This window comes from Rhodococcus sp. 14-1411-2a, assembly GCF_002259485.1.
Taxonomy (GTDB): domain Bacteria; phylum Actinomycetota; class Actinomycetes; order Mycobacteriales; family Mycobacteriaceae; genus Rhodococcoides.
The window spans coordinates 1-56768 of the sequence record NZ_NPGA01000015.1; the positions used below are offsets into that span (position 1 = coordinate 1).

Consider the following 56768-nt stretch of genomic DNA (forward strand, 5'->3'; position numbering starts at 1 on the left):
CCCTCGTTCGCCCGCCCGCCCTCGTTCGCGTGCCCCGGCCCTGGGATCAATGTGGATTCCAGTCACTCAGACTGCAACAAAGCCACATTGATCCCATGTCAGCCGAACCCGCATCGGGATGAATGTGGGTTTCAGTCAGTCTGAGTGCAACAAAGCCACATTGATCCAGAAGCGGGGGCAGGGGTCAGGCAGGCTCAGCGCTGAGCAATCTCGCGCAACGCAGCAGGCCCAGGTGACTGTAGGCCTGGGGATGGTTGCCGAGTGATCGTTCGGCGATGGGGTCGTATTCCTCACTGAGCAGTCCGGTGGGGCCTGCGGCACTGACGAGTTGAGCGAACAGTGCTTCGGCCTCGGCGCGTTGTCCCACCAAAAGGTAGGCCTCCACGAGCCAGGCGGCGCAGAGATGGAAGCCGCCCTCGCCGCCGGGCAGGCCGTCGTCGTGGCGGTAGCGGTAGACCGTCGAGCCGCTGCGCAGTTCGGCTTCGGTGGCAGTGACGGTGGCAGCGAAGCGGGGGTCTGCCGGGTCGATCAGTCCGGACAATCCGATGAACAGCGTCGCGGCGTCGAGGTCGGTGCCGTCGTACGCGGCGGTGAAGGACTGCACTTCCTCGTTCCAGCCGTTGGCGAGTACTTCCTCGCGGATGGTATTGCGCAACGATGCCCAACCGGGTTCTGTTGTACGACCGAAGGTTTCGGCCAGACCGATAGCGCGATCGACGGTGATCCAACCCATCACCTTGGAGTAGACGTGGTGCCGGGGGTTGTCTCGAATCTCCCAGATGCCGTGGTCGGGCTCGAACCAGCGACGCTCGACGGCCTCGACCATGGCGCGGACGAGTTCCCAATCGTCGTCGGACAGGCCGTTCTCGGACCCCTTGGCCTTGCGTGCGTGGGCGAGGGCGGACACCAGTTCGACGATGGGGCCGAAGACGTCGAGCTGAACCTGTTGATTCGCAGCATTTCCCACGCGCACCGGACGCGAGCCGGCATAGCCGGGCAGCTCGTCGATGACAGCTTCTGGCGGTAGACCCAGACCCCAGATGGTGTAGAGCGGGTGCAGACGCTCGGGGCCGGAGACCGACTCGAGTACCCCGTGAATCCAGGAGAGGTAGTTCTCGGCCTCGGCCGTCGAGCCGACGTCGACCAGCGCGGCTGCGGTCAGTGCGGCGTCGCGCAGCCAGCAGTAGCGGTAGTCCCAGTTGCGCACTCCGCCGATGTCTTCGGGTAGCGAGGTGGTGGCCGCGGCCATGATCGAGCCGGACTCCGCGTGGACGAGGCCGCGGAGGGTCAGTGCCGATCGCTTCATCAGATCGCGCTTGAGTGGCGGCAGGTCCAGGCCGTCGGCCCAGTCCTTCCAGTATGCCTCCGACGCGCGGCGACGCTCCACCTCGTCCCACGGATGCTCGCTCAGATCGTCTGTGCCGAGCCGCAATTCGAGAACGATCGGCCCGTTCGAGGGATCGACCTCGGCGTGCGCGGCCTGCTGCGAACCGTCGGACACGATGTTCCAGGTGACGCCGGGACTGCGCAGCACCATCGGATCTGCCGTACCGAGAATTCGCAGGCCGTCCACATCGGGTTCGAGTGAGGCCCAGGCCTTTCCGAACTCCGGACGCGGCGCGAAAGTCACCACGGCGGTGGCCTTGCCGGTGATGACGCGGGTCAGCGCGGTCTGGCCCTGGCCGATGTCGTGCGGCAGATAATCCGTGACCTGCAGGCTGGCCCACTTGGTCTGCACCGTCATCGTGCCGTCCACGTACTGCTGGCTCAACGGAAGCGATGCGCGGGTCGGCCCGACGCTGAAGTGGCCGGCCTGATCGCCGCCGAGCAGGTGTGCGAACACGGCTGCGGAATCGGGTTCGGGGTGACACAGCCAGGTGACGTCGGCGTCGGGGGTCAGCAGGGCAACGGCATTGGGGCTGGCCAACATCGTCAGTCGTTCGATGCGCGGGGCGTCGGCTCCCGAAAGCCACTGCCGTCGCTCCTCGAGCAGGAATGCCAGGGCGAGGGCGACCTGCTCGGTGCTGTCGATGCGAAATTCCGCGAGCGTGTCTCCCGGTCCGATCTTGACGCCGATGTCCGGCCCGTGCAGGTGTCCGAAGGCCTTCTCGTCGGTGACGTCGTCGCCGAAAAAGACTGCGGCAGTAGCAGCTTCCTGGTGACGAAGGATGTCGAGGGCGACGCCCTTGTCGGTGACGATGACTGCCAGCTCGATGACGGACTTGCCCTCGGTGACCTGAACGCCGTCCCGCGCCGCCGCACCGGATCGCACAGCTGCGAGCGCTTCGTCACCGGCGGCGGTCTCGGCGTTGCGGACGTGCAGCGCGACGCTGGCCGGCTTGGTCTCGATGCTGACGCCGGGATGGGCGTCGGCGATCGCCTGCAGTTCGCCGGTGATGACGGTGAGGAGCTTCTTGGCGTTGTCGTCGATGGCATTGACGAACCCGGCGTCGAACTCGCTGCCGTGACTGCCCACCAGCTGCACCTCGGACGGCAGGCGCGAGAGGATCGCGAGATCGCGGAGGGCACGTCCGGAGATGACGGCAGCGTTGGTGCCGGCGAGGGAGGCGAGGCCGCGCATGGCGCTGACCGACTCGGGGTGGGGGAAAGCCTTCTGCGGGTCGGAGACGATCGGCGCCATGGTGCCGTCGTAATCGGACGCGACGAGCAGACGCGGAGTCCGAGCTACTCCAACGAGCGCGCGGCGAAGTTCGAGCGGCAATTCGAGAGCAGTCACCCGTCGAATCTAGGCGATGAACCCCGCCTCGGCGTACCTGGCTTTGTGCGCGGGATGTATCACTGCTGGTCGGGGACCAGACCGGGCGACGGAGTCACACCGGAGGCCGCCGACATCGAGGCGGCGGACTTGGTGACGATGGCCAACATGGCTCGCTGGGCGCCGTCGGCGTCGCCGGATTGGATAGACGACGCCACCACGCCGTGCAGTCGGATCGCCTCTGGGTCGGCTTGGCGGGACATCAGGGCGTGGCGGGTGCGGCCCGCGAGCACCTCCACGACGATGTCGGACATCGACCGCAGCATCGGGTTGCCGGAGGCCGCGAGCAACGTGCGATGGAAATTGCTGTCGTGTTCGAGGTAGGCGTCGGAGTCGGCGGCCCGGGACGTCGACGACATTCCGATGACGGCGGCCGTCAGCGCGCCGCATTGCTCGGGTGTTGCTCGATGCGCAGCGAGCTTGGCTGCCAAAGGCTCGATCCCCGAACGTAATTCGCTGAGCAGCAGCAACTGCTCGGCGCGGGCAGGCCCGGCCAGTTGCCAGCGGATGACCACAGGGTCCAGGGAGTTCCAGTTCTGCGAGCCCTGCACGGTGATCCCCACGCGTCGACGCACGGTGAGCAACCCCAGCGATTCCAGGACGCGAACCACTTCCCGGACGACGGTCCGCGACACGGTGAACCGCACGGCGACGTCGTCGGCCGAGATTCGGGTCCCGCTCGGGATCGCGCCGCTCACGATGTCGCGACCGAGCTCGTCGAGCACCGAATCGTGCAGCTGGCGGAAGTCGCTGGTCTCGCTCATGTCCGGTCGATCGTCCCACGGGTCGCCCGGTTTCTCGCGTCTGTCCGATCCGCGCGAGCGTGATGGAGCAGTATCGAGGGATGGCAGCACAGACGACAGGCAGAGCACATCATCCGGTTCTCGTGGTGATGGGAGTGTCCGGATCGGGTAAATCCACAGTGGCGGGCATCCTCGCCGGAGCATTGAAATGGGACCTGCAGGAGGGCGACGACCTGCACCCGGACGCCAACGTGGCGAAGATGGCGTCGGGTCAGCCACTGACCGACGAGGACAGGTGGCCATGGCTCGACGTGATCGCGGAGTGGATCACCGAGCACACCTCCACCGGTCGATCGGGAATCGTCACGTGCTCGGCCCTCAAGCGGTCGTACCGAGACGTGCTGAGCGCCGCATCGAGGGACGGGGCCGAGGTGATCTTCGTGCATCTGGCCGGCACCAAGGACCGAATCAGCGGACGCCTCAATGCTCGGATGGATCACTTCATGCCGTCCTCGCTGCTCGATACCCAGATCTCGACCCTCGAGCCACTCGGTGACGACGAGAACGCGATCGTCGTCGACATCGGGCCGCCGCCGACCAAGATCGCCGAGCGCATTCTCGTCGAACTCGAAAAGCGTGCGGGAATGTCGGAAAGTCACTGATCGCCGTTTCGTGACCGCCATGGTGGATCAATGTGACTTTCAGTCGGTCTGACTGCGGCAATGCGACATTCATTCGGACCTGGGGCCGCAAACGGGGCGCAGATCTTCTGACGGCCGCCCTGAACGTGCAATTTTCAAGCAAGCGCGCTTGCTTTTAAGTACTACGAATGACCGAAAGGACTTGTAAAAGTATGACGAATGCGAGATAGTGAGCTTGTTCACTTTTTCAGTGAGGAGACAGCTCATGGTGCGAGGCGCACCCGCCAGGCCGGTCCAACTTCCCGTTCCCAACGCAGACGTCTGGGACTGGCAACTCGACGGTCTGTGTCGCGGATTGGACTCGTCCGTGTTCTTCCACCCCGAAGGCGAACGAGGCCGCGCTCGCACCTCGCGTGAGAAATCCGCCAAGCAGGTCTGCGGCCGCTGCCCGGTACTCGAACAATGCCGCCAGCACGCCCTCGAGGCGAACGAGCCCTACGGCGTATGGGGCGGAATGTCCGCACACGATCGCGCCGACTTCTACCGCGGAGCCGTTCGTACCGCTTGATCCCTCAGCGGGTTCGGTGCGGTGGCAGTGGGGGATTGTGGCAAATGCGCGCGCATTCGCCAGGCGCGTTCGCAATTGTCAACGCGCGCATAGCGATTCCGCGCGCCCCTGGCAAACGCGCGCGCGTTCGCGAAGACTGCTGGGCGGACAACACCGGGCCGCAACGAGGCGATCAGAATCCGCAGGTCTCCTCGGACTTACCTCCGGCGCACTCGCTGTCGACACTGCTGTGAAGCCCGGCCTGATCGACATTCGCGGCGGCGACGCATCGTTCGCGCCGCCTTCGAGCCCTGACCGTCGCAGCCTTCACCGAACTTGTCGGTGGGTTCGTGTTTCATGACGATCCATGAACAAGGTCCTGCGTGCGACGCTCGTCAGTGCGGTCGTCATCACCACCGTCATCGGAATTGCGTCCTTCGTGCTCAGTTTCGCTGCACTGTGGGATCTGGCCACGATGGCAGGTGTCCCACGCTCGCTGTCCTGGCTGTGGCCGGTGATCGTCGACGGCACCATCCTGCAGGCCACGATCTCCGTGATCGCGCTGGCCCAATTCGAGGATCAACGCAGTGGTCGACGCTTCTTCTGGGGTGTGTTGATCACGGCAGCTCTGGTGAGTATCGGCGCAAATGCCATGCACGCCTTCATCTCCGACGCCGGCACACTGCATCCGGCCCTGTCGGCAGCGATCGCGACCGTCGCGCCGGTCAGCTTGTTGGCCGCAACCCACGGACTCGGCATCCTCGTCCGAATACCGGCGGAACTGCCGAAGATCACAGACGAAGAACCCGCCCCCGAAGAGGTGGCAATCGCGGTCCCGAAAGCCGAACCCGTGACACCAGCGCCCGAATTCCCCACCCCCGAGATACCGGCCCCTGCGCCGATGGCGCGCACCGAGCCGGTCCGCACAGACCCGATCCGAACCGAGCCGGTCCGCACCGAACACCGCCTGCCCGAATCCCCGGTCACGTCGGTGCGCACGGTCGAACCACTCGACGAGGTCGATCGCTGGATTCTCGACGAGGAACGGGTGGACGATCTCTATCCCGTCGACGCCCCGTGACGCCCGGTGGCACCATCGAAGGATGAGTACACACTTGCCGAGATCCGTCGTTCCCGAGAAGCCGAAGCCGGGCCAAGAATCGGTCTGGGATTACCCTCGTCCACCCAAGCTCGAAGCCTCGAATCGTTCCCTCGTCGTCCGGCTCGGCGGCGAGGTGATCGCCCGCACGACCGCCGCGTACCGCGTGCTCGAGACGAGCCATCCGCCCACCTGGTACATCTCGCCTGCAGACGTCGTTCCGGGCGCGCTGACCCCCTCGGCGGCGCGATCGACGCACTGCGAGTGGAAAGGCGCAGCGACGTACTGGGACGTCCACGGCGGAGACGCTGTCGCAGAGGCCGCCGGGTGGAGTTACGAGAACCCCACCCCTCGGTTCGCCGAGATCGCGGGTTACCTGGCGTTCTCGCCCAGCCGCCTCGAATGCGAGATCGACGGCGAAGCGGTCCGACCCCAGGAAGGCGGGTTCTACGAGGGCTGGATCACCGACGACGTCGTCGGCCCGTTCAAGGGAATCCCGGGCTCCTACGGGTGGTGACGCCCTAACCGACCGGCAACTCGGCGCGGGGGATGATCTGAATCGAACTCGCCGCGCCTGGGTCGCTGCCGGTCACCAGCACGTCGCCGTTCCGCGGATCGACCGCCACCGAGTTGGCCTGCGTCACCGTCGGAACATCGCCCAGGATTCGCGGAGCTGCGGGATCGGATACATCGACCACCCGCAGTACGTTCGACGCGGTCAGCGTCACGAACAGCAACCGACGTTCGAGATCCACGGCGAGCCCGTACGGGTTACCCGGTGCATCGATCGATGCGATCTGACGAATGCCGCCGACATCGTCGACCGATGCGAGCAGGACCGCACCGCCGTCGGTGTCGGCAAACCCGGCCACCGTCTGATTCACCGTCACCGCGTGGGTGAGCTTGACGCCGATCGGAGCCTGCGACACCTCCTGCTGCGTCGCGCCGTCGTAGACCCACACACCGTTGCCCTGCACGTCCGCGACGGCCGCGAACGGACCGAGAGCGGCAGCACCACCGGGCTGGACAGGGCCCGGCGGTAGCTCCGACACGATCGCCCCGTCGCGCAGGAAGATCACTCCGCCACCCATCTCGTTGGTGGCCACGACGGTGCCGTCGGAGGTCTGCACCGCATCGTGTGGCTGACGACCGACACCGGTGGCCGTCGACAGAATCGCGCCGTCGGCGAGCGAGATCTCGAGCAGCTCGTCACTGCCCTCGAGCGGAACCAACACCGGGCCGTCGGGACCGGCCAGTGAAAGATGTCGCGGCGCACCCGTCGTCGAGACCATCTGGCGCACGGCACCGGTGGCCGCGTCGAACAGCACCACGCCGTCGGGCTCCCGCACCCCGGCAGCAGCGATCCCGGACGATCCCACCACGACACCTTCGGGAGCACCCGCAAGAGGAACGACGGTACCGATCGGGTCGGCCGCATCCGGGGCCTGTGCGGGCTCGGCCGCCGGAGTGGTTGCCTCAGTGGTCGGTTCGGTCGAGGATTCGGCCGCAGAGCAACCGGCGACGAGCAGGCAGACAGTGGCCGCCGCGACCAGGCGCGCCCTCATCGGCGGTACTGCTCGAAGTGCAGGGCGTCGTCCAGTGGACGGCGGCTACGCCAACCGAAGCGTTCCAAATCGGGTACCTCCTGAAACGATTGGACCGGACCGACGCACAGCCAGGCGATCGGGCGGACCGGTGCGGGGATGTCGAGCAGTTCGGTCAGGTACGCCTCGTCGTAGAACGAGACCCAGCCGACGCCGACGTTCTCGGCTATCGCTGCGAGCCAGAGGTTTTCGATGGCGAGGACGGCGGAGAACAGTCCGGTGTCGTCGACGGTGTCGCGACCGAGGACGTGCCGACCTCCACGGTCGGGATCGTAGGTGACCACCACCCCGGTTCCGCTGGTCTCGATTCCCTCGATTCTGATGGGGTCGAACGTCTTTCGTCGTTCGGCGTCGAGCTTGTCCGCAAAATCCTGTCGGCAGCCGGCCACGTGGGCCGCGAATGCGCTCAGAGTATCGGGCTTACGGACGACCACGAAGTCCCAGGGCTGGGTGTTGCCCACGCTCGGGGCTTGATGCGCCGCTCCGAGGATTCGTCGCAGAGTCTCGTCGTCGACGACGGTTCCGTCGAACTCGGCGCGGACGTCGCGGCGAGATCGAATCGCGGCATACACCGACAGGGCTGCTTCGGTCATGATATCCGTTCTCCTGTAGCAGTATTCAGATGCGCGTTCAGTTCGGCGACGAGGGCGGGGAGTCGGTCTGCCGAGGTGGGACGGCCGAGGTGGTAACCCTGCGCTCGTCCGCACCGTAGTTCGCGCAACGCCGTCATCGTCACCTCGTCCTCCACTCCCTCTGCCGTCACCGACAATCCCAGCGTACGGGCGAGCTCGACGGTCGATCGCACGATGGCGGCATGCGCCGGGTTGTGTGCCATGCCGCCGATGAACGTGCGATCGATTTTCAGCTCCTGAACCGGCAATCGCTCGATGTAGGCGAGCGAGCTGTAACCGGTTCCGTAATCGTCGATGGCGACCTGCACGCCCATCGCATGCAGTATCGACAGCGTCTCGGTCGCGCCGATCGGGTCGGTCATCGCCGAGGTCTCGGTCACCTCGACGGTCAATCGGCGAGGTGGACAATCGAATTCCTCGAGCGCCGTACACACCTGCTCGATGAGAGTGTCGTCGAACAGGTTTCGGGTCGAGATGTTGACGGCGATGCTCAGCTCGAGCCCATCGGTCATCCACTGCCTTCGTTGGGCGAGGGCCTGGGTGAGGACGTAGCTCGTCAACGGCCGGATCAGTCCGGTGCGTTCGGCGGTGGGCAGGAATGTGCTGGGGGACAGGACGGTGCCGTTCGGATGATGCCACCGCAGCAGTGCTTCCACGCCGACGACGGTCATCGTCGTGAGGTCGATCTGCGGCTGATAGTGCAGTTGCAGTTGATCCGTCTCCAGTGCCGTGGTGAGTTCGCCGAGCATGATGAGCTGCTCGCTCTTGTCCCGGTCCATCGACCGGTCGTAGTACGCGACGCGAGACTGAGCGGCTTTCGCGGCCTGGACGGCGAGGTCGGCGCGCTGTACGAGGCGATCGGGTGTCGTTTCGTCCTCACCGTCGCCGGGAGAATTGGACGCGACTCCGACGCTCGCTTCGATCAGCAGGGTCATGTTCCCCACCTCGAAAGGAGTGGCGAACAGGAGCTGAATCCGGTGCGCCAACGCGGCCGGATCCATCGACTCCGATGCTCCACACAGGGCGAACTCGTCACCGGCCAAGCGCGCCAACAGAATCGAGTCGTCGGCGACGCCTCGCAGTCGCTCGGCGACCACCACGAGGACCTGGTCGCCGAGGCCGCGTCCGAAGGTGTCGTTGATCTCCTTGAATCGGTCGATGTCGACGGTGAGCAAGGTCGACTCACCCGCATTGCCCCAGAGTCGATGCTCGAGGGCGCGTAGGTTGGCCAGTCCGGTGAGGTGATCGGTATCGGCAACGGCACGAAGCTGGACGGTCTGAGTGTGCAACAACCGCAGCAGATCGGTGATGCGGAGCATCACCAGGACCACCAGAGCGAGAGCACAGAGCAGTACCGCCCATCCCCACTGGGCGATCGGCTCGTCGCGAACGACCTCGATGAACATCACGATCGGCGCAGTCAGGGTGGCCGCGGTCAGCACGACGACCGTGGGAGTGGTGAACGACGCCATCAGGTGGGCGTCGGATTCGATGTTCGGGTTGGTGATGCGCCGCATGGACGGGTGAAGGGCGGCGACCCCGATGAGGACGTAGGACATGATCCATCCGACGTCGAACACAGACCTGTCGGACGAGGAATCGGAGACGATCGCGAAGTTGTTCACGGTGTCGGTGACCACTAGCAGCGCTACGGCCACGGTGAGGAGCCGGTAGGACAGGGTCCGCCACTGCCGTGAGCCGACGAAGTGGGCCAGCAGTCCCAGCAGAAAGATGTCCATCGCGGGGTACGCGACGTCGACCAGGCCTGCGGTTCCGGAGATGCCGCCTCCGCCGAGCGACGGCTGCACGGCGAACACCCAGGTGAGCAGTCCGAACGCGACCATGATGATGGCGCTGTTTGCCACGTGGCCGCGTTCGCTGGGTCGCCACTTGTGGCGAGCGAGAAGGAACAGGCCGAAACCGTAGACCGGATAGCCGACGAGGTAGATCGCGTCCGCCGGCGACGGGTAGGGGACACTGCCCTGGGTGATGTGGATCCACTCGTAGACGATGTCGCCGATCACCCACAGGGCGGTGCCCATGGCGATGGCCAGCCAGGCCGAACGGTTGCGGGGCCGGTGCATCCTGGTGCCGACGACGGTGGCGGCAACGGCGGAGGCTCCGACGAGTGCGAAGACCGACTGGCCCCAGACGGTGGTCGGGACGACGAAGTAAGCGGCGCAGCCGAGTGCGCCGAGCGCTGCGTACCACCGCCACCAGGCCGTCACGATTTTCTCCAGCCGTTCACGCCGATCCGACGGCTTCAACAATGTCACACGGACGTGATGTAGGTCACCTGCGCTGCGCGTCCGGTGACAGAAGTATGCCTCAGCGCTACGCTGGGTAAGCGGTACGAAACTGTTTCGATTCGATAAGGGGGCACGGATGAGCGTCGACGCCCCACGTCGGTCGAGGGTGAGTGTGGAGCGCGAGGGAGAATTTCTCGACGCCGCACTACTGTGCCTCGGCGAGGTCGGTTACGACTCACTGTCGATGGACCTGGTTGCCGAGCGAGCGCAGTGCAGCAAGGCCACCCTCTACCGGAGATGGTCGAGCAAGGCCGAGATGGTGGCCGCGGCCATCGAATCGGTCGGCCCGCCCCCGTTCGTCGGCATCGATACGGGAGACCTTCGCGGAGATCTGCTCGAGTTGATGAATCGGGTGTCCGAGGGGGCAGAGCACGATCAACGTTTCGCCGCGGCGATCCACCACGCGGTGATGGTCGACGAACAGTTGGCGGCAGCGGTGCGGAGAACGTTCCTCGAACCCGAGGCCAGATTCCTCGAGTCGGTCGTCGTGCGCGCGGTGCAGCGGGGGGAATTGTCGAGCAGGCCGAGATCGGCAGACTTTCTGCAGTACATGGTGTTCAGCGCAATCATGAGTGGCCCATTGACCGACGCCAAGCCTTTGGATTCGGAATACCGAACGCGAATAATCGACGAAGTAATTCTGCCGTCACTTCGCTCGACGACCGATTGACGACGTTTGTACGGCATGCGCACGTAATCGATTGACCCGCAACATAATTGAAAAATTCAACCGACCGGCGTCCGACTGGGGCGCCGGATCGAGGCCGTTCGAAATTCCACTGCTGCCAGGAGATGAACGGCTGAATTGGCAGGAAACTGCCAGCTTCTGAGGTGGAAATTCCGTCCAGATTGTCTCTAGGGTTAACGGCATCCGAACAAACGGTAAACAGCACTGATTGCGGATGTAGGCGCGTGGGTCACGCGCTCCCCGGTAACCAGTGCGGAATTCGAATCGACTCGATCGGAATGCGATGAATTTCAACATTCAAGACCTGAGCGGAACGTTCTCGACGTTCGACATCGTGGTGTCTCTGGCACTGTCGTTCGTTCTGTCGGCCACCATCGGTTGGGTCTACCGACTCACCCACAAGAACGTCTCGTACAGCCAGTCCTACGTACAAACTCTCGTCACGGTGGGCATGGTCATCAGCTTGATCATGCTGGTCGTCGGATCGAACGTGGCACGGGCGTTCGCCCTCGTCGGTGCGTTGTCCGTCGTCCGATTCCGCAACGCCATCAAGGAAACTCGCGATGTCGGCTTCATCTTCCTCGTCATGGCGATCGGCATGGCCACGGGAACTCGCTTCTACGTACTGGCCATTGCGGCCACGTTTGCCATCTGCTTGGTCATGGTGGTGATGAGCAAGTTCAACTGGTTCAAACTCGATGTGCAGCGTCAGGTCGTCAAGGTGCAGGTTCCGCCCGACGCCGACTACACCGATCTCGTCGAAGACGTACTGATCAAGTACTGCAAGGAGTTCGAGCTGGTCAGTACCGAATCGGTGCGATCGGGTGCATTGACCGAGCTCTATTTCACGGCCCAACTCAGATCCGGCAAGAAACCCGGCGAGTTGATCGCTGCTCTCAGTGAGGTCAACACAGGGCAACGGGTCTCGGTACTCACCGGATACGACCAGACGGACATCTGATCGTGACCGACCCGAACACGAACTTTCCCTCGGCCCCGACAACCCTGCGAAGGAGGCTCGTCCACCGAGTACCGCGGACGGTGCGGCAGCACTGGAAAATTGCTGCCACCCTGCTGGTGTTCGTCGTGGTGATGGCGACCGTGTTCGGGTCGACCCGGATCCGCCCGTACATCACCGGCGATGCAACCGTCATCGCCTCCGAGATCACCGAGAACGTCCAGGGTGTGGTCGATCTGTTCGATACCACTGTGTCGCACTCGATTTCGGTGGATATCGACGCCGGCGACTACCAGACCCTGAAGGACTCGTTCCAGAACGAAGGGGTCAAGGAGTCGGTACCCGCAGACATCACCATCGACGGAACCCTGATCGCCGACGTCGGTATCAGGTTGAAGGGCAATTCCACGCTGGCCACTCTCAGCAGCGACGACGGCTCGATGCCCGGGCGCGGCGGAGGTACTGCCGGGACATCCGGTCGACCAGCACCTGCAGACGGTGCAGCCATGCCCGAGGGTGCGGCCATGCCGGAAGGTGGGGCCATGCCGGAGGGTGCGGCCATGCCGGAAGGTAGGGCCATGCCCGGCGGTGCTGGGATGAATATGTTCGGGGAGCCGCTCAGTTTCGATGCGCCCGAGGATCTTCCGTTTCTGATCGACTTCGCGGAGTATTCCGAGGGGCGGGCCTATCAGGGTCACACGACGCTGTCGCTTCGGCCGTACACGCCCGCTTTGAACGAGTCGGTGTCTCTTGCGATCACCGAGGCCTCGGGTCAGGCGACCCAGGACTTCACCTACACCACGTATTCGGTGAACGACTCGGCCGAGACGACGCGGCTGGTCGTCGTCGCTCCCGACGACGACTACGCCAACTCCCTGGAGGACGGCGACGGGGTGCTGTACAAGGTCGGTGCCGAAGCCAGTTTCATGTACGAGGGAGACGATCAGACGACGTACGCCGAGCAGTACACCCAGATCAACGCTCTCGGCACCGCGGACCTGCAACCGATCATCACGCTGTTGAAGTGGCTCGACGGTGCCGATCAGGCCGAGTTCGATGCGCATCTGGCCGACTATGTCGATGTCGACTCACTGGCGAATTACCTTGCCCTTCAGAACTTGCTGGGCAACGGCGACGACATGGGCGGCCCGGGAAAGAACTTCTACCTGTACTACGACCTGGACTCGAAGACGTTCTCGGTGGTGTCGTGGGATCTGAATCTGGCTCTGAACTCAGATTCCACCGCCGGTGCGAACGACGCGGTGTCGATGATGCCCGGTGGCGGCGGGGCAGGTGGCGGCGGGATGCCGCAGATGCCCGAGGGGTTCACACCGCCGGAGGGAATGGAGATTCCGGAAGGCGGGGGGATGCCCGAGGGCGGCCCGATGTTGGGTAATTCGCTCAAGGACATGTTCCTGGACTCGACCGAATTCACCGACGAGTACGACGCTGCCTTCCGCACCATCTACGACGAGCTGTGGGCGAGCGGCCGAGTGCTCGACATCGTCGACGAGGTCACCGCATCCATTCCGACGTCGGCGGCGCTCACTCAGGAGGAGATCGACGCCGAGGCTGCGGAATTGAAGTCACGGCTGCAGATTCGCACCGATGCACTCGCCGACGATCCTGTCGTGACGGGATCGTCGTGATGTCTCGGCGGTCAGCGCAGGGTCAGGGTGTCTGCCGGGGAAACTTCGCGGCGAGGATCGCGCAGCGGCAAGCCGTTGATCAGGACCATTCCCTCCATCACGAAGGAGGCGGCCTGCGACAGCGTGCGCGCAGTGCCGGTGGCGACCAGCAACTCGGGAACAGAAGTTCGACCGTTCATGAGCTGATGCTGCTCCCGCGCAGTGACCGCCGACGCTCGATCTCGTGGCGGGTAGGCGACGGTCGGATGAACACTCGGAGACGGAGGTTTGGCGTGATCGTCGCTGCGTGCGGAGCCGGTGCCTCGGTACTCGCGTCGTGCGCGTCGGCCGAACCCCCAGCAGCTGCGAGATTCGAAACCTGGTGCACCCCCACCGACTCGGGCCTGTCCGAGTTGTCGGGTCTGGCGTGGACGGGCGATACCGGCTACGCGATCGGGGACCGCGGCAGTGACGATCGGCTGGCGGTGCTCGACCGTGCCTGCGAGGTGACCGGGTGGGTCGACGTCGGAGTCGAGACGGTCGACGTCGAGGACATGGCCGTCGACAGCGCGGGGATCGTGTGGCTCGCCGACACCGGTGACAACGACAGCGACCGGGAGAGCGTCACGTTGATCGGCGTCGACGTGGCCACCGACCGGCGCACCTCGGTCACGATGCGCTACCCCGACGGCGCACACGACGTCGAGGCGTTCGCTCTGACGCCCGCCGGGCAACCGGTGCTGATCACCAAGGTCTCGGGCGGTGCGGCCGCGTCGATCTACAGCAGTGACGAAACCATCGACACCACAACGACATCCATCGATCTGGTCCGTTCCGGAACGGTGTCTGCGACTGCGCCGGACGGGTCGAGCAGACCGATCACCGGTGCAGCCGTCGATGCCGACGCCACAATGGGGGCACTGCGAACCAAGAAGGATCTGTTCGTCTTCGAAATCGCCGACGGTGACGTGCCCGCGGCATTCTCGGGCGCTCCCGCCCGTGTTGTCGAGGGACCCGATCAACCACAGGGGGAGGCCGTCGCCTACACCGACGCGGGTGAACTGCTGCTCGCGTCCGAGGCCGACGGAGCCACCGAACTACCCCCGATCGTGTTCGCGGAGCCGAACTGAACGCGGCGTCGCCCGACCATGCACACCCACCGAAGGAAGGTTCGATCCATGAATCTGTTCGACAAATTTCGACCCAAGGCCGCTTTGGAGAAGCAGGGTGCGTCGCCGGAGGACCTGAACACCGAGCCCACCGGTTACCAGCAGACCGCCAGCAAGCTGCACTCGTTCAATCGGTACGAGATCAAGTATTTCGTTGCCGAGGCCGACGTCGCTCAGGTCCGTGAAGAACTGACGGCACGGATGGACACCGACCCGTTCTCGCCCAAGGGTGGCTACCCGGTCACCTCGCTGTACTACGACACCACCGATCTGCGGTTCTACTGGGAGAAGATCGAGGGCCTGAAGTTCAGGCGCAAGGTGCGGGTACGGCTGTACGGGGCGCCGTCCGAGTGCACCGACGACACGCCGGTGCAGATCGAGATCAAGCAGCGCGTCAACAGGGTCACCCAGAAGCGCCGAATCTCGTTGCCCTACGACGTTTCTCAGCGGTGGCTCAACGGCCGCGAGGAGATAGAATGCGATCCCAGTCAACGCCCGTTCGTCAACGAGGTCAGCACGTTGATCGCCAATCTGGATCTGCGTCCGATGGTCACCACCGGTTATCTGCGCGAGGCGTACATCGGTCGTGAGGCCGACCTCGGTCTACGGGTGACGATCGATCACAAGGTGCACGGTCGGGATCGCGACTTCCGATTCGATTCCGGTGCCCAGAACCGCTTCATCATCCCGCCCAAGCTCGCGATCCTGGAGATCAAGGCCAACGAACGAGTGCCGTACTGGGTGACCGACATGACGGCACGGATGAACATGTCCGTCATCCGAGTCTCGAAGTACTGCCAGTCGATCGAGGCGTTCGAGATGGCACCTCGATCACGCGCCGGTGCGCCCGAACTGGTGCTGCCCGCCGATGCCGACCACCGCGTGCCGTCGGATCTGCTCGAGCCCTACGCCGGCGCTCGCCGGTAGCCGCACCATTCAGGAGACGAAAGATGTTCGCACGCTTCAAACCCAAGTCCGTTCTGTTCTACGACCTGTTCAACTCCTCGGCTCAGCTGTTGGCCACCGGAGCGAAGACGTTGACCGAACTGCTCGAATCCGCACCGGAAATCGATGCGGTGGCGCGGCGCATGGTCGATCTCGAGCACGAAGCCGACAGCGTCACCCACGATCTGTTCCGCACCTTGAACTCGAGCTTCATCACCCCGTTCGATCGCACCGACATCTACGTCCTCGGCTCGAGCCTCGACGACGTGATGGACCACATGGAAGCGGCGACACATCTGCTCTCGCTGTACCGAATCGACGAACTGACCCCGCACATGCACGACATGATCGACATCCTCGACCGGTCGGCCAAGGTCACGGCGGATGCAATGCCGAGGCTGGCGTCGATGAAGGATCTCGAGCGCTACTGGATCGAGATCAACGAGCTCGAGAACCGGGCCGATCATGCCTATCGGACTTTTCTGGCGGATCTGTTCGACGGTCGATTCGACGCATTGACCGTGATGAAGCTCAAGGGAGTGGGCGACGAACTCGAAGATGCCGCAGACGCTTTCGAGAAGGTAGCGCACGTCATCGAATCCATCGTGCTGAAAGAGACGTGAGTGCGCGGTGGTAGCACTGGTTCTGGTCATCACCCTCGCGATGGCGTTCACCTTCACCAACGGCTTTCACGATTCGGCCAATGCCATCGCGACGTCGGTGTCCACTCGCGCACTCACCCTGCGGACGGCGCTCGTCATGGCCGCGGTGGGGAATCTGCTCGGTTCCTTCTTCGGTGCGAAGGTCGCGTCGACGGTGGGGGAGGGAATCATCGCCCTCGACGTCGGATCCGACGCGTTGCTCGTGGTCGGGTGCGCCCTGGTCGGTGCCATCGGCTGGAATCTGATCACCTGGTGGTACGGGTTGCCGTCCTCGTCCTCGCACGCGTTGGTCGGCGGCTTGGTGGGAGCTGCACTGGCCGGCGGAATGACGGTGCTGTGGGGAGGCGTCGCGACCAAGGTGATCCTCCCGATGATCGTTTCTCCTGCAGTCGGTTTCGTGCTCGGAAGCGCCGCGATGGTGGCCATTCTGTGGATGTTCCGACGATCGTCTCCCAGTGCCACCAGCCGCGGATTCCGCCGGGCACAGACGTGCTCGGCAGCGGCCATGGCTTTCGGACACGGCATGCAGGATGCAGCGAAGACGATGGGCATCGTGGTGCTGGCGTTGGTCGTATCGGGCAATCAGGCCGACTACACGATTCCTCTGTGGTGCTACTTCCTCACCGCGACGGTGCTGGCGGTCGGAACGGCGACCGGTGGGATGCGGATCATGCGCACCCTCGGCCGCAAGATCATCGAACTCGACCCACCCCAGGGGTTCGCCGCGGAGGCGACGGCGTCGTCCGTGCTGTACGTGGCATCGATCGGACTGGGAGCGCCGGTGTCGACCACCCACGTCATCTCGTCGGCGATCATGGGCGTCGGGGCAACCAAGCGTACGACGGCCGTGCGCTGGGGGACGGCGGGAAACATGCTCGCAGCGTGGGTGACGACGCTGCCCGCGGCCGCTGCCGTCGCCGCACTGACCTACGTGGTTGCGGGGGTGATTCTGTGAAGCGGGGAGCGGGTCGGATATCGATGGGCGCTGCACTCTGCCTGATGGCACTGAGCGCAGGCTGCAGTTACGAGATGACGTCGACCGAGACCGGCACCGGCATCTCGCGTGACGTGCAGGAGGCCAGGGACGGATTTCTCGAAACTCCGGGAATGAGCGAACTGTTCGACGACCTCTACGGACAGGGCATCGGAACCACCGTCAACGAGGTGTTCGCACTGGGCATCTACATTCCGGGTTTTTGCGAGACCCGCGCCCAGCAGGGGCTCACCGAAGAGCAAGCCGTCGCCGAGGTGACCGATTCGCTCGGTGCTACCTACGAGAAGGGGACCGGTGAGCCCTGGGCCGAGCCGATAGTGCAGGCCGCGGAGGATCACGTCTGCGAGTGAGAGGGCCGAGGGTGTCGGTGGCCTGTGCGAGCATGAAACGGTGGAGTCCACCGGTAGACCCGTGGCGAGCATCATGCACGCCGACCTGGACTCCTTCTATGCCTCGGTGGAGCAGCGGGACGATCCGCGGCTGCGCGGTAAGCCGGTGATCGTCGGCGGGGGGGTGGTGCTGGCCGCCAGCTACGAGGCCAAGGCCTTCGGGGTGCGCACGGCGATGAGCGGTGGGCAGGCACGCGCGGTCTGCCCGCAGGCCATCGTGGTGCCGCCGCGTATGGATGCCTACTCGCAGGCGAGCAAGGACGTGTTCGACGTCTTCCACGACACCACCCCGCTGGTGGAGGGCATCTCCATCGACGAGGCATTCCTCGACGTCGGCGGGCTGCAGAAGATCGCGGGCAGTGCCACCGAGATCGGACAGCGCCTGCGGCAGGAGGTCGCCGAGCAGGTGGGGCTGCCCATCACCGTCGGGATCGCCACCACCAAGTTCCTGGCCAAGGTTGCCAGCGCCTTCGCCAAGCCCGACGGTCTGCTGCTGGTACCGCCCGGCGGCGAACTCGAATTCCTGCACCCGCTGAACATCGAAAGACTTTGGGGCGTAGGAAAAGTGACCGCCGAGAAGCTGCACGTTCTGGACATCAGAACGGTCGGCGACATCGCGGCCTACGGCGAGCGGTCGTTGGCCTCGGTACTCGGCAAGGGTGCGGGTGCCCACCTGTACGCGCTGGCCATGGGCCGGGATCCACGACGCGTCCAGCCCGGTAAGTCGCGCAGTTCCATCGGTGCGCAGCGGGCACTCGGTCGCGGCAGGCACGACGCGGCCGAGGTGGAGGCATCGTTGATCGGGCTCGTCGATCGCGTCACGCACCGTATGCGCGCAGCGGAGCGAACCGGCCGAACCGTCATGTTGCGCTTGCGTTTTGCCGATTTCACTCGCGCCACCAGATCGCACACGCTCGATCGAGCGACCGCCGACACCCGCGACATTCTCGACGCCGCACTCGAATTGCTGCACGACGCGGCGCCGCTGATCGCGGAGAAGGGCATTACGTTGGTGGGGGTCACCGTGTCGAGCATCGACAGGGGCGGTGCGGAGCAATTGGAGCTGCAGTTCGACCCGCCGCAGGTACGGACACCGCCGGAGGCCTCGGCCCTGGACCGGGCGCTCGACGGGGTGCACAAGAAGTTCGGCTCGACGTCGCTCACTCGTGGGGTGTTGCTCGGCCGTGATCCGGGGATCTCGGTTCCTCTGCTGCCCGACTGACTACTGCCGCACTGTGGGTTGTACCCGAAAGCCTGTGGGCATCATGGTCAGTCGCTCCTGGACCTTCAGTCGGTACGACGGGTCGGCCTGCAGGTCGAAGCGCTGCAGAATGGTTCCGAGTACCAGAACGGCCTCGTGGATGGCGAATTGCCGTCCGATGCAGGCGCGTTCACCGGTACCGAAAGGCTTGTACACGTGAGCGGGCCGGGCCTTGATGCGATCGGGCAGGAAGTTGTCGGGATCGAACTCGTGCGGGCGGTCACCCCACACAGGATCGCGGTGCAGCGCCGTGGCGAGCACGATCGCCCAGTCTCCGGCCGCCATGGCGTAGCCGTCGCCGACGACGGTGTCGGCGCGTGCCCCGCGACCGAACGCCGGGACGGTGGGCCACAGGCGCAGTGATTCGTCGAGGACGCGTCGGACATATCGCAGCTTGGGAACCTGGCCGAACTCGGGCTTGCCGGTACCCCAGACCTCGTCGACCTCGGCGCGGGCGCGCTCGAACACCTCCGGGTGCGTCGCCAGGTAGTACAGCGCAAAAGAGAGTGCACCGGAGGTGGTCTCGTGACCGGCGATCAGGAATGTCAGGATCTGGCAGCCGATGTTGGCTTCGCTCAGTGCATTCGGATTGTCGGCCTCACACGCGGCGTCCATCATGATCTGGAGCAGGTCGCTGAAGTCTTCGGTGGATCGGCGCCTGGTCCTGACGACATCTGCGAGGACGTCTGCCAGGTACTGCTTGTTGCCCGCGTACCGGCGATCCGAGCGGGCGAACAGAGGCTTGGCGAACGCGGGAACCTTCAGCAACGCCCGCCGCTGGTTGTACGTCAGCGCACCGACCATGGCCGAGACGAACGGATGCGGCTCGGCACGCGCGAACGACCCGAAGCTGTAACTGAATCCGGTCCGGCCGATGGTCTCGAGCGTCAACGTCGTCATGTCGGCCGATACATCGGTCGGTGACGCGTTGCGAGAGAGGAACTCCCAATGCTCGATCAGGTCGTCGGCGACGTCGACCATGATCTCGTGGTACCCGCGCATGGCCCCTGCGGTGAACGCCGGGCGCAGAAGATCATGGGCACGTTGCCAATTCGGTTCGTGGTTGTAGGCGGTGAACAGCCCGTCGGCTCCGATGTCCCGTAGATTCTCGACGCCCGGGGGCAAGAACTTCTCGAAGCGCTTCTCGTCGCACAGCTCACCCACCACGTCGGCACCGGCGGCGAAGACGAATCGTCGGCCGAGGATGTGCCGCTCGAACAGCGGGCCGAGCGTGCGGGCCATCGCGGTCGAATCCTGGACGGGGGTGCGGGGATCGACGCCGACGACGTCGCCGAGCACGGGGAGTCGGTGCGGGGGATGGGGCAGGGAGCCGCCTCGTACCGCGAACTGTGTCGACATCGCCACTCCATCGTCTCGGGACCGGCCCTTGTTGAACCGTGTCAAATAGTGACGGTACTCACTGTTGAACCGGTGTCAAGTAAGGTTCGAGGGACATGACCACACCGCGCAAGCGCATGACGCCGGCACTGCGGCGTGCGCAGCTGATCGAGATCGGCTCGGCACTGTTCGCCGAGCGGCCGTACGAGGACGTCTGGATCGAGGAGGTCGCAGACCTCGCCGGCGTGTCACGCGGATTGATGTATCACTACTTCCCGTCCAAGCGGGAGTTCTTCGTCGAGATCGTCCGCGCCGAATCGGAGCGCAACCTCGGTCTGACCGCGCCGGACACCTCGTTGCCGGTGCTCGAGCAGATCGCCGCAGGCCTCGACGCGTACATCTCGTACACCGACGAACATGCGCACGGCGTCCGCGCGGTCAATCGCGGCACGTTGCTGGGGGATCCTCTGATCAACGAGATCCTCACGCGCGAGTTCGACGTCCAGCAGCAGCGGATCCTCGCCGCGCTGCCGACGACGCTGCAGGACGACGAGACGGTACGCACCGCGCTGCGCGGCTGGATCGCCTTCGTGCGAGCTGTGTGTCTGGACTGGGTGGAGCGCAGAACCCTCGACCGCGAGCAGGTACGCGCGTTGTGTCTACGGGCGTTGTCGGGTCTTCTCGAGGTGTGAGATGCGGGGCTATCGTCGAGCTATGTGCCGAAACATCACCACCTTGCGAGGGTTGGAACCGCACGCCACCGACGCCGAGGTCGAAGCGGCCGCGCGTCAGTACGTCCGCAAGATCAGCGGTGTACAGAAGACGTCCGACGCCACCCGCGATGCCTTCGAGCTGGCCGTCGCCGAGGTGACGGCGACGACGCACCGACTCCTCGATGCGCTTCCCGAGCGGCGTCAGCCACCGCCGACGGTGCCGCCGCTGCGGCGTCCGGAAGTGCAGGCAAGGATTGCCGCGGCGGGAGTGGAGCCTGCGGAACGACCCAAATCAGCGGCGAACACCGGGTCCTAGCGGGTCCTAACGGGTGCTGTCCGGCGGCACCGCGGGTAGGCCTTCGCTCACGCGGAGTTTCTCGGCCATCGAGCTGAGCAGGTTCTGCGATTCCTCGGACAGGTCGAAGGCCCGAGCGGACAGGCGGCGCAGACCGTAGCCCTTCAGTTGGGTGAGCAGTTCGAGGTCGTGGTCCACCTTCGTCGCGTAGATGTTGTCGAAGAAGTAGTCGGGCTTGACCTTGAAGAACGCGGCCAGCGCCGCGACGGTGTCCGCGGACGGATTGGCGCGCTGTCCCGAGCGCAATTGCGAGATGTAGGGCTTGGAGATCTGGTGTCCGCGCGAGGCGAGAGCGTCGGCGACCTCGGCGTTGGTGTGTGGTTTGCGTCCGGGCGGGTGGATCGTGGCGAACAGATGGTTCAGACGTGCGGCGAAATCAGCGGACATCGGGGATGTGTGTGCCTTCCTGATACAGCCGCTGCCCACCCGGGCAGATCGGTCCGCCGCGGACCGAACCGGCTCATAGTAGCCGCTGCCGCGAATCCCGCGAACCATGGCTGACCTGCAGAAATTCGTCAGAAAATCGTACTGATCGGTTTCATGCGTCGGTGGACGTAGAGGGGCGAGCCCGGGCAGTGGGGTGCCCCGGGAGCGGGAACGAACGAATGGTTTTCCGCAGAATCGGACGCGTGATTCGAGCCCCGGTGGCAGACTGTCTTGCCAGGCGAAGGGGGTGGAGATGACCGATCGTCGACGGCGAACGTTCGATTCACGAGACGGTGACGCGGAGGTGGTCGAGCCGCTGCTACGTGCCGTGCTGTCCTACGCGCCGCGGGACGAATCGCGCCTGCCCCACCCCTCCGAGGGAATCACGCTCCGGGCCGAGGACGGCTCCGGGTTCGTTCGGCTCGCACTCACCATCGCAGACGATCTCGGCGCGGGCATCCCGGGGCCGTTCGGGTCCCGATTCTACGAATGCGGATCATTCGAAGTCATTGTCCCGCAACGAGATCCCCGCGACGGCGCGCTGTTGATGATCCACCTGCTCGACGCCCGAGCGCCCCACAGATTCGAATTCGCCACGTCCATGCCGCCCCAGTGGAGCCTGCGGCTCGAGCGCGACGGCTCGGTGTCGGTACTCGACGATCTCGGCGATGCAGTGATATTCATCGGCCGCCCATGGGCATTCGACTCCGACCTGTATCCGGTGTCGGTGCACTACACCATCGAGAACGACCTCCTGGTGCAGAACATTCTCGCCACCGCGGACACCGGCTATCCCATCCTGATCGATCCCGACCCCGACGCGATCATCACCGGAGACGGCAGGCTCATCACCGAGACGTGGACTCCGCGACTGGTGGCCGGCGGAATCGTCGAGGATCTGCCGCCGAAATCGCTGTCCAGCTGATTGCCCTGCAGCGCAGACTGATTCAGAACGGATCGTGCTGAATGTGTTCCATCGGCGTGCCCACTTTGCGGAGGGCGTAGATCGTCGTTCGTACCATCGACGGAGACCCGCAGATCTGAATCTGCCGATCGGCCCACGAGCCGAACTGGGTCACCACCTTGCCCACCGCGCCGTGCAGACGGTGGTGCATTCCCCACGGAAGCTCGCGAGGCGTGCCCGAATACCACCACGGATTCTCGAGCTGCTCTGTCACCGGAACGATCGTCAACCATGGATTCGACAGCGACAGCTGCCACAACGTGTCCAGATCGTAGAGATCGCACGGATACGTGCCGCTGACGAACAGATGCACCCGCGGATTGTTGCTGCGCTGCGCCATCTCCATGACCTGTGCACGCAGCGGAGCCAGACCGGTGCCTCCCGCGATCATCAACACGTCCTCGCCGATCGCGCGATCGACATGCATCCCACCCAGCGGCGGACTGATCGACCAGCGATCGCCCACTGCGGTCTCGGTGACCATCGCCGGTGACACCCAGCCCCCGGATACGCGTCGAACATGGAACTCGATCTCGCCGTACGGATTGCTGGGAATGGCCGGGGACAGATACCGCCACAGTTTGGGCCGTTGCGGAATCTGCACACTGACGTACTGCCCGGGGAAGTACGGGATCTCGCCGTCGGTCTTCAACCGGACCACCGCGAGGTCGTCGAGCACCCGCTGATGTTCGACGACGGTGGCACTCCAGAACGGCGGCAGTTCGTCGTCGTCGGCGGCGACGGCCATCGCATCGCTCACCACGGTCAGCGCGTCGTTCCAGGCCGTCTCGACCTCGTCGGTCCATACCTCGTTGCCGGCGAAGCTGCGGAACGCGCTGATCAGAGCCGAACTGCCCGCACGGAAGTGCGCGCCGGAGATTCCGTGCTTGCGGTGGTCCCGGCCGAGTTGTTCGAGGAACGGTTCGACGCGGTCGGGATCGTCGAGATGCTCGAAGACGTAGCCGAGTGCCATGACGAAGTGTTCACGCAGGGCATCCATCGAGGCGGGAAACAGAGCTCGGAAGTCGGGGTGCTGGGCGAAGAGATGGCCGTAGAAGGACCGGGACAGCCGCGCCGGACCGTCCTGAGCGGCCACGACGGATTTGAATCCGGTGCGGACCAGGGAGATCGTGCGTGCGTCGAGCATCGATCCACCTCCACCCCACCGAATCACTGCTGTCGACCGTCACCAAAGTAGACCGGTCGAGGATATCGCGCACGTCGCAGAATGTGGAGAAATCCAAGGTTGAGCGGAACAGACTCAACTTCGCTATGGTTGTACCGAGCGACAGTTTTTGCAGAACCCAGTCGAAAGAAGGTGACCGGTGGACAGTTTCACTCCCACCACGAAGTCGCAGGCAGCACTCTCCGCTGCTCTGCAGGCCGCATCCGCGGCCGGTAACCCGGATATCCGTCCGGCACATTTGTTGGTGGCGTTGCTCGATCAGACCGACGGCATCGCCACACCCTTGCTGAAGGCCGTCGGCGTCGACCCCGCAACGGTGCGTCGAGAAGCGCAGAGCCTCGTCGACCGGCTGCCCTCGGCAACCGGTTCGACCACCACTCCGCAACTCGGCCGTGAAACCCTCGCCGCGATCACCGCAGCGCAGCACCTGGCCACCGAACTCGACGACGAGTACGTCTCCACCGAGCATCTGATGGTCGGCTTGGCGACCGGCAACGACGACGTCGCCAAGCTGCTGACCGGCCACGGAGCCGGACCCAACGAGCTGCGCGACGCCTTCCAGGCCGTCCGGGGCAGCGCTCGGGTCACCAGCGCAGATCCGGAGAACACCTACCAGGCGCTGGAGAAATACAGCACCGACCTGACCGCGCTGGCCCGAGAAGGCAAGCTCGATCCCGTCATCGGGCGCGATACCGAGATCCGACGCGTCGTACAGGTTCTCTCCCGACGCACCAAGAACAACCCGGTGCTCATCGGAGAACCCGGCGTCGGCAAGACGGCCATCGTCGAAGGACTGGCCCAGCGCGTCATCGCCGGCGACGTACCCGAAAGCCTGCGCGGCAAGACCGTCGTCTCTCTCGACCTCGGTTCGATGGTCGCAGGCGCGAAGTTCCGCGGTGAGTTCGAGGAACGGCTCAAGGCCGTGCTCGACGACATCAAGAACTCCGCCGGTCAGGTGATCACGTTCATCGACGAACTACACACCATCGTCGGAGCCGGCGCGACCGGCGAATCGGCGATGGACGCGGGCAACATGATCAAGCCGATGCTCGCCCGCGGCGAACTGCGCCTCGTCGGTGCGACGACCCTCGAGGAGTACCGCAAGTACATCGAGAAGGACGCCGCCCTCGAACGACGCTTCCAGCAGGTCTACGTCGGTGAGCCGTCGGTCGAGGACACCGTCGGCATCCTGCGCGGACTCAAGGAACGCTACGAGGTGCACCACGGCGTCCGGATCACGGACTCCGCACTCGTCGCCGCCGCAACCCTGAGCGACCGGTACATCACGGCCAGGTTCCTGCCGGACAAGGCGATCGACCTCGTCGACGAGGCCGCGTCCCGTCTGCGCATGGAGATCGATTCACGCCCCGTCGAGATCGACGAGGTCGAACGTGCGGTCCGTCGCCTCGAAATCGAGGAGATGGCACTGGCGAAGGAGACCGACGACGCGTCGAAGGCTCGACTCGACAAGCTCCGTCAGGAACTCGCCGACCTGCAGGAGAAGTTGGCCGGGCTCAGCACGCGCTGGCAGAACGAGAAGAACGCCATCGATTCGGTACGGGCACTGAAGGAGGAGCTCGAGAACCTGCGCGGCGAGTCCGATCGCGCCGAACGCGACGGCGATCTGGGCAAGGCCGCCGAACTGCGCTACGGACGCATCCCGACCCTCGAGAAGGAGCTCGCAGCCAAGACCGAGGACTCGCCGGCCCAGGATGACGTGATGCTCAAGGAGGAAGTGGGCCCGGACGACGTCGCCGACGTCGTCGCAGCCTGGACCGGAATTCCGGCCGGCCGGATGCTCGAAGGCGAGACCGCGAAGCTGCTCCGGATGGAAGACGAGCTCGGCAAGCGAGTCGTCGGACAGAAGGACGCAGTACAAGCGGTGTCCGACGCCGTCCGACGCTCCCGCGCCGGGGTGGCCGATCCCAACCGTCCGACGGGATCGTTCCTGTTCCTCGGACCCACCGGCGTCGGCAAGACCGAGTTGGCGAAAGCGTTGGCGGAGTTCCTGTTCGACGACGAACGCGCGATGGTCCGCATCGACATGAGCGAGTACAGCGAGAAGCACGCCGTCGCTCGGTTGGTCGGTGCGCCTCCCGGTTACGTCGGCTACGAGGCCGGCGGCCAGCTGACCGAAGCCGTGCGCAGGCGTCCGTACACGGTGGTGCTCTTCGACGAGGTCGAGAAGGCGCACCCCGACGTGTTCGACATCCTGCTCGCTGTACTGGACGAAGGCCGCCTCACCGACGGCCAGGGCCGGACCGTCGACTTCCGCAACACGATCCTGATCCTCACCTCCAACCTCGGTGCCGGCGGCACCAAGGAGCAGGTGATGGACGCGGTGCGGCGCTCGTTCAAGCCCGAGTTCGTCAACCGCCTCGACGACGTCGTGGTGTTCGACGCCTTGTCCGAGGACCAGCTCGAGTCGATCGTCGACATTCAGCTCGGCTTCCTCGCCAAGCGTCTGGCGGCTCGTCGCCTGACGTTGGAGGTGTCCTCGCCGGCCAAGTTGTGGCTCGCGGCCCGCGGCTACGACCCGCTGTACGGCGCGCGTCCGCTCCGCAGGCTGATCCAGCAGGCGATCGGCGATCAACTGGCGAAGCTCCTGCTCGCCGGCGACGTCCACGACGGCGACGTGGTTTCGGTCAACTCGAGCCCGGACGGCGAACGCCTGATCCTGGGCTAGCGGCGGCCCCGTTCCGCAACAGGCCCACCCGAGCACCGCTCGGGTGGGCCTGTTTTGTGCCTTCAACCGGGAAGTGCCGGGTAGGTACGCTCGTGGAATGACGAATCCGGACGACCCACGGTCACCTCGGGAGCGCGATCAGGACGCAGCACCCCAGGCGGAGCCATCCGAGCCGACCCAGGACTACGGTCGGCCGTACCCCGGAGCCCAGCAGTATCCCGACGGCGCTCACCCCACCGAGGCATATCCGACCCAGGCGAACCAGAACCCGGGCTATCAGGATCCGGCCTATCAGTATCCGACTCAGCAGAATCCTGCCCAGCAGAACCCCGACCCCCAGGCCTATCCGCCGGGGTATCAGCCCACGCAGGCATTTCCGCCGTACGACCCCGAGCAGCAGGCGGCGGCGAATCAGGCCTACGGCCAGACCCAGCAGTACGGCCAGGGGTATGGGACTGGGCAGTACGGGCAGCCGCAGCAGTACGGCAACACTCAGCAATTCGGCCACACCCAGCAGTTCGGGCAGCCGCCGGAGTACGGCGCTCCGCCTCCCGGCGAAGATCCGAACGCCGCCGATTCCGGCAGCAAGGGGCCACGACCGTGGGTTCTGGCGCTGATCGGACTCGTCGTACTCGCCATCGTCGTGGTGTTCGGGATTTCCTTCCTGAGCGGGGGATCCGACGAGTCGACCACCGCTTCTGCGCCGTCGACGTCGATCCGACCGCCCACCTCGAGTGCACCCACGACCACGCCGCAGCCCACCGAATCGGGCACCGCCACCACGCCCGGGCTGATCCCGGGAGGAATTCCCGAGATTCTCGGTCAGCTGGGATCGTCGGTGGGAACGATCAGCGCCAACGACGGTTCGACTCTGACACTCGACGGACTCGACGGCGCTCCGGTGACGGTGCAGACCACACCCCAGACCCAGATAATCTCGTTGTCCGGTAGCGATCTGGCGTCGCTGACGGTCGGTGCTTTCGTCGTGGTGCAGGGCGAGGCCGTCGAGGACGGAACGATTCGCGCGAACGTCATCATCGAAACGCCCAGTCTGGGTGGCTAGGAGTGGAGCCTGCGGAATGACCCCATAGGCGGTGCGAGCTGTCGTAGGGACCGTTCACAGGACCCGGCGGTGGTGGGCGGTGAAGGTGTGGATGTCGATTAAGGTGGTTCGCGATGACGGCAATGTGGTTCGGCCTTGCGGCAATTGCACTGATGGGTGCAGTGGCGCTGCTCTACATCGACAGGTCCAAGCGAGATCGGTCCGGACGTGTCCGGCAGATGTGGGCCAAGGCGCAGGGGTACGAGTATCGACCGCACGATCGAGAACTGGTCACTCGGTTCTCTCGCGCTGCTCTGTCCAAGCCCGAGTTCGACGTGGCTCTGGGAGTGGTGACCGGAGTTCGGCGCGGTGAAGAGTTCGTTCTCTTCGACGTCGAGGAGACAGGCACCATCGTGGCCGTGCAGCGTTCGGTCGGTTCCGATGTCGACATCGACCTCCGGCCCCGCTCGACGCCGCCGCCGCGCGACGAGGACATGGAGCTGCTCGGTTCCATCGGGCCGCGCGTGGTGTTCGCCACCGACGTCGATATCGCTCGCCGTGTCTGCGACCAGCGGATGGCCGCGTTCACCGAATCCATTCCGGCGAATCTGCAGTTGCTGTGGAGCGAGAAGGACTGGACGCTGGGGTCCCTGCCGCTGAACAGTTCGGGTCGCGATTGGGATGCCGCGATCGACGCGGTTGCACGACTGTCGGGCATGTTGCACGTGCTGCCCCCGGTTCGCGGAAGTGCCGTCTACGGCGCTCGCCCCGGCGATCCCGGCCGCGATCGAAGCGATCCGGGTAGGCCACTGGTCCATGAGCCACATAATCAGCAAGCGGACGTGCCGCACGACCCACAGCCTCGGGTGGCGGAACCCCGTATCCAGGCGGTGCGAAGCCCGGAATCACGTGTTGCCGAGCCGAGAACGCCCGCGCCCAAGACACCCGAGCCTCGGATCCGGCCGCCTCGGGTAGCCGAGCCCCGTACCCAGGAGCCTCGTACCCCGGAGCCCCGCACCCGAGATCCTCGTACTTCCGAGCCACGTCCGCAGGAACCCGGACGTAGGCCGCGTCCGCCGCGGCCCGATGCGGCCGGTCCGCAGGCTGCGCGTTCGGCGAATCCGTCGCGTCCTGTGCCGCGTCCGCCTGCGTCGCGTCCGATTCCTTTCGACTCGGAGCGCCGACGCAACCAGCCATGACGAAAGTTCGGGCGTGTTTACAGGCGCAGGTGCGCTTACGCGGCTAAATTCGTACCTCGTGACGGTTTCTTCGGGTGTTGTCGTGGCAGTGGTGGTCCTGGTAGCGGTTGTCGTGGTCGGTTACGTGCTGATCGCGCTGCGTCGACTCGGTCGGTACAGCGAGCAGACGGAGCAGAGTCTGCGACTGGTCGAGGTCGAACTGGATCGGCGTCACGAGCAGTTGGGCCCGTTCCTCGCGGCCGCAGAGGCCACCGGGCTGTCCGGTGATCTGTTGCGTCAGCTCGGCGGTGCACGGTCGTGGTCCAAGGCAGTGCGCGATCGCAGCCTGGGTCTGCAGGCGCAGGCCGCTGCCGAGAATGCGTTGTCCGCCGCGTTCCATGCTGTGCTCGCCGACGCCGATGCGCGTCAGAATGCGTTGGGCAATTGGGCTTTCCAGGGTCCGGCCGGAGAACTGAACGTCACCGAGCGTCGTATCGCAGGCGCGGTGCGCGTGTACAACGACAACGCGTACCGGTTGTCGCAGGCGATCGGCACGTTCCCGTCCTCGCTCGTCGCCAGGTCTCGTTCGTTGACCGCACCGGAACCGTTCGTGGAGACCAAGGAACTGCTCGACGAGCAGCAGTCGGCCCACATCGCTGCCTAGTGGCAGGAACGACCCGAGATCGAGCATCGGAGCCGCCGGGAGCGGTCGCGTGAGTCGGTGGGTAAGTTCGTACCGACCTATCGAAGATCCGTGGTGCGACGAGAGGAATCCGAACATGGCCGAGAGTGCCGCGAATTCGGACCGGCAGGAACTGGCCGATTTGGTGAAAGAGCTTGCCGTCGTGCATGGGAAGGTCACGTTGTCGTCGGGCAAGGAAGCCGACTACTACGTGGATCTGCGTCGCGCGACCCTGCATCACCGGGCAGGTGCGTTGATCGGTTCGCTGATGCGTGATCTGGTTGCCGATTGGGATTTCGTCTCGGTCGGCGGCTTGACGATGGGCGCAGATCCGGTGGCGATGTCGATCATGCACGCCCAGGGACGGCCGATCGATGCATTCGTGGTGCGCAAGGCAGCGAAGGCGCACGGCATGCAGCGTCAGATCGAGGGACCGGACATCGTCGGCAAACGTGTTCTGGTGGTTGAGGATACGACGACGACCGGAAATTCTCCGCTCACTGCCGTCAAGGCTCTGCGGGACGCGGGCGCGACGGTCGTCGGAGTGGCCACGGTGGTCGACCGGGCGACCGGGGCGGACGAAGTCATCGCCGCCGAGGGACTCGAGTATCGATCCTTGCTCGGCTTGGCTGATCTGGGCCTCTAGGTCCAAGCCAGGCGAGCGAAAGTACATCTGGCTCGGAAGTACTCCGCTCACATGCGCGGACCAGCTAAGCGACTTCGACCTCGTGCATGTCCATGACGAATCCTGCGCCTGCGAAGTTGGCCATGTCTTCGCCGCCGGCCTTACCCTCGGGTGATCCGAGAGCTGCGAGGGCCGCGTCCTTCGACGGGAAATTCAAATTGCCGACGACGAAGTGGGCGGGCTTCGAACCGTCCGGGGTTTCGGACACACCCCACTCGAACGAGCTGATCCCCGGCATCGTCGCGGTCAACGGTGCGTGGATGCTCCGATAGTGTGTGAGGAAGGCGTCGGGATCCTCGGGGTGGTTGTACGCAACGGTGATGCGGAACATGTGTCGAACTCCTAGGTCGTGGTGATGAAGCCGGTGTAGTTGTCGGCGGCGACGCTGTCGCAGGTTTCGCGGAAGACGTTGAGTCCGCCGACGTAGGACATGATCACGCGAGGTTTTCCGGGAATGTTGGCTCCCGTGTACCAGGAGTTGCCCTCCGGGTAGAGAGTCATGTCGGCCAGCTCGACCGCGCGGGCCGTCCATTCCTTTGCAGCCGTCTCCTCGGCCTCGAATGTCTTGGCTCCGACAGCTTCCAGGTGCGCGATGGCGTCCGCTGTCCACTCGACGTGCTGCTCGATAGCGCAGACCATATTGGTCAGGACGTTCGGGCTTCCTGGTCCGGTAATGGTGAACAGGTTCGGGAACTCGTCGACGGAGATTCCGAGGTAGGTGACCGGACCATCGGCCCATTTGTCCTGCAACGTCTTTCCGTTGCGCCCGCGGATGTCGATGTTCAACAGGGGCCCGGTGATGGCGTCGAACCCGGTGGCGAACACGACGACATCGAGTGGGTATTCGGCGTCGGCTGTTTTCAGTCCACTCGGCGTCAGGCCTTCGATCGGCGTGTTCTTCACGCTGACGAGAGAGACGTTGTCGCGGTTGTAGGTTTGGAAGTAACTGGTGTCCAACGTTATTCGCTTGGCACCAAGGGGATGCTCACGTGGGGAGAGGGTTTCGGCCACCTCGGGATCGTCGACGACGTCGCGGATCTTTCCGCGGAAGAACTCGGCGATGGTGTCGTTGGCTTCTCGATTGCTGAGCAGGTCGGGGTAGGCCGCGATGATGTCGATTGCCCGATGTCGATTCCATCGCTCCTCGAATACCGCCGCGCGCTCCTCCTCCGAATGATCGAACGTATTGACGTCGAGAGTGTCGACAGGTTGCCCGCCGCCGGATGCCTTGGACGCAATCTTGTAGTCCTCGACGAGTTCCTTGAAGGAGCGCTTCTCGTCCTCGGTCAGGAGCCGGTTGCCGCAATCGAGACTGAACGCAGGGGACCTCTGAAACACAGTGAGGTGTGCTGCCTGCTCGGCGATCTTCGGAATCACCTGCACGCCAGAGGATCCTGTCCCGATGACGCCGACGCGCTTACCGGTGAAGTCGACGCCCTCTCGGGGCCAGGCGGCGGTATGAAGTGTGGTGCCCTCGAACGCGTCGAGACCAGCGAAGTCCGGGGTGGACGAGGTCGACAGGCATCCCGCTGCAGTGATCAAGTATTTCGCACTCACGTACTCGCCCGAGTCGATGCCCACCGTCCACAGCGAGGTGTCCTCGTCCCACACTGCGGATTCGACTCGTGCGTTGAACTGGAAGTGCTTCTTGACATCGAGTCTGTCGGCGACGAAATCGATGTAGCGAAGGATTTCCGGCTGCGCTGGGTACCGTTCGGTCCATTCCCATTCGTCGATGAGCTCGTGCGAGAACGTGAACGCGTACTCCACGCTGAGCACATCGCATCGTGCGCCGGGGTAGGTGTTCCAGAACCAGGTTCCGCCCACTGTTTCCGCTGCTTCGAAGCCTCGCACCGACAGTCCGAGCTGCTCGAGCTTGTGTGTCATGTAGATTCCGGACAAGCCGGCACCGACCACGATTGCATCCGTTGTCATGATGTTCCTTTCACGCGCTCACTGTGTCGAGGTGGGCACGAACGGCATTGGCCACGTAGGAGATGCCATCTTGCGCACCGGGGAGAATGTTGACGAACTGAAAGAAGCCGTGCATCTGGCCGTCGAAGACTTTCAGTTCGACGGGAATGCCTGCAGCATCGAGCTTGTCGGCGTATTTCTGGCCTTCGTCGCGTAGCACGTCATGCTCGGCTAGGAGGATTACCGCCGGTGCAACACCGGTGACGTCGCCGTGTAGCGGGGACACGTCCCAGTTGGTCCGAACCCCGGCCTCGGGCGTGTACAGGTCCCAGAACCAGATCATCGCGGTTCGATCGAGCATCAGCTGGTTGGAAGCATCTTGGTACGATGCGCTGTCGAAATCGTGATCGGTCACGGGATAGACCAAGACCTGCAGAGCAACCCTCGGCCCGTTCTCGCGCACTGCACGCTGGGCGACGACGGCGGCCAGGTTCCCTCCCGAGCTGTCTCCTCCGACCATCAACGGTAGTCCGGCGTCGAACCGGGATGCGCTCCACTGCAGCACGTCCCACGCATCGTCGGCTGCAGCCGGGTAGACGTGTTCCGGTGCGAGCCGGTAGTCCGGGAGCACGACGACGCAGCCGGTCTCGATGGCGATCTTGCGAGCGAGGGTGTCGAATTGATCGGGGTTACCGACGACCCAGCCGCCGCCGTGGAAGTACACGAGCACACCGCGAGGTTCGGACGAGGGGGTGAGCACCCGGACGTCGATGTCGTGGCCGTCCGCGCCGGCGACCTTCAGGTTTTCCACGCTGTCCATCTCGGGACCGGGGCCGTAGAGGTCGATGAAACTTTCGTTCATCAGGCGGGCCTCGGTGGGCGTCATTTCGTGCAGCGTTTTACCGCCTCCCTCGGCAGCTTGCGCGAGAAAGGCGGCGGTGGCTTCGTCGAGTGCCAAGACGTGACTCCTTCGGTGATGACCGCGATGCGGACCAAGCCGGTCAGGTGATGCAACTCACTTAATCACTGATAATGATTCGCCGCAACTACAACACCATCGCGTGAGCGATGGTGTTGACCGGACATCGAAATGTGATCTGGACAACCGCGAGTTTTGCCCCTAACGTGACATCGATCACTCAATCATGCGCATCATTGCCATGAAATAGGAGGAACGATGAAGCTCACTACTGGCCCCGGGAAATTGGCGCTGCTCGGGATGGCCGGAGCCATGATGACGGTCGCCGCGTGCAGTAGTGGTGGCCCGGCCGGCTCCACTGCATCGGGAGAGATGCCCGCCGAGATCACGCTCCTGTCGACCACCGACAAGACCGGCACCATTGCGTACGTGGGTGGTTCACAGCTCGAAGGCATCGAACTGGCGATCAAGGAGATCAACGAGCAGAAGTTCCTCGGGGAATCGACCATCAAGCTCGACAGTCGCGACACCGCGGGAGACGCGCAAACGGCAGCAAGCCAGGTCACTCAGGGGATCGCGGATCCGAACGTTGCCGCAATTCTCGGTACAGTGTCCGGCCCGCAGAGCGTCGCCGTCGCGCCGATTGCCGAGTCGTCGAAGATGCCGGTGATCTTCACCCAGTCCGGTAGCGCAGGCGTCGTCATAGGCGACTACACATTCCGCTCGACCGCGCCGCAGGAAACGTACTTCCCCAAAGCCATCGATCACCTGAAGACGCTGGGGGCCAAACGAATCAGCGTGCTCTACAACGCAGGTCAGCCGACCCTCGCGGAAATCGCAGAGAATCAACTACCCGCGATGCAGGAGAGCGAGGATCTCGAGATCCTTTCCAGTACCAGCGTGCAATCGACGACACAGGACTTCGCGTCGACCATCACCAAGATCGTCGGCGAGCAGCCCGATGCCGTCGTGTTCCTCCTCGTAGGCGCGCAGAACTCGACCGCCATGTCGCAGCTCCGGCAAGCAGGCTTCGACGGCCCGGCCGTAGGAAACCCCGCAGCAGGTGCCGGCAACCTCGCACCCGCCGGACCGGCCGGAGCCGGGATGTTCTGGGCTACGGACTTCAACTACCTGCAGACGGCCCCGTCGTCGGTCGCGTTCGTCGAGGCGTACAACGCCGAGTACGGCAAGAACCCGCTCAACTATGCAGCGGAAGGCTATGACGCAGCGTGGATGATCGCCCGCGCGATCAAGGAGTCGGGCGGTGCCTCGCGCGAGGACATCAAGAACGGTCTGGACGCCGTCGCCGCCGCGGGCTTCGATGGCGCGGTCGGCCCGGTGACCTTCGAGGGCAACGACCAACGGGTCGACGGGGTTGTCGTCGAGTGGGACGGAACCTCGGAAGGGTTGCTGTCGGAATGACATACATCGAACTACGACGCGGGCGGGTGATCTGACGCGATGGGCCAGACTCTCGTCGACGCGGCGATACTCGGATCGATCTATGTACTGTTCTGCCTCGGTATGAGCCTCGTGTGGGGAACCGTCGGGATTCTGAATTTCGCGCACGGAGCGATCTTCATGTTCGCGGGGTTCGTCGGCTACCTGGTGGTGGACGACCGGCAACTCCCGATGATCGGTGTCATTGCGGTCTCTGTGATCGTGGGCGCACTTCTGTCCACCGCGATCGAAGTGTTTGCCTTCCAACCGATTCTCAAGAGAGCCAAGACGCACCGGATAGCCGAGCTGCAGATTCTGATCGGCGGTATCGGCGTGGCGGCCATTCCGCTTGCAATCGCCCAATACGTAACCAAGAGTGAGCCGTTCGGCTTCGCGAACAGTTCCTACGCTGTTCAGGTCTTCTCGTTCTTGGGCTTGCGGATATCGAACACCGGACTGGTGATCGTCCTGTCTGCCGTCGTCCTGACCGTCTCGATGGCGATCTGGCTGCGAAAGTCGATGGCGGGCTTGGCTTTGCGGGCAATCGGTGTCGATTCCGAAACTGCGGCCCTGATGGGAGTGGATCGACGCACACTCTCTCTAGCGACGATGGCATTCGCCGGCGGTCTGGCCGGCCTGGCCGGGGCACTGCTCACCTTCAACCTCGGAGCAATCACGCCGGAAAGCGGTGAGACACTGCTGATCAAGGCCTTCGCGGTGATCATCCTCGGCGGCGTCGGCAGCACTGCGGGTGTCGCGGCCGGCGCGTACATCCTCGCGTTGTCCGAGACGCTGGTGCTGCGATTCACCGGCGGGGGATGGGTCGACGCAGTCTGCTTCGGCATGATCTTCCTGGTGCTGCTCCTGCGTCCGCAAGGTCTCTTCGGTCGTAAGGAGGTGCGGCGCGTATGAGTAGCTTCTATTTCTCTCATATCGTCCTGTTCCAAAGCACGTTCACTGTGCTGTTGCTGGCTCTGAGCATCCAGGTACAGCTCCGGATGGGTGTCTTCTCCTTCGCGGGTGCGGGCTTCTACGGTCTCGGGTCCTACGGGGCCGCTATCTTCGTGATCCGCTACGGCTTCTCGTCGTTCGCGGCGATCGCCGCGATCATGGTCGTGTGCGGCCTGATCGGCTTCCTCCTCGCCTTGCTGGTGCAGCGTCTCAACGGTCTCTATCTGGCGATGGCGACGGTGTCCTTCGACTTGATCATCACGGTTGTCGCCCACAACGGCGGTGCCTTCACCGGCGCGTCCGTCGGATTGTTCGGTGCTCTTGCGTACCCGCAGTTGACGATCGGTCACATCATCGCGATCACCGTGTTGGTGGTGGCACTGCTGGCACTCAGCGAGCGCGGCAGGCTGGGACGTCGCATCGACGCGGTTCGCGAGGACCCGGAACTGGCCTCGTCGATGGGCGTGAACGTTGCTCGGTACCGCATCTCGTCGTTCGTGATCAGCGGGTTCATCGGCGCGCTCGGAGGTGCCGTCAATGTGTTGCTACGGACGACGGTGGCGCCCGAGAGTATCGGGTTCCCCCTCGTCGTACTCGGGTTGACCATCATCATCGTAGGTGGCGGAAGATCGTGGCTGGGTATTGTCATCGGAGCCGTCATCTTCACCTGGCTTCCGTACTACCTGGAAATCGTCGGGCAGTACCAGGCGATCGTCTACGGCATCATCGTCGCCATAGCCGCCGTATACGTTCCGGGTGGAATCTACGGAACGGTCCTCGACCTCATTCGAAAATCGAAAGCCAAGCGGCTTACGGGAGATGCACGCTTGAAAGAGCCCGACGATGCCGTCGAAAGACTGGATCTGGCCGAGACAGGAGAGAAACCATGACGACCGGCGCAGCATCGCTCGAGTCGACGCAGAACCTATCGACAGCCGACGTGTTACTCGGGATCGAAGACGTCTCAGTGCATTACGGCGGGATCAAGGCGGTCGACGGTATCTCCTTCGACGTCACGCGCGGCAACATCTTCGGAATCCTCGGACCCAACGGGTCCGGCAAGAGCACTTTGTTGGCAGCGGTGACGAGATTGACCCCGCTCACGCGTGGAACCCTCACCTTCGAGGGGGAACCGTTGGCCAAGGTGTCGGCGCAGAAGGTCGCCGAACGCGGCATCGCTCGTACGTTCCAAACAGTTCGGCTTCTCCCCGACCTGACGGTGCGAGAGAACGTTGCGCTCGGTGCCGACCTCGGGGCCGAGAAAGGCGGAATCCGCGAACTGCTGTTGGGACGGAAAGCGTTCCAGAAGCGGTCGAGGGATGCGGTCGCGGAGGCGCTCGAACGTACCGGCCTCACCGGGCTCGAGGACATCCGTCCGGGAGAGTTGTCCTACGGGCTGCAGCGACGGGTGGAGATCGCACGTGCAATTGCGATGTCTCCGAGACTCCTTCTGCTCGACGAGCCCACCGCGGGCATGAACAAGTCCGAACGTGAGGATGTCTCCACGCTTCTGAAGAAACTGCGTGAAGAGGGGTTGACTCAGCTTCTGGTGGAACACGACGTGCAGATGATGGTCGATACCTGTGACACGTTGATCGCAATGAACTTCGGAGTTCTGATCGCCCAGGGCACGCCGCAGGACGTGGTTCGCGAACCCAGCGTGCAAGAAGCCTATCTAGGAAAGCGAGGTGCCCAGGATGCTCGAAGTCAATGACCTGCATGTCAGGTACGGCAAGGTCAGCGCGGTCACGAGTATTGGCTTGACCGTCGAGCCCGGCCGAATCACGTTGGTACTCGGTGCGAACGGTGCCGGGAAGAGCACGACGCTGCGAACCATTGCAGGCTTGGTCGAACCCACAGCGGGCACGATCGTTCTCGACGGTGAGTCGCTCGTCGGTCTCAAGGCCCACCGCGTCGTCAAACACGGCATCTCGCTGGTTCCCGAGGGCCGCCAGGTCTTCTCATCGCTCAGTGTGGCCGAAAACCTGCGAATCGGGGGATACACCTCGACGAGCGAGAAGCGCGCGAAGAACACCGAGCTCGCCTACGAACTGTTCCCGATTCTGCGTGAACGCAAAGACGGCCCGGCGGGACTGCTCAGTGGGGGTGAGCAACAGATGCTCGCCTTCGGCCGAGGCCTGATGTCCGACCCGAAATACATCATGATGGACGAGCCGTCGATGGGTCTGGCACCGGCGGTCGTCGACACCGTCATGGGCAGCGTCCGCGACATCGCGGACCGGGGGTTGGGGGTGTTGATGGTGGAGCAGAACGCGGAAGCCGGGCTACGCGTCGCCGACGATGTGGTCGTGGTCAACCGCGGTGAATCCGTCTACTCCGGGAGTGTCGAGGAAGCCAGATCCCACTCATCCGTGGTTCTGGCGTTCCTCGGTGAGGCGGCGTTGGAGCCATGAATCGATTCGAGGGTCGCGTCGTGCTCATCACCGGCGCTGCGCGGGGTCAAGGACGAAACCACGCGCTCAGATTTGCAGCGGAGGGCGCGGACATCATTGCGGTCGACGCGTGCGCCGATGTCGACACGGTCGGTTACGACCTGGCGACCGGGGAAGATCTGGCAGAAACGGTTCGCCTCGTCGAGCACTTGGACCGCCGAATCGTTGCGTCGAAAACCGACGTACGCAACCTGGAAGGAATGAAGGCCGCCGTCGATGCAGGGGTCGCCGAACTCGGCAGGCTCGATGTCGTCGTCGCGAATGCGGGTATCGCCGGGAGCGGAACGACCCACGAGCTCTCGGCGCAGAACTGGCACAACATGATCGAGACGAATCTGACGGGGGTGTGGAACACGACGACCGCGGCCACGCCGCACATTCTGGCGGGCGGCAGGGGCGGCTCTATGGTGTTGATCAGTTCGGTAGCAGGTATGAAGGGCCTGCCCTACAACGCGCACTACACGGCGGCCAAGCATGGTGTGGTGGGACTGATGAAGAGTCTCGCCAACGAGTTGGGACCGCAGAACATCCGAGTGAACACGGTCAATCCCACGAACGTGGACACCCGGATGCTGCTCAACGACGCCATCTACAAGCTGTTCCTGCCCGACGAAGAAGCGCCGACTCGCGAACAAGTGGTTCCGTTACTTCACGGCATGCATGTGTTGGACATTCCCTATGTGCAGGTCGATGATGTCAGCAACGCAGTGTTGTTTCTGGCGGGCGACGAGTCTCGTTACGTCACAGGCATTTCCGTTCCGGTCGATGCCGGTGTTCTGATCAAGTAGAGAACCGTCGACGGTGCGGGTCTGTAAGCCCGGACCGTCGACGGTGCGGGTCTGTCAGCCCAGTTTGCCGGTCGGCTGGAACTTCACGCGGAGTTCCGGAATTCCGCGTGAGTACAGGCCACTTTCGTGTGGAACGAAGCCGTCCTGGTATTCGATCGAGTCCATGGTGTCGAGTACGAGATCGAGGGCAATGGTCATCTCGGTCTTCGCGAGTATCGAACCCACGCAGAAGTGGCGGCCGAGGATGAACTGCACGTGGTTGGCTCCGCCGCTGAACGCGCGCTCGACGTTGAGATCGTCTCGGAAGATGTCGAACTCATCCGGATTGGAGAACTGCTTCTCGTCGCGGTTGGCTGCGGCGAGCATCATGATGCAGGTCGCTCCTGCTGGGATAGTCGTGTCCTCGATCTGCACCTCCTCTTCGGTCTGACGCATGATCATGTGGACCGGTCCGGAGTGTCGAAGTGTCTCGGCGATAACGCGATCGGCGAGGCTGCGATCCTCTCGGAGGGCTCGCATCTGATCCGGATGGTCGATCAGATTGCGGATCATGCTGGCGATGGCCTTGTCGGTCGTCTCACCTCCGGCCACGAGCAACAGGCTGACGAACGCCTTGATCTCATCGTCGGACATCTGCTCACCGTCGACCTCAGCGCGGCACAGGCGGGAGAGCAGATCGTCACCCTCGCCGGAACGGCGTTCGCGAACTATCGGAAGGATGTACTCCTGTAGTTCCACATGGGTGCGTTCGGCGGCGGCGTTGACCTCGGGGTCACCGGCCAAGTTGTTGAGGTAGGCCATGATCGAGAAATACCAGCTCCGGAAGCGCTCGTGATCGCTCTTGGGGAGTCCGAGCATGTCGACCATCACATTGATGGGAAACCGGCTGGTGAACTGGCCGACGAGCTCGGCCTCACCGTCAGCCGCGACCGCCCCGATCAGGTCCTCGGCGGTGCGCGCAACGATTGTGCCGATCAGTTCGGCCGCGTTGTGTGTGATGGCCGGCATGAACTTCTCGAGCCCGTTGCCGCGGAAGAACGGGTTGAGCAGTGCACGGTGCGTCGAGTGCTCGCGTCCTTCCATCTGGAGAATAGTGCGCCCATGGATGGGTTCGAGCTGCCATTCGTAGTTGCGACTGGAGAACTTGGCGCTACGGAACGCCTCGGCGCAGTCTTCGTACCGACTGATCAGAAAGCTCTTGGTCGCTTCGTGATACAGGGCCGGATGATGCTCTCGCAGAACGCGGTAGAGCGGATACGGGTTGTCGAGAAAGTCCGGCGAGAGTATGTCCGGGGCGGTGGCTTGGGAATCTGGGGCGATCACGCTGGCGTCTCCTGATTGTCGAGTCGAGCAGAATCGGTGCAGTCAGGCATCAGTCATGGCGGTCCGGAGCGCGCGAGATGTCGACCGAGAAAGAGTGACTCAAATCACTGTTAACTATAGTTATCATTCGAATGATGTCAACAGATTTGACTCAATGTGAACCGAGACGACAATGCGGCGGTGACCTCGTGTCACCGCCGCATGTCACGCACTGCGGGAACTACGCTCCCTCGCTCGAACCCTCCGGACGGTGAGGCATCAGAATGCGCTCGAAGACTTCATCGACGAACGGATCCAGATCGATCGCGTCGTCGTCGTAGAAGCTCGCGAATTCGGAGTACGTCATCTCGCTGTCGTACCCGAGCTCGTCGATGATGTCCGTCCATTGAGCCGCGTTGGAGGCCCAGTCCGAGAGTGCGGTGGCCGGGTCGTCCAGAGCCTCGGACTGCTCGAGCAGCTCGACCTGCTCTTTGTTGATGGACTGCAGCCGCTCGCGGGCGTCCGGCTCGAACTCTGTGATGACCCCGCCTGCGTCCTCGACCTCACCCACACCTTGCACGATCGCCTCCCAGGTGGTCCGAATGTTGGTTTCGATGAATACATCGAGCCGATCGAACAGGAGCTGTTGGGCTACCAGAGGCAAACCGTCCCAACGGTCCTGGTTGACCAGAACCGAGCCGAAGGTGAGCGTGAATCCGGCGTCGGGATCGATGACGACCTTCGGTGTCAGCCCGAGGTACCCGCCGAGTACCGCGTTCTGAATCGAGGTAGCGGTGCAATCGACGACGCCGCGCTGCAGGCTCTCGTAGAGCTCCGCATACGAGGCGGTGACCGGGACGGCGTTCAGTCCGGCCAGCTGCGCGCCCTGCGTGCGGCCCGCCGCTGCGATCTGACGCCCCGCGAGCTGGTCGAGTGAGGCGGCCTCGTCCGTGCACAGTAACGCCATTCCCCCACCGTTGTATGACGGCATCAGCAGCTCCATGTTGCGGTCTTCGAACTCTCGCGAGATCTCGTCGGTTCCGTACGCGGATTGCAGGAGCCAACCGTGCGACTGCAACATCCCTGCAATGGGTGACGTATCGCCCAAGAACGACGCATTGATCAGCGTATTGATCGCGGGGTACTCGGCAGGCCTTGTCGCACTGGAGAAGCCGTCGATGTCGGTCCGTCCGTCGGCGAGCGCTTCGTCGATTTCGGTCGCGCCCGCGATGGCGTTCGCGTAGAAGATCTCGAATGTGATCTTCCCTCCGGACCACTCGGTGATGGCGTCGTAATAGATCTCCATCTTGTCGCTGACGAGAGAGCCCTGCGGGCCCGGTGTCTGTGCGTACAACTCGATCGGTTCGACGTCCTCGAATGCGCTGTGATAATCGTCCATCGAGGCACCGAATTCTATGCCGGGACCGCCGGCCGCCGACGTGCTCGCGGCCGAGCACGAAGCGACCAGAGCAGTGGAGGTCAGTATCGCCAACGCGGAAAGCGATCGGGAAAGGCGTGTGCTGAACATTGTGGGTACTACCCGCCCATCTGGCTCGGAATATAGGTGGCGATCTCCGGGAACATCACCAGCAGGACGATGAACAGCAGGGCGACAGGAATGACCCACGCGACACTCGCGAACACGTCGCGCAGGCTGATCTTGTTGCCCAAGTTGACCTCTGGATCCTGTGCCACGCCGTGAATGATGTAGGACAAGATTCCGACCGGCGGTGTGATGACAGCGATCTCTGCGGCGAAAACGACGAATACACCGAACCAGAGCAGCGAAATGTCGAGGTACGCGAGCGTCGGCATCAGAAGTGGGACGGTCAGAAGCATGATCGCGAGTCCGTCGAGGAACATCCCCAGAATGAGGTAGACGACCGTCATCAGCGCAATGAACTGCCAGGCGGAGAGGCCGAGCCCGACCGTCCAATCGGTGAAGCCCGTCGTGAGCCCGGTCAGCGGCAGCATGCGTGAGAGTGCTGTGGCACCGAGAAGCATCAGGAAGATGGATCCGGTGCTGGCGATGGTCCCGACTGCTGCCTCGTTGACCGCACCCCAGGGGCGGTCGCGTCGGCGAGAGAACAACACCACGAAGAGAGCAACCATTGCGGCCGCAGCACCCGCTTCCGTTGCGGTGAAGATGCCCGAGAACATGCCGACCACGACGACGAGAACGAGCACCGGCACGGGCCATATCGACACGAGCGCGCGCCACCGATCGCGCATGGTGTCCGGCGTGCCGGGCTCGGAAGCAGCCGTGTTCGGGGCCTTCCGGCCGAGGACCACGGCGGCGAGGATCAACGCGATACTGAACAGGGCTGCCACGGCGATCCCGGGACCGACACCTGCGAGAAGCTGCTCACCGACCGGAACCTCTGCCAGCCCCGCGAACACCACCAGCGTGATCGACGGAGGGATGAGTTGGCCGGGTAAGCCGGCTGCGAGGACGGAGCCGATGGCGATCCGTTTGTCGTACCCGGCTCGCAACATCTCGGGGATGCCGATTCGTGCCAGTGCGTAGGTGGTGCCGACCGTCGATCCGCTGACGGACGCGAGGCCGGCTCCGGCGAGGTTGGTTCCGACGGCGAGTCCGCCCGGCATCCAGCCGAGCCATGTGCGGGCAACGTCGTACAACTTCTCGGTGACCCCGGAGCGCCACAGTAGAAGGCCCATGAAGACGAACATCGGGATGACACTCAACGTCCATTGCGCGACGGTCTGAAACGGCAATCGCGAGACAGTGCTCGTGACCACGCCGAAGTCGCGTAATGCCCACAGGCCCATCATCGCCGAGACCAGCAGCGCGAAGCCGATGTGCATGCGGAGGAAGATCAAGCTCAACAGCAAGACCAGCGACAGAACGCCGGTCGTCTCCTTGGAGACGTCCAAGAACATTGCGATCGAAGAAGCGATCGCGGCGGTGGTCAATATTGCGAGACCGATCCGCCCGTTCGGCAGTCGGCCCGTTCGCACGCGACCCGGCAGTTGTGGGTTGTCACGTCTTTCGGCTGTACTGACAGCGGTCATCGGGTTTTCTCGGTTTCGTTCGTTGCATCGAGGGACGGTTCCATTGCATACATCGCACCGGAATCGTCGGAGTCGCTGTCACGCAGTTGCTTCGAGGCGAGCGCGATGAATTGGACGCCGAATGTCAGAAAGACGAGTGGCACTAGATACGTCGTCGGCCACGCAGCGATGTCCGTCAGTCCCGCGGTGAGTTCGATAGCGCGATTATGTTGTGCCACATCGAAGGAGTAGACCGTGACCAGGAAGCAGACAGCCGCGCAGATGATGCTCGCAGCGCCGGCGACGAAAGGTTTCGAGCGCGCCGGAAAGCGGGAGAAGAAGATATCTGCCCACACGTGCTCGGTGCGATGCATCGCGACCACGAAGCCCAGCAGCACGACCACCGGCATGTACCAGTATTGGACACGCTCGAGGGTGCCGACGAGGGGTTGATCGAACATGGTGCGGGACAAGGCGTTCACGACTATGTGCGCCATCATGGCAAGTAGTCCGACAACGGCGGCGACTTCGACGATCTTGAACAAACGATCGGACATCGAGGCGGTCACAAGAGGGTCTCCGATCGACGAAAGTGATGAAGACGACTCTATCTATACTAATGATGCGAAGCAATACGATTCGGACATTCAGTACTGCCCCGACGCTCCTCCATCCACCGACAGGGCGGCGCCGGTCAGGAAAGGAACGTCCGCACGGAGCAGGAATGCAGCGGTTCGAGCGATCTCTTCGGCGCTGGCCATCCCCCGATCGCCCACTCCACGTGTCGGAATGCTCTGTCCATCCCGTGCGAGAAGGGCGCGAAACTTACCGATGATCGGCGTATCGGTGGAACCCGGGCAGATGCAGTTCACGGCTACGCCGTGCTCGCGCACTTCGGCTGCGGCAGTGCGGGTGAGGCCGAGGACCGCATGCTTGGACGCCACGTAATCGGCTCGCTTCGCTGCGCCCTGGAGGCTGGCAATGGACCCGGTGTTGACCACCTGGCCGCGTCCAGCCGCGATCATATGTGGCAGAACATATTTGAGGCCATAGAACATGCCGTCCAAGTTGACCGACAGAGTGGACGACCACTCATCGATCGACATATCGACGATGCTGCGATTGCAGCCGGCGACACCCGCATTGTTGAAGAACTGGTCCGGCACACCGAGTTCAGCAACCGCAATGGCGACGTACTCGGCAACTTCGTCAGGCTTCGACACGTCGGCGCGGTGCGATACGACGGTGCCGGTCGTCATTCGCGCGGTCTCCTGCGCAGCGTCCTCGTCGATGTCGACAGCGAGCACCGCTGCGCCTGCAGAAGACAACTCGAGCGCTACGGCCCTCCCGATTCCGCTGCCGGCGCCGGTGACGATGGCGACCATGTCACCGACCCTTCCAGGCCGGCACTCGCTTCTCTTTGAATGCCGAGGCACCCTCACGCGCATCCTCGGACGACCGAACAGGCTCGTAGATCTTCCACATCTGCGCGAACTGCTCATCGTTGGACCAGTCCCGCGCCTTGGTGATGATCTCCTTCGTGGCACGGACCGCGAGCGGGCCGTTCGCGGCGATCTTCTTCGCCAATTCCAGCGCGGTAGCCAAGGCCTCGCCGGGAGCTGTGAGCCTGTTGATCAACCCGGCATCCTTCGCGGCCTGCGCGCTGATGAAATCACCCGTCAACGACCACTCGACGGCCAGTGCGTGAGGAACTCTGAGGGGAAGCCGCAACAATCCGCCGCCGCCGGCCAGGAGGCCGCGCTTGACCTCGGGCAGTCCGAACACCGCAGTCTCCGAAGCGACCACGAGATCGCACGCCAGCACGATCTCGAAACCGCCCGCGATGGCGTGACCCTCCACTGCCGCGATGAGCGGCTTCGCCGGAGGAGTCTCGGCTACCCCCGCAAATCCGCGTCCGGGGATCGACGGCTTCTCACCGGCCAGAAATGCCTTCAAATCCATTCCGGTACAAAAGCTTTTACCCTCGCCGGTGATGACACCGGCTACGAGGTCGTCCCGAGCGTCGAGCTCGTCCATGGCATCGGCGATGGCCTGGGCGGTGGCCGTGTCGATCGCATTGCGCACCTCGGGACGGGTGATGGTGACAACCTGAACCCCATCGATCTGCTCCACTCGAACCGGCTCGCTCATCTGCGCGTTCGGCTCTTCGCTGGCGCTCATCTGCGCGTTCTGCTCTTCGCTGGCGCTCATCGCGGTGCCATTCTGATCGCACCGTCGAGCCTGATGACCTCACCGTTGATCATCGCGTTGTCGATCATGTGCAGGGCAAGTTTGGCGTACTCGTCTGCGTCGCCGAGGCGAGCGGGGTGCGGAATCTGCGCGGCAAGACCGTCGCGAATTTCCTGCGAGAAGCGCGAGAGGATGGGGGTGTCGAAGATTCCGGGTGCAATACTGTTGACACGTACCAGCTTTCGAGAGAGGTCGCGGGCTGCCACCAGGGTCATTCCCACGACGCCGGCCTTGGCCGAGGCGTAGGGAATCTGCCCGATCTGCCCTTCCCAGGCGGCGACGGATGCGGTCATGATGACAACTCCGCGTTCACCGTCGACGGGTTCGTTGCGGACCATCCGGGCAGCTCCCAGGCGCAGGACGTTGAAGCTGCCGATCAGGTTCGTCTGGATCAGCGAGGTGTAGAGCTCCAACGACCCTGGAGTCCCGTCCTTTTCGACCACTCGGACCGTGCCGCCGCGGCCTGCGCAGTGCACCACGGAGCGCAGCGGAGCTCGCGATTCGGCGAGATCGAGGGCAGCGTCGACGGACTCGGGGTCGGCGACATCGGCCGGTCCGAACTGTACGAGGTCGCCGAGCTCGCGGGCGACGTCTTTGCCGGCCGACTGCGGGAGGTCGACGATCACAGTGTTCACGCCCGCGGCCACGAATCGCTTCACGGTTGCGAGTCCGAGCCCGGACGCGCCGCCGGTGACGATGGCGGAGGAATTGGTGAGGTCCATGAACCTGGTTCCTTACTTCAGTATTTCGATGATGGTTGCGTTGGCCATACCGCCGGCCTCGCACATGGTCTGCAGCCCGTAACGGCCGCCGGTGCGTTCGAGGTGATTGATCATCGTGGTCATGAGGCGCGCGCCCGAGGCACCGAGGGGATGTCCGAGTGCTATTGCCCCGCCTACCGGGTTCAGCAATTCCTCGTCCACGCCGAGTTCCTTGGCCCACGCAAGCGGCACCGAGGCGAAGGCCTCGTTGACCTCGAAGACCGAGATGTCTGCGAGCGTCAGACCGGCTTTCTTCAGTACCTTCTCGGTTGCCGGGATGGGGCCGGTCAGCATGAGAAGTGGATCGTCGCCGATCACCGCCGAGGCGACGATTCGGGCTCTCGGGCGTAGACCCAGCTCGGCCGCGCGTTCTTCACTCATGACCAGCAGGGCGGCTGCGCCGTCGGTGATCTGTGAGGCGTTTCCAGCGGTGACGGCCCAGTCCAGATCCGGGAACTGAGAGCGTCGTTCATCGGTTCCGAATACTGCCTTCAATCCGCCGAGCTTCGCGGCCGTGGTACCGGTCCTGATGGTTTCGTCGGAAGTCAGCGCGTCGATCGGCACGACCTCGTTGTCGAACCACCCGGAATCGCGGGCGGTGGAGGCGCGTTCGTGGGACCGCGCGGAATACTCGTCGAGCTGCTCCCGCGAGATTCCCCACTTCTGGGCGACGAGTTCGGCGGACACGCCCTGCGGCACAAGGACGGGAAAGCGCTCGCGCACACCCTCGCCGAACGGGTCGGCATCTCCGCGTGCACTACCCATCGGAACGCGACTCATCGATTCGACTCCACCGGCGATGGCAATGTCGTAAGCCCCTGCCACGACCCCCTGGACGGCAAAATCGAGTGCCTGCTGGCCCGAACCGCATTTGCGCTCGACCGTCACCGACGGAACGTGCACCGGGAAGTCCGCAGCGAGCAATGCCTGGCGACCGGGGGTCGCGGATTGTTCACCGTTGCCGCCGACGCATCCGATGATGACGTCGTCGATGAGTCCTGAGTCGAGGGCGGAACGATCCACCAACTGACGTAGTACTCGGCCGAGCAGGTCTGCCGGGTGCAGATGGGACAATCCTCCGCCGATCTTGCCCTTCGCCATGGGGGAGCGAACGGCGTCGACGATGACCGCACGAGTCATGAAAACCCTCCTGAAGCAGGTTCTGGGAAACGCGAAAAGATATTCATGATTATGTTTAGCATGAACCTAGCGGAACCCGTAGGGATTCTTGTACCGTAGGTCACATCGGATTAGTATAATCATGAGCATGAAAGGGGTGGTCATGTCCGCCAGCACACTGACCGACGACGAACGCGCCATCAAAGAGGTGGCCGCGAAGGTCGCCACCGAGCGTTATGCGCCCAAGGCGGCGCAGTGGGATGCAGACAGAACTGCGTTCCCGCTGGAGGAGCGGAAGTTCCTCGGCTCGCTCGGGTTCCTCGGTATCGCCCTCCCGGAGCGTTTCGGCGGTGGAGGAGCGCCCCTTCAGCAGGCACTGAACGTCATCGAGGAGTTCGCCTACCACTGCAGGCCTGCGGCCTTCCAGATATTCGAGGCCAACACGGGTCCCGCTCAGGTGATCGCCCGCATCGGTACCGAGGAGCAGCGTGAACGCTTCCTCCCCGGCATCATCGCCGGCGACATCACCATGGCGGTCGCGATCTCCGAGCCCGACGCCGGATCAGCCGCGACGGACATGACCACCAAGGCGATCATCGACGGTGACACCGTCCGGGTGACGGGAAACAAGCGCTGGATCTCCAACGGTTCCGAGGCCGACGTCTACCTCGTGTACTCGCGGATGAGCGATGCCCCGGGTGCCAAGGGAATCGGTGCCGTTCTCGTCGAGGCGAACCGCGAGGGTGTCAGCTACGGGGCCCGCGAGAAGCTCATGGGCTTTCGCGGCATTCCATCCGCCGACATCTATTTCGACGACGTCGAGGTTCCGAAAGAGAACATCGTCGTGCGGCCGGGCGGTTTCCGAACGTTGTTCACCGCGTTCTCCATCGAACGGCTCGGTAACTCGACCATGAGCCTCGCACTGGGACAGGCTGCCCTCGACCTGTCCATTCGGTATGTGCAGGAGCGGATGCAATTCGGTAAGGCGCTGATCGAGTTCCAGGCCGTCCAGATGACCATCGCCGATATGGCGCTCCAAGTCGACGCAGCTCGGCTGTTGTTGCAGCGAGCTGCTGCGTCGGTGACCGATGGAGAGCAGCTTCCCAACTCGTTGCACGTCTCGCTCGCCAAGTGCACCGCGAACGAAATGGCCAAGAAGGTCACCGATCTCGCGATGCAGTTGCACGGCGGCAACGGCTACACCGAAGAGTTCGGCATCGAGCGTATGCACCGCGATGCGCACGGCTGGGCGCTCGCCGGTGGAACCCCGACGATGCAGCGAACCCGAATAGTTTCCGAATTGCTCGGACGTTCGTTCGACCAACGCGCTTGAATGAAGAAGTAACTCGAGAAGGAGTGCAGTAATGCAGCGTTATGAAGGACGCATCGCAGCCGTCATCGGTGGCGGGTCCGGGATGGGCCGCTCCATCAGCCATCGCCTTGCCTCGGAAGGTGCGTTCGTCTACGTCACCGACCTCAGTGGCGAGTCCGCGTCGAAAGTCGCGGCGGAGATCGAAGCAGAGGGCGGGCAGGCCACAGCCGTGACGGTCGACGCCACGAACAACGACGACCTCCGCGCGCTGTTCGCGAAGATCGACGAGGAGAAGGGCGTCTTGCACGCACTCCACGCTCAGGTCGGAATGCCAGGTCCCGGGGGCCTCGACGTGGACGACGCGGCGTGGCAGAAGAACATGGACGTCAATGTCAAGAGTGCTTACTACTCGACGACACTCGGGTTCGAGCTGCTCAAGAAGGCCGGCGGGAAGGGATCGGTGACGCTGACCTCCTCGACGTCGGCGCTCATCGGATCACCGTTCAGTCCGATCTACTCGATGACCAAAGGTGCACTCGTACCCTTCGGTCGGGCACTGGCGCTCAACGGAGCCAAAGACGGAATCCGCGTCAACGTCATCTGCCCCGGCCAGGTCAAGACTCCGATGCTCGCGCAGTTCTTCGGCCGCGAACCTGGATCCGACGTCTCGGCCCTGGCCGCGGATTTCGTCGCCACGATTCCCCTCGGCCGCGGCGCCGAGCCCGAGGAGATCGCGTCGGTGATCGCCTTCCTCAACAGCGACGACGCCAGCTACATCACGGGTGTCACCATCCCCGTCGATGGCGGCCTCACCGCTCAGTAAGTACCCAGTACTCATTCATCGAAGGGATCGAAATGGTTCAGGTCGGCTTACTGCTCAGCGACGTGCCGAAGTCGGTGACGCCGGCGCAGCAGTTCAAGGACATCCTCCGCATCGTCGAGGCCGCGGAAGACAACGGGTTCAACTACATCGCCATCGGGCAGCACTTCCTCTACGGAGATCTGCGTTGGCTCCAGCCGGTCCCGTTGTTGGCCCGGCTCGCGGCGCACGTGGCACCGACGACAAAACTCGTCACACAGATCATGATCGCGCCGCTCTACCACCCCGTGATGCTCGCCGAGGAGATCGCGACGCTCGACGTCGTCACCGAGGGTCGTCTCATCTTCGGTGCCGGATTGGGTTACCGGCCTGAGGAATTCGACTACCTGCAGGTGCCCTACAAGGAGCGCGCAGGCAGGTTCGACGAGTCCCTTCAGGTCATGAAGCAGCTGTGGACGCAGGACGAGGTCACCTTCGAGGGCAAGTACTTCAAGCTCGACGGCGTCAAGCCCCACCTGCATCCGGTACAGCAGCCGCACGTCCCGATCTGGATCGGTGCGCATGCGATGGGCGGTGTTCGGCGCGCCGGCAAATACGGCGACGCCTATGCGGTGCCGCCGGAGACACCGAAGCACGAGGTCGAGGAGCGCTACCGCGTCGTGAAGGATCTCTTCGAAGCGCGCGGCAAGGAGTTCGGCTCGCAGCCGCTGCGGCGCAACGTCCTCGTGGCGGACAGCAAGGAAGAAGCGATGGTCGAGTATGCCCGTGTCGCACAGGGGCGCTACCTGACCTATGCGGCAAAGGGTCTCGAGGTCATGGCCGGACGGGACCTGGCGAATCAGTTCGCCGAATCCGTCTCGGACCATGTGATCGTCGGTACCCCCGAGGACGTCGTCGGCAAGCTCACCGATCTGGTCACCACGCTGCCCGTCGATCCGCTCCTGCTGCGTCCGCAATGGCCGACGATGGACGGCGACGAAACCATTGCCGCCATCGAGCGTCTGGGCAAGGACGTCGTACCGTCGATGCTGGCAATCGAGCCTTTCCGGGACTTCACGTGAGCCAGACCTATCGGGACCTACACCCCAACTTCTCGGATCCGGAGGGGTGGACACTCAGCAACGTTCTGCGCACCCATGCCTCGGCCACCCCGGACGCACCGTTTCTCCTCACCCCGGAGGAAGGGCTCGGGTTCAGCTATTCGGAGATGCTCGGATCGGCGGAGCGTATCGCCGGCTCGTGGCACGCGGCGGGCGCTCAGCAGGGCGATCGCGTGGTGATCATGGCGATGAATTCGTCACGGCTGGTGCGGAGTTGGTTCGCTGCCGCGGTAGGTGGCACCGTCGAGGTACCGATCAACACCAACTACGAGGGGGAGTTCCTCCGCCACCAGGTCGTCACCGTCGGTGCGCGGTGGGCGGTCATCGACGACACGTTCGCCGAACGGTTCGTGTCCATCGACGAGCATGCGCGCGGCATCGAGAAGTTCTGGGTCATCGATACCGGGAGCGCCGACAAGGCGATTGCTCTGCTTCGCGAGCACGGATGGCAGGCAGAAGCCTGGGACGAGTTGGAGAAGGGATCTTCCGTCAGCGTGCCGCCGCCGCGGGCCCACGACCTCGGTGCGATCTTCTTCACCTCGGGTACGACGGGCCCGTCCAAGGGCGTTGCCATGCCGCACTCGCAGTTGTATTTCTTCGCCCAGGAGGTGGTGTCGCTGACGCGCCTGACGCCTGCCGACCGGTACATGACCACGACGCCGCTCTTCCACGGCAACGCGCAGTTCATGGCCGTCTATCCGGCGCTGGTCGCCGGGGCGAGCGCGGTAGTGCACTCGAAGTTCAGTGCCAGCCGCTGGATCGACATGGTCCGTGACTCGGGCGTCACGGTCACCAATTTCGTCGGCGTCATGATGGATTTCGCGTGGAAGCAGCCGCCCAGAGACAACGATCTCGACAACACGCTTCGGGCCGTCTACGCAGCTCCGATCGCGGACACGGTCGTCGACGAGTTCAAGGCCCGCTACGGCATCGAGGCTTTCGTCAACGCGTTCGGCCTCACCGAGACCTGTGCGCCGATCCTCACGCCCTACGGCGAGAAGATCCCACCGGGAGCGGCGGGCAAGGTCGCGTCGGACTGGTTCGACATCCGCCTGGTGAACCCCGAAACCGATCGCGAAGTGCCTGTCGGTGAGGTCGGCGAACTCGTCGTCCGTCCCGTCCAGCCGTGGACGTGCAGCATGGGCTACTACGGCATGCCGGAGAAGACGCTCGAAGCATGGAGGAACCTGTGGTTCCACACCGGCGATGCACTGCGCAAGGACGAGGACGGCTGGTTCTACTTCGTCGACCGATACAAGGACGCACTGCGCAGGCGCGGAGAGAACATCAGTTCCTACGAGGTGGAGCAGGCCGTGCTCGGGCATCCGTCCGTAGTGGAATGCGCGGTCATCGGCGTGCCCGCCGATGTGGAAGCGGGTGAGGACGAGGTGCTCGCCGCCGTCGTCGTCAGCGAAAAAGCCGACGCTGCAGAGATTCTCGACTGGTGCACGGGGAAGATCCCGGCCTTCGCGACGCCGCGGTACGTGCGATTCCTCGATGCGTTGCCGAAAACGCCCTCGGAGAAGGTGCGTAAGGCAGTGCTACGCGACGAGGGCATCACCGATGACACATTCGATCGCACCGCGGTGCCGGTCGTCTAGAGCTGGAGGGCAAAAATGGACTACTCGAGTGACCCGACCCACGATGACATCAAGGCTGCCGTCAGAACTCTGTGCAAGGCGTTCCCGGACGACTACTGGATGGAGCACGACGACAGCCACGAGTTCCCCTGGGACTTTTACAACGCTGTGGCCGAGGGCGGTTGGCTGGGCTTGACCGTCCCCGAGCACTACGGTGGCGGCGGGCTCGGGGTGACCGAGGCGGCCATCGTCGAGCGTGAGATCTCGGCATCCGGCGCAGGGATGGGCGGCTGCAGTGCCGTCCATATCGGAATCTTCGGTTTCGAGCCCATCATCAATCACGGCAGCGAAGCGATGAAGCAGAAATACCTTCCCCGCGTCGTCACCGGTGAGCTGCACACATCCTTCGCGGTCACCGAACCCGATGCCGGCACCGACACCACCAACATCAAGACCTTCGCCAAGAAGGTCGACGGCGGATTCCTGGTGTCGGGCAAGAAAGTGTGGATCACCAAGGCACAGGAAGCGGAGAAGATGCTTCTGCTGTGCCGGACCAGTCCGCGCGTCGAAGGCGAGAAGCGCACCGCAGGAATGACATTGCTTTTCGCCGACATGGATCGAAGCAAGGTTGCGATCCGGCCGATTCCGAAGATGGGCCGCAACGCCGTCGACACCAACGAGTTGTTCATCGACGAGTTGTTCGTGGCCGACGAGGACGTCGTCGGCGAGGTCGGCCACGGCTTCCGCACCATCCTCGGTGGGCTCAACGCCGAGCGTGTGATCGCCGCGAACGCAGCTCTCGGACTCGGAGAGGCAGCCCTTCGCCGCGGCACCCAGTACGCCAAGGAACGTGAAGTCTTCGGTCGGCCGATCGGCAAGAACCAGGGCATCGCCTTCCAACTCGCCGAGGCCCGGATCCGGCTCGACGCGGCAGCGGCCGTCGTGGACAAAGCCGCCTGGATGGTGGACGCCGGACTGCCCTGTGGCCGAGAGGCGAACGCCGCCAAGTACTTGTGCGCCGAGGCAGGATTCTTCGCCGCCGATGTTGCGCTGCAGGTGCACGGCGGATTCGGTTTCGGGAAGGAATTCCACGTCGAACGGTACTTCCGGGAGTCCCGCCTCATGCGGATCGCGCCGATCAGTCAGGAAATGGTCCTCAACTACACCGCCGAGCACGTTCTCGGCCTCCCACGCAGCTACTGAAGGGAAGTGACATGCAGCCGTACCGTTCCATTCTGTTCGTGCCCGGTCACCGACCGCGGTGGGTGGACAAGGCCGTTGCGTCGGGTGCAGACTGCGTCGTCCTCGATCTGGAGGACTCGGTGCCCGCCGCCGAGAAGGAGTCCGCCCGCGCGACGGTGGCGGAGTCCATTGCACGTGTGCGGCAGACGAACTCCGATGTGGGACTGTTCGTCCGGGTCAATCCGCTCGCGACGCGGCTGACCGGCGCAGACCTAGAGGCCGTCGTCGTGCCCGGTCTGACAGGCGTGTTCGCGCCGAAGATCGAAAGTGCCGTGGACGTGTTGCAGTACGACGCACTGCTCGATCACTTCGAGGCGCGGAACAAGGTGGACGAGCTCGAATACATCGTTCCGGTCGAGACGGTGAAGGCCATTCACAATTGCCTCGAGGTGGCGACGGCCTCGCGCCGTGTCGGTGCCATGATCGGGCCGTCCGCCGAGCACGCCGATATCGCACGCGAGGTCGGCTACGAATGGACGCCCGAGGGACTCGAGACCCTGTATCTGCGTAGTCGGGTGCTCCTCGCGTGCCGGGAAGCGAAGATTCACGCACTGACCGGTCTGTGGGAGGACCTCGAAAACCTCGATGGACTGCGGGAATTCGCGACCAAGGGCAGGCAGTTGGGCTTCCGCGGAATGATCGCGATCCATCCATCGCACGTCGACACCGTCAACGACGTGTTCAGCCCGTCCGAGCAGGACATCGAATTCTACCGCGGTCTGGCCGAGGCTTATGAGAAAGCCGAGGCGCAGGGAACCGGTGCACTGCGCTACCGCGGTCTCCATATCGACAAAGCGCATTACGACAAAGCGGTTCAGTGGCTCGACCGCGCCGAAGCGATCACGAAGAGGAGCAGCAAGTGAGAGGCCTGTATTTCGAGGAGTTCGAGGTCGGCAAGCACTACAAGCATGCAATGACTCGAACGGTCACCGAGATGGACAACGTCATGTTCACGTCGTTGACGATGAACATCCAACCGCTGCACCTCGATGCCGAGTTCTGCAAGGGCACCATTCATGGACAGCGAGTGTTCAACAGCCTCTTCACTGTTGCGCTCATCGGAGCGTTCCACGTTCCGGAGCTCACCATGGGCACCACCCTCGGCAATCTCGGCTACGACACGGTCAAGTTTCCGAACCCGGTGTTCCACGGTGACACGCTGCGCGCCGAGACCACCATTCTGAACAAGCGCGAGTCCAAGAGCCGTGACGATTCCGGCATCGTGTGGTTCGAGCACAGAGGATTCAACCAGCGAGACGAACTCGTCTGCCTTCTCGAGCGCGTCGGCCTGATGGCCAAGCTCCCGGCGGACTTCCCCAGCGAAGGAGCGTGAGATGACTGCAGTTGCAGAAGTTCAACAGGATTGGGTGCCGAGCACCAGGACCCTCTTGATCGGCGATACCGATGCTCAGCCCCAGGGCGAGAGCTGGGACGTCTACAACCCCGCGACCGAGCAGGTCATCGCAACCGTCGGTGGAGCGTCGAGCAGTCAGGTCGACGATGCCGTCGCCGCGGCGCGAAAGGCGTTCCCCGGGTGGGCCGCTCTGAGCGGCGAGGAGCGTTCGGTGCACATCCATCGATTCGCCGACGCCCTGGAGAAGGCCGCCGATCGACTGTTGCCCTCGATCGTCAACGAGGTCGGTTGCCCGGTCTCGCTGGCGTCCTACCTGCAGGTGAAGATGGCTGTCGACGAGCACTTGCGGTGGGCCGCGGAGGCTGCCAAGACCGATCGCACCATCCATCTGGGTAGCTACGACAAGCCCGTTCCGACGATGAGCGATGTAGTGCATCAGCCCGTCGGCGTGGTCGCCGCGATCACCGGCTACAACTACCCCCTCAATCTCGCGATCTTCAAGTTCGGCGCGGCACTGGCCGCCGGCTGCACCGTCGTGCTGTTGCCGTCGCCGCGGACCCCGCTGACGACACTGTTCCTCGGCGACCTCATCAAAGAAGCAGGGTTGCCGCCGGGCGTCATGAACGTCATTGTCGGCGGTGCCGATGTGGGACAACAGCTTTCCTCGCACCGGGGCGTCGACCGAGTCTCGTTCACGGGGTCCGACGGAGTCGGAGCCAAGATCATGGAGCAGGCATCGGCCAATCTGGCCGGGGTCACGCTCGAACTCGGCGGCAAGTCCCCAAATATCGTGCTCGAGGGCGTCGACGTCAAGAAGATCGCCGTGGAGATGCATCTGCGCTGGGCGCGCAACGGTGGCCAGGGCTGCGCTGCGCTCGCGCGGTTGCTGGTGCACGACAGCGTGTACGACGAATTCCTCGAAGCAGGCGCGTCGGCGTTCGACCAGATGATCGTCGGGGATCCGTGGGATCCGGCCACCAACATCGGACCGATGATCCGGCCGGATCACCAGGCTCGCGTCAACGGGTTCATCGACGGCTCGGTGGCCGAGGGGGGCAAGAAACTGCTCGAAGTCACCAAGCCGCTTCCGGAGAAGGGGTGGTACGTCAACCCTGTTCTGTTGGGCGGACTTCCACACAGTGCGCGGGCGGTGCAGCAGGAGATCTTCGGACCCGTCGCCGTCATCGTGCCGTTCTCCGACACCGAGGAAGCCATCCGTTTGGCCAACGACACCGAGTACGGCCTTGCCGCCAACGTGTACTGCGACGATCCGATCGAGGCGCGCCGCGTCGCCGAGCAGGTACGCGCCGGAACAGTGTGGATCAACGGCGGCGGATCGATGCGCCCCGACGCTCCGTTCGGCGGCTACGGCAAGTCCGGGGTGGGCCGCGAACTCGGCGAGTGGGGAATGAAGGAATACCTCGAGGTCAAGCACATTCAGTGGAGGGTCTGATGAGCGCGCAGGGGCCGCTCGCGGGCATCAAGGTGGTCGAGCTCGGCACCATGTATGCCGCGCCGACGGCGGGACGCATGCTTCGAGATTTCGGAGCAGAAGTTATCAAGGTCGAGGATCCTGCGTCGGGTGACTATGCGCGGCAGTGGATCCCGCAGAAGGAGGGTCTCTCGCTCGGGTTCTCCCGTTTGAATGCAGGCAAGCGCTCGGTCGGCATCGACCTGCGGGACGAAGAAGGCCGAGAACTGGTCAAGCGTCTGATCGCCGGTGCCGACGTCGTCATCGAGTCCTTTCGTCCAGGCCGGCTCGAAGCCTGGGGCCTCGGCTTCGACGAGCTGTCCGAGATCAACCCGGGTCTGGTACTGGCACGCGTTTCCGGGTTCGGCCAGACCGGGCCCAACCGGTTGCTGCCCGGCTTCGGCACCGTTGCCGAGACAGCCAGCGGTTTCGCGAACGTCAACGGATGGCCCGATTCGCCGCCGACATCGCCGCCGTTCGGATTCGCGGACTCGATCGCCGGCCTGTCCGCGGCGATGGGCGTGGCGATGGCCCTGTTCAAACGCGAGAAGACCGGTCTCGGTGAGGAAGTCGATGTCGCGCTCTACGAGCCGCTGATGTTCATCGTCGGCGACATGTTCCTCAAATACACCGCGACCGGGGAGATACAGCAGCGCATCGGTAACTCCACCGGAGCGGCC

General features: G+C 63.9%; 56 protein-coding genes (1 of these 56 running past the window's edge). 36 read left to right on the forward strand and 20 right to left on the reverse strand.

What is annotated here, in order from left to right; translation table 11 throughout:
* Positions 1–184: 184 nt before the first annotated feature.
* Both otsB and CH291_RS13520 read right to left on the reverse strand, forming a co-directional pair.
* Positions 185–2737, reverse strand: coding sequence for a trehalose-phosphatase (otsB, locus tag CH291_RS13515; RefSeq protein ID WP_068053788.1), 2553 nt, complete (start codon positions 2735–2737; stop codon positions 185–187).
* 59 nt (positions 2738–2796) lie between these two features.
* The gene (locus CH291_RS13520; protein ID WP_037190693.1) at positions 2797–3540 is read right to left on the reverse strand and encodes a FadR/GntR family transcriptional regulator; all 744 of its coding nucleotides are present in this window, start codon (positions 3538–3540) and stop codon (positions 2797–2799) included.
* Between the two features lie 80 nt (positions 3541–3620).
* Between CH291_RS13520 and CH291_RS13525 the strand changes: the two genes are divergently transcribed.
* The 4 genes from CH291_RS13525 (at position 3621) to CH291_RS13540 (ending at position 6323) form a co-directional block, all read left to right on the forward strand.
* A complete protein-coding gene (locus CH291_RS13525) occupies positions 3621–4181 on the forward strand; it encodes a gluconokinase (protein WP_068053791.1) in 561 nt (186 codons plus the stop codon).
* A 244-nt stretch (positions 4182–4425) separates the two neighbouring features.
* The gene (locus CH291_RS13530; protein ID WP_008713079.1) at positions 4426–4728 is read left to right on the forward strand and encodes a WhiB family transcriptional regulator; all 303 of its coding nucleotides are present in this window, start codon (positions 4426–4428) and stop codon (positions 4726–4728) included.
* A 346-nt stretch (positions 4729–5074) separates the two neighbouring features.
* Positions 5075–5788, forward strand: coding sequence for a DUF2637 domain-containing protein (locus CH291_RS13535; RefSeq protein ID WP_094687765.1), 714 nt, complete (start codon positions 5075–5077; stop codon positions 5786–5788).
* 22 nt (positions 5789–5810) lie between these two features.
* Positions 5811–6323 carry a DUF427 domain-containing protein gene (locus tag CH291_RS13540; protein ID WP_068053796.1) on the forward strand — a complete coding sequence of 171 codons (513 nt, stop codon included), beginning with the start codon at positions 5811–5813 and terminating at the stop codon, positions 6321–6323.
* Between the two features lie 4 nt (positions 6324–6327).
* Here the strand turns inward: CH291_RS13540 and CH291_RS13545 are convergent, their stop codons facing one another.
* Genes CH291_RS13545 through CH291_RS13555 form a run of 3 tightly spaced genes read right to left on the reverse strand, consistent with a single transcriptional unit; the run spans position 6328 to position 10270 of the window.
* On the reverse strand, positions 6328–7371 hold the full coding sequence (locus CH291_RS13545) for a hypothetical protein (protein WP_094687766.1): 1044 nt from the start codon (positions 7369–7371) through the stop codon (positions 6328–6330).
* Positions 7368–7988: a 5,6-dimethylbenzimidazole synthase gene (bluB, locus tag CH291_RS13550; protein WP_179272067.1), complete on the reverse strand. Its 621-nt coding sequence runs from the start codon at positions 7986–7988 to the stop codon at positions 7368–7370. The genes CH291_RS13545 and bluB overlap by 4 nt, the downstream gene beginning before the upstream one ends.
* Positions 7989–7999: 11 nt before the next feature.
* The gene (locus CH291_RS13555; protein WP_094688058.1) at positions 8000–10270 is read right to left on the reverse strand and encodes a putative bifunctional diguanylate cyclase/phosphodiesterase; all 2271 of its coding nucleotides are present in this window, start codon (positions 10268–10270) and stop codon (positions 8000–8002) included.
* 157 nt (positions 10271–10427) lie between these two features.
* On the opposite strand from CH291_RS13555, the gene CH291_RS13560 reads away from it, so the two are divergent.
* From CH291_RS13560 to CH291_RS13570, 3 genes are all read left to right on the forward strand, one after another.
* Positions 10428–11021: a TetR/AcrR family transcriptional regulator gene (locus tag CH291_RS13560; protein ID WP_094687767.1), complete on the forward strand. Its 594-nt coding sequence runs from the start codon at positions 10428–10430 to the stop codon at positions 11019–11021.
* 301 nt (positions 11022–11322) lie between these two features.
* On the forward strand, positions 11323–12000 hold the full coding sequence (locus tag CH291_RS13565; protein WP_094687768.1) for a DUF4956 domain-containing protein: 678 nt from the start codon (positions 11323–11325) through the stop codon (positions 11998–12000).
* Between the two features lie 2 nt (positions 12001–12002).
* On the forward strand, positions 12003–13646 hold the full coding sequence (locus CH291_RS13570; RefSeq protein WP_306437686.1) for a CotH kinase family protein: 1644 nt from the start codon (positions 12003–12005) through the stop codon (positions 13644–13646).
* An 11-nt stretch (positions 13647–13657) separates the two neighbouring features.
* Here the strand turns inward: CH291_RS13570 and CH291_RS26780 are convergent, their stop codons facing one another.
* On the reverse strand, positions 13658–13825 hold the full coding sequence (locus CH291_RS26780) for a S4 domain-containing protein (protein WP_176460421.1): 168 nt from the start codon (positions 13823–13825) through the stop codon (positions 13658–13660).
* Between the two features lie 93 nt (positions 13826–13918).
* Here CH291_RS26780 and CH291_RS13575 point away from each other — a divergent pair, with 93 nt between their 5' ends.
* The 6 genes from CH291_RS13575 (at position 13919) to dinB (ending at position 19006) form a co-directional block, all read left to right on the forward strand.
* A complete protein-coding gene (locus tag CH291_RS13575) occupies positions 13919–14755 on the forward strand; it encodes a hypothetical protein (RefSeq protein WP_094687769.1) in 837 nt (278 codons plus the stop codon).
* Positions 14756–14803: 48 nt separating this feature from the next.
* Entirely contained in the window at positions 14804–15721 is a 918-nt protein-coding gene (locus CH291_RS13580) for a polyphosphate polymerase domain-containing protein (RefSeq protein ID WP_068053816.1), read from the forward strand.
* A 23-nt stretch (positions 15722–15744) separates the two neighbouring features.
* Positions 15745–16362, forward strand: a complete 618-nt coding sequence (locus tag CH291_RS13585) for a DUF47 domain-containing protein (RefSeq protein ID WP_094687770.1) — start codon at positions 15745–15747, stop codon at positions 16360–16362.
* A 7-nt stretch (positions 16363–16369) separates the two neighbouring features.
* Entirely contained in the window at positions 16370–17356 is a 987-nt protein-coding gene (locus CH291_RS13590) for an inorganic phosphate transporter (RefSeq protein WP_094687771.1), read from the forward strand.
* 44 nt (positions 17357–17400) lie between these two features.
* Positions 17401–17745 (forward strand): hypothetical protein, encoded by a 345-nt coding sequence (locus CH291_RS13595; RefSeq protein WP_094687772.1) that lies wholly within the window; start codon positions 17401–17403, stop codon positions 17743–17745.
* A 73-nt stretch (positions 17746–17818) separates the two neighbouring features.
* On the forward strand, positions 17819–19006 hold the full coding sequence (gene dinB, locus CH291_RS13600; protein ID WP_179276574.1) for a DNA polymerase IV: 1188 nt from the start codon (positions 17819–17821) through the stop codon (positions 19004–19006).
* Here the strand turns inward: dinB and CH291_RS13605 are convergent, their stop codons facing one another.
* The gene (locus CH291_RS13605) at positions 19007–20404 is read right to left on the reverse strand and encodes a cytochrome P450 (RefSeq protein WP_094688060.1); all 1398 of its coding nucleotides are present in this window, start codon (positions 20402–20404) and stop codon (positions 19007–19009) included.
* 95 nt (positions 20405–20499) lie between these two features.
* On the opposite strand from CH291_RS13605, the gene CH291_RS13610 reads away from it, so the two are divergent.
* On the forward strand, positions 20500–21075 hold the full coding sequence (locus tag CH291_RS13610) for a TetR/AcrR family transcriptional regulator (RefSeq protein ID WP_068053842.1): 576 nt from the start codon (positions 20500–20502) through the stop codon (positions 21073–21075).
* Positions 21076–21097: 22 nt separating this feature from the next.
* The gene (locus CH291_RS13615; RefSeq protein WP_068053845.1) at positions 21098–21412 is read left to right on the forward strand and encodes a DUF2277 domain-containing protein; all 315 of its coding nucleotides are present in this window, start codon (positions 21098–21100) and stop codon (positions 21410–21412) included.
* 6 nt (positions 21413–21418) lie between these two features.
* Here CH291_RS13615 and CH291_RS13620 read toward each other — a convergent pair whose 3' ends face one another.
* On the reverse strand, positions 21419–21838 hold the full coding sequence (locus tag CH291_RS13620) for a helix-turn-helix domain-containing protein (protein WP_068053936.1): 420 nt from the start codon (positions 21836–21838) through the stop codon (positions 21419–21421).
* Positions 21839–22130: 292 nt separating this feature from the next.
* Here CH291_RS13620 and CH291_RS13625 point away from each other — a divergent pair, with 292 nt between their 5' ends.
* The gene (locus CH291_RS13625; RefSeq protein ID WP_143545924.1) at positions 22131–22802 is read left to right on the forward strand and encodes a hypothetical protein; all 672 of its coding nucleotides are present in this window, start codon (positions 22131–22133) and stop codon (positions 22800–22802) included.
* A 22-nt stretch (positions 22803–22824) separates the two neighbouring features.
* Here CH291_RS13625 and CH291_RS13630 read toward each other — a convergent pair whose 3' ends face one another.
* A complete protein-coding gene (locus CH291_RS13630) occupies positions 22825–23988 on the reverse strand; it encodes a globin domain-containing protein (RefSeq protein ID WP_094687775.1) in 1164 nt (387 codons plus the stop codon).
* A gap of 178 nt (positions 23989–24166) precedes the next feature.
* Here CH291_RS13630 and clpB point away from each other — a divergent pair, with 178 nt between their 5' ends.
* The 5 genes from clpB to pyrE all read left to right on the forward strand — a co-directional run bounded on the left by clpB (position 24167) and on the right by pyrE (position 30261).
* Positions 24167–26713, forward strand: a complete 2547-nt coding sequence (clpB, locus tag CH291_RS13635) for an ATP-dependent chaperone ClpB (RefSeq protein WP_094687776.1) — start codon at positions 24167–24169, stop codon at positions 26711–26713.
* Positions 26714–26810: 97 nt separating this feature from the next.
* Positions 26811–27776, forward strand: a complete 966-nt coding sequence (locus tag CH291_RS13640) for a DUF5666 domain-containing protein (RefSeq protein ID WP_094687777.1) — start codon at positions 26811–26813, stop codon at positions 27774–27776.
* Between the two features lie 113 nt (positions 27777–27889).
* Positions 27890–28954: a hypothetical protein gene (locus CH291_RS13645; RefSeq protein ID WP_094687778.1), complete on the forward strand. Its 1065-nt coding sequence runs from the start codon at positions 27890–27892 to the stop codon at positions 28952–28954.
* Positions 28955–29012: 58 nt separating this feature from the next.
* A complete protein-coding gene (locus tag CH291_RS13650; RefSeq protein WP_256980840.1) occupies positions 29013–29597 on the forward strand; it encodes a LemA family protein in 585 nt (194 codons plus the stop codon).
* A gap of 115 nt (positions 29598–29712) precedes the next feature.
* Positions 29713–30261: an orotate phosphoribosyltransferase gene (gene pyrE, locus CH291_RS13655; RefSeq protein ID WP_094687780.1), complete on the forward strand. Its 549-nt coding sequence runs from the start codon at positions 29713–29715 to the stop codon at positions 30259–30261.
* A gap of 64 nt (positions 30262–30325) precedes the next feature.
* Here the strand turns inward: pyrE and CH291_RS13660 are convergent, their stop codons facing one another.
* The 3 genes from CH291_RS13660 to CH291_RS13670 are packed head-to-tail and all read right to left on the reverse strand — an operon-like array spanning position 30326 to position 33172.
* Positions 30326–30631, reverse strand: a complete 306-nt coding sequence (locus CH291_RS13660; protein WP_094687781.1) for an EthD family reductase — start codon at positions 30629–30631, stop codon at positions 30326–30328.
* An 11-nt stretch (positions 30632–30642) separates the two neighbouring features.
* A complete protein-coding gene (locus CH291_RS13665; RefSeq protein WP_094687782.1) occupies positions 30643–32235 on the reverse strand; it encodes a flavin-containing monooxygenase in 1593 nt (530 codons plus the stop codon).
* Positions 32236–32245: 10 nt separating this feature from the next.
* Positions 32246–33172 (reverse strand): alpha/beta hydrolase, encoded by a 927-nt coding sequence (locus CH291_RS13670; RefSeq protein WP_094687783.1) that lies wholly within the window; start codon positions 33170–33172, stop codon positions 32246–32248.
* Positions 33173–33391: 219 nt separating this feature from the next.
* On the opposite strand from CH291_RS13670, the gene CH291_RS13675 reads away from it, so the two are divergent.
* From CH291_RS13675 to CH291_RS13700, 6 genes are read left to right on the forward strand one after another with little or no spacing between them, the layout of a single operon-like run.
* Entirely contained in the window at positions 33392–34555 is a 1164-nt protein-coding gene (locus CH291_RS13675; protein ID WP_094687784.1) for an ABC transporter substrate-binding protein, read from the forward strand.
* Between the two features lie 39 nt (positions 34556–34594).
* Entirely contained in the window at positions 34595–35485 is an 891-nt protein-coding gene (locus tag CH291_RS13680; RefSeq protein WP_094687785.1) for a branched-chain amino acid ABC transporter permease, read from the forward strand.
* A complete protein-coding gene (locus CH291_RS13685; RefSeq protein ID WP_094687786.1) occupies positions 35482–36414 on the forward strand; it encodes a branched-chain amino acid ABC transporter permease in 933 nt (310 codons plus the stop codon). The genes CH291_RS13680 and CH291_RS13685 overlap by 4 nt, the downstream gene beginning before the upstream one ends.
* Positions 36411–37238 carry an ABC transporter ATP-binding protein gene (locus CH291_RS13690; RefSeq protein ID WP_094687787.1) on the forward strand — a complete coding sequence of 276 codons (828 nt, stop codon included), beginning with the start codon at positions 36411–36413 and terminating at the stop codon, positions 37236–37238. The genes CH291_RS13685 and CH291_RS13690 overlap by 4 nt, the downstream gene beginning before the upstream one ends.
* Complete coding sequence (locus tag CH291_RS13695; RefSeq protein WP_094687788.1) at positions 37222–37938, forward strand: ABC transporter ATP-binding protein; 717 nt, start codon at positions 37222–37224, stop codon at positions 37936–37938. The genes CH291_RS13690 and CH291_RS13695 overlap by 17 nt, the downstream gene beginning before the upstream one ends.
* Positions 37935–38765, forward strand: coding sequence for a mycofactocin-coupled SDR family oxidoreductase (locus tag CH291_RS13700; protein WP_094687789.1), 831 nt, complete (start codon positions 37935–37937; stop codon positions 38763–38765). The genes CH291_RS13695 and CH291_RS13700 overlap by 4 nt, the downstream gene beginning before the upstream one ends.
* Positions 38766–38819: 54 nt before the next feature.
* On the opposite strand, the gene CH291_RS13705 is transcribed toward CH291_RS13700, so the two are convergent.
* The 8 genes from CH291_RS13705 to CH291_RS13740 all read right to left on the reverse strand — a co-directional run bounded on the left by CH291_RS13705 (position 38820) and on the right by CH291_RS13740 (position 47230).
* Complete coding sequence (locus CH291_RS13705; protein WP_094687790.1) at positions 38820–40088, reverse strand: cytochrome P450; 1269 nt, start codon at positions 40086–40088, stop codon at positions 38820–38822.
* Positions 40089–40308: 220 nt separating this feature from the next.
* Positions 40309–41466: a TRAP transporter substrate-binding protein DctP gene (dctP, locus tag CH291_RS13710; RefSeq protein WP_256980841.1), complete on the reverse strand. Its 1158-nt coding sequence runs from the start codon at positions 41464–41466 to the stop codon at positions 40309–40311.
* Positions 41467–41603: 137 nt separating this feature from the next.
* Positions 41604–43100: a TRAP transporter large permease gene (locus CH291_RS13715; protein WP_256980842.1), complete on the reverse strand. Its 1497-nt coding sequence runs from the start codon at positions 43098–43100 to the stop codon at positions 41604–41606.
* The gene (locus CH291_RS13720) at positions 43097–43648 is read right to left on the reverse strand and encodes a TRAP transporter small permease (protein ID WP_094687792.1); all 552 of its coding nucleotides are present in this window, start codon (positions 43646–43648) and stop codon (positions 43097–43099) included. The genes CH291_RS13715 and CH291_RS13720 overlap by 4 nt, the downstream gene beginning before the upstream one ends.
* A gap of 78 nt (positions 43649–43726) precedes the next feature.
* Positions 43727–44464, reverse strand: a complete 738-nt coding sequence (locus CH291_RS13725; RefSeq protein ID WP_094687793.1) for an SDR family NAD(P)-dependent oxidoreductase — start codon at positions 44462–44464, stop codon at positions 43727–43729.
* Position 44465: 1 nt separating this feature from the next.
* On the reverse strand, positions 44466–45230 hold the full coding sequence (locus tag CH291_RS13730) for a crotonase/enoyl-CoA hydratase family protein (protein ID WP_094688062.1): 765 nt from the start codon (positions 45228–45230) through the stop codon (positions 44466–44468).
* 56 nt (positions 45231–45286) lie between these two features.
* Positions 45287–46051 (reverse strand): SDR family NAD(P)-dependent oxidoreductase, encoded by a 765-nt coding sequence (locus CH291_RS13735; protein ID WP_094687794.1) that lies wholly within the window; start codon positions 46049–46051, stop codon positions 45287–45289.
* Between the two features lie 12 nt (positions 46052–46063).
* Positions 46064–47230, reverse strand: a complete 1167-nt coding sequence (locus CH291_RS13740; protein ID WP_094687795.1) for a thiolase family protein — start codon at positions 47228–47230, stop codon at positions 46064–46066.
* Between the two features lie 121 nt (positions 47231–47351).
* Between CH291_RS13740 and CH291_RS13745 the strand changes: the two genes are divergently transcribed.
* The 9 genes in view from CH291_RS13745 to CH291_RS13785 are tightly spaced (at most 32 nt apart) and all read left to right on the forward strand, a layout consistent with a single transcriptional unit that may run on beyond the window.
* Positions 47352–48542: an acyl-CoA dehydrogenase family protein gene (locus CH291_RS13745; RefSeq protein ID WP_094687796.1), complete on the forward strand. Its 1191-nt coding sequence runs from the start codon at positions 47352–47354 to the stop codon at positions 48540–48542.
* Positions 48543–48573: 31 nt separating this feature from the next.
* Positions 48574–49344 carry an SDR family NAD(P)-dependent oxidoreductase gene (locus CH291_RS13750; protein WP_094687797.1) on the forward strand — a complete coding sequence of 257 codons (771 nt, stop codon included), beginning with the start codon at positions 48574–48576 and terminating at the stop codon, positions 49342–49344.
* Positions 49345–49376: 32 nt separating this feature from the next.
* Positions 49377–50402, forward strand: a complete 1026-nt coding sequence (locus CH291_RS13755; protein ID WP_094687798.1) for an LLM class flavin-dependent oxidoreductase — start codon at positions 49377–49379, stop codon at positions 50400–50402.
* A complete protein-coding gene (locus CH291_RS13760; RefSeq protein WP_094687799.1) occupies positions 50399–52042 on the forward strand; it encodes an AMP-binding protein in 1644 nt (547 codons plus the stop codon). Before CH291_RS13755 ends, CH291_RS13760 begins: the two co-directional genes overlap by 4 nt.
* Before the next feature lie 15 nt (positions 52043–52057).
* Entirely contained in the window at positions 52058–53224 is a 1167-nt protein-coding gene (locus tag CH291_RS13765) for an acyl-CoA dehydrogenase family protein (protein ID WP_094687800.1), read from the forward strand.
* An 11-nt stretch (positions 53225–53235) separates the two neighbouring features.
* The gene (locus CH291_RS13770) at positions 53236–54126 is read left to right on the forward strand and encodes an HpcH/HpaI aldolase/citrate lyase family protein (protein WP_094687801.1); all 891 of its coding nucleotides are present in this window, start codon (positions 53236–53238) and stop codon (positions 54124–54126) included.
* Positions 54123–54596: a MaoC family dehydratase gene (locus tag CH291_RS13775; protein WP_094687802.1), complete on the forward strand. Its 474-nt coding sequence runs from the start codon at positions 54123–54125 to the stop codon at positions 54594–54596. The genes CH291_RS13770 and CH291_RS13775 overlap by 4 nt, the downstream gene beginning before the upstream one ends.
* A 1-nt stretch (position 54597) precedes the next feature.
* Complete coding sequence (locus tag CH291_RS13780; RefSeq protein ID WP_094687803.1) at positions 54598–56070, forward strand: aldehyde dehydrogenase family protein; 1473 nt, start codon at positions 54598–54600, stop codon at positions 56068–56070.
* A protein-coding gene (locus CH291_RS13785) for a CaiB/BaiF CoA transferase family protein (protein WP_179276534.1) crosses the window boundary here: on the forward strand, positions 56070–56768 show its 5' portion. The gene runs 504 nt beyond the window's last position; the window shows 699 of its 1203 coding nt (coding positions 1–699); its start codon is at positions 56070–56072; its stop codon lies beyond the right edge, outside the window. Before CH291_RS13780 ends, CH291_RS13785 begins: the two co-directional genes overlap by 1 nt.

What these genes read in the sequence shown, in the direction of transcription:
- dinB (WP_179276574.1), top strand. Translation starts at nt 17,819, where the DNA reads ATGCACGCCGACCTGGACTCCTTCTATGCCTCGGTGGAGCAGCGGGAC.
- pyrE (WP_094687780.1), top strand. Translation starts at nt 29,713, where the DNA reads ATGGCCGAGAGTGCCGCGAATTCGGACCGGCAGGAACTGGCCGATTTG.
- CH291_RS13725 (WP_094687793.1), bottom strand. Translation starts at nt 44,464, where the DNA reads ATGGTCGCCATCGTCACCGGCGCCGGCAGCGGAATCGGGAGGGCCGTA.
- CH291_RS13535 (WP_094687765.1), top strand. Translation starts at nt 5,075, where the DNA reads ATGAACAAGGTCCTGCGTGCGACGCTCGTCAGTGCGGTCGTCATCACC.
- CH291_RS13645 (WP_094687778.1), top strand. Translation starts at nt 27,890, where the DNA reads ATGACGGCAATGTGGTTCGGCCTTGCGGCAATTGCACTGATGGGTGCA.
- CH291_RS13690 (WP_094687787.1), top strand. Translation starts at nt 36,411, where the DNA reads ATGACGACCGGCGCAGCATCGCTCGAGTCGACGCAGAACCTATCGACA.
- CH291_RS13675 (WP_094687784.1), top strand. Translation starts at nt 33,392, where the DNA reads ATGAAGCTCACTACTGGCCCCGGGAAATTGGCGCTGCTCGGGATGGCC.
- CH291_RS13735 (WP_094687794.1), bottom strand. Translation starts at nt 46,051, where the DNA reads ATGGACCTCACCAATTCCTCCGCCATCGTCACCGGCGGCGCGTCCGGG.
- CH291_RS13520 (WP_037190693.1), bottom strand. Translation starts at nt 3,540, where the DNA reads ATGAGCGAGACCAGCGACTTCCGCCAGCTGCACGATTCGGTGCTCGAC.
- CH291_RS13685 (WP_094687786.1), top strand. Translation starts at nt 35,482, where the DNA reads ATGAGTAGCTTCTATTTCTCTCATATCGTCCTGTTCCAAAGCACGTTC.
- CH291_RS13525 (WP_068053791.1), top strand. Translation starts at nt 3,621, where the DNA reads ATGGCAGCACAGACGACAGGCAGAGCACATCATCCGGTTCTCGTGGTG.
- CH291_RS13780 (WP_094687803.1), top strand. Translation starts at nt 54,598, where the DNA reads ATGACTGCAGTTGCAGAAGTTCAACAGGATTGGGTGCCGAGCACCAGG.
- CH291_RS13730 (WP_094688062.1), bottom strand. Translation starts at nt 45,230, where the DNA reads ATGAGCGAGCCGGTTCGAGTGGAGCAGATCGATGGGGTTCAGGTTGTC.
- CH291_RS13630 (WP_094687775.1), bottom strand. Translation starts at nt 23,988, where the DNA reads ATGCTCGACGCACGCACGATCTCCCTGGTCCGCACCGGATTCAAATCC.
- CH291_RS13585 (WP_094687770.1), top strand. Translation starts at nt 15,745, where the DNA reads ATGTTCGCACGCTTCAAACCCAAGTCCGTTCTGTTCTACGACCTGTTC.
- CH291_RS13745 (WP_094687796.1), top strand. Translation starts at nt 47,352, where the DNA reads ATGAGCATGAAAGGGGTGGTCATGTCCGCCAGCACACTGACCGACGAC.
- CH291_RS13700 (WP_094687789.1), top strand. Translation starts at nt 37,935, where the DNA reads ATGAATCGATTCGAGGGTCGCGTCGTGCTCATCACCGGCGCTGCGCGG.
- CH291_RS13695 (WP_094687788.1), top strand. Translation starts at nt 37,222, where the DNA reads ATGCTCGAAGTCAATGACCTGCATGTCAGGTACGGCAAGGTCAGCGCG.
- CH291_RS13610 (WP_068053842.1), top strand. Translation starts at nt 20,500, where the DNA reads ATGACCACACCGCGCAAGCGCATGACGCCGGCACTGCGGCGTGCGCAG.
- CH291_RS13615 (WP_068053845.1), top strand. Translation starts at nt 21,098, where the DNA reads ATGTGCCGAAACATCACCACCTTGCGAGGGTTGGAACCGCACGCCACC.
- CH291_RS13560 (WP_094687767.1), top strand. Translation starts at nt 10,428, where the DNA reads ATGAGCGTCGACGCCCCACGTCGGTCGAGGGTGAGTGTGGAGCGCGAG.
- CH291_RS13665 (WP_094687782.1), bottom strand. Translation starts at nt 32,235, where the DNA reads ATGACAACGGATGCAATCGTGGTCGGTGCCGGCTTGTCCGGAATCTAC.
- CH291_RS13715 (WP_256980842.1), bottom strand. Translation starts at nt 43,100, where the DNA reads ATGACCGCTGTCAGTACAGCCGAAAGACGTGACAACCCACAACTGCCG.
- dctP (WP_256980841.1), bottom strand. Translation starts at nt 41,466, where the DNA reads ATGGACGATTATCACAGCGCATTCGAGGACGTCGAACCGATCGAGTTG.
- CH291_RS13620 (WP_068053936.1), bottom strand. Translation starts at nt 21,838, where the DNA reads ATGTCCGCTGATTTCGCCGCACGTCTGAACCATCTGTTCGCCACGATC.
- CH291_RS13640 (WP_094687777.1), top strand. Translation starts at nt 26,811, where the DNA reads ATGACGAATCCGGACGACCCACGGTCACCTCGGGAGCGCGATCAGGAC.
- CH291_RS13765 (WP_094687800.1), top strand. Translation starts at nt 52,058, where the DNA reads ATGGACTACTCGAGTGACCCGACCCACGATGACATCAAGGCTGCCGTC.
- CH291_RS13740 (WP_094687795.1), bottom strand. Translation starts at nt 47,230, where the DNA reads ATGACTCGTGCGGTCATCGTCGACGCCGTTCGCTCCCCCATGGCGAAG.
- CH291_RS26780 (WP_176460421.1), bottom strand. Translation starts at nt 13,825, where the DNA reads ATGAACGGTCGAACTTCTGTTCCCGAGTTGCTGGTCGCCACCGGCACT.
- CH291_RS13530 (WP_008713079.1), top strand. Translation starts at nt 4,426, where the DNA reads ATGGTGCGAGGCGCACCCGCCAGGCCGGTCCAACTTCCCGTTCCCAAC.
- CH291_RS13545 (WP_094687766.1), bottom strand. Translation starts at nt 7,371, where the DNA reads ATGAGGGCGCGCCTGGTCGCGGCGGCCACTGTCTGCCTGCTCGTCGCC.
- CH291_RS13750 (WP_094687797.1), top strand. Translation starts at nt 48,574, where the DNA reads ATGCAGCGTTATGAAGGACGCATCGCAGCCGTCATCGGTGGCGGGTCC.
- CH291_RS13540 (WP_068053796.1), top strand. Translation starts at nt 5,811, where the DNA reads ATGAGTACACACTTGCCGAGATCCGTCGTTCCCGAGAAGCCGAAGCCG.
- CH291_RS13680 (WP_094687785.1), top strand. Translation starts at nt 34,595, where the DNA reads ATGGGCCAGACTCTCGTCGACGCGGCGATACTCGGATCGATCTATGTA.
- CH291_RS13755 (WP_094687798.1), top strand. Translation starts at nt 49,377, where the DNA reads ATGGTTCAGGTCGGCTTACTGCTCAGCGACGTGCCGAAGTCGGTGACG.
- CH291_RS13625 (WP_143545924.1), top strand. Translation starts at nt 22,131, where the DNA reads ATGACCGATCGTCGACGGCGAACGTTCGATTCACGAGACGGTGACGCG.
- CH291_RS13770 (WP_094687801.1), top strand. Translation starts at nt 53,236, where the DNA reads ATGCAGCCGTACCGTTCCATTCTGTTCGTGCCCGGTCACCGACCGCGG.
- CH291_RS13595 (WP_094687772.1), top strand. Translation starts at nt 17,401, where the DNA reads ATGGCACTGAGCGCAGGCTGCAGTTACGAGATGACGTCGACCGAGACC.
- CH291_RS13660 (WP_094687781.1), bottom strand. Translation starts at nt 30,631, where the DNA reads ATGTTCCGCATCACCGTTGCGTACAACCACCCCGAGGATCCCGACGCC.
- CH291_RS13565 (WP_094687768.1), top strand. Translation starts at nt 11,323, where the DNA reads ATGAATTTCAACATTCAAGACCTGAGCGGAACGTTCTCGACGTTCGAC.
- CH291_RS13580 (WP_068053816.1), top strand. Translation starts at nt 14,804, where the DNA reads ATGAATCTGTTCGACAAATTTCGACCCAAGGCCGCTTTGGAGAAGCAG.
- CH291_RS13605 (WP_094688060.1), bottom strand. Translation starts at nt 20,404, where the DNA reads ATGTCGACACAGTTCGCGGTACGAGGCGGCTCCCTGCCCCATCCCCCG.